60 protein-coding genes and 2 pseudogenes (1 of these 62 only partly in view) are annotated in these 54753 nt (G+C 64.8%); 29 read left to right on the forward strand and 33 right to left on the reverse strand.

Going from position 1 to position 54753, the window contains the following annotated elements:
- Positions 1-84: 84 nt before the first annotated feature.
- The 3 genes from AC1DSD_RS21660 to AC1DSD_RS21670 all read right to left on the reverse strand — a co-directional run bounded on the left by AC1DSD_RS21660 (position 85) and on the right by AC1DSD_RS21670 (position 1580).
- Positions 85-705 carry a hypothetical protein gene (locus AC1DSD_RS21660; protein WP_478033125.1) on the reverse strand — a complete coding sequence of 207 codons (621 nt, stop codon included), beginning with the start codon at positions 703-705 and terminating at the stop codon, positions 85-87.
- A gap of 193 nt (positions 706-898) precedes the next feature.
- On the reverse strand, positions 899-1108 hold the full coding sequence (locus AC1DSD_RS21665) for a hypothetical protein (protein ID WP_066809068.1): 210 nt from the start codon (positions 1106-1108) through the stop codon (positions 899-901).
- A 265-nt stretch (positions 1109-1373) separates the two neighbouring features.
- Complete coding sequence (locus AC1DSD_RS21670; RefSeq protein WP_478033017.1) at positions 1374-1580, reverse strand: cold-shock protein; 207 nt, start codon at positions 1578-1580, stop codon at positions 1374-1376.
- 238 nt (positions 1581-1818) lie between these two features.
- Here AC1DSD_RS21670 and ispH point away from each other — a divergent pair, with 238 nt between their 5' ends.
- From ispH to rnhA, 3 genes are all read left to right on the forward strand, one after another.
- Positions 1819-2775 (forward strand): 4-hydroxy-3-methylbut-2-enyl diphosphate reductase, encoded by a 957-nt coding sequence (ispH, locus tag AC1DSD_RS21675; RefSeq protein ID WP_478033019.1) that lies wholly within the window; start codon positions 1819-1821, stop codon positions 2773-2775.
- A gap of 90 nt (positions 2776-2865) precedes the next feature.
- Entirely contained in the window at positions 2866-3834 is a 969-nt protein-coding gene (gene thrB, locus AC1DSD_RS21680) for a homoserine kinase (protein ID WP_478033020.1), read from the forward strand.
- On the forward strand, positions 3831-4280 hold the full coding sequence (gene rnhA / locus AC1DSD_RS21685; RefSeq protein WP_478033021.1) for a ribonuclease HI: 450 nt from the start codon (positions 3831-3833) through the stop codon (positions 4278-4280). Before thrB ends, rnhA begins: the two co-directional genes overlap by 4 nt.
- A gap of 35 nt (positions 4281-4315) precedes the next feature.
- Here rnhA and AC1DSD_RS21690 read toward each other — a convergent pair whose 3' ends face one another.
- Genes AC1DSD_RS21690 through AC1DSD_RS21700 form a run of 3 tightly spaced genes read right to left on the reverse strand, consistent with a single transcriptional unit; the run spans position 4316 to position 6579 of the window.
- Positions 4316-4492, reverse strand: a complete 177-nt coding sequence (locus AC1DSD_RS21690) for a YegP family protein (protein WP_478033022.1) — start codon at positions 4490-4492, stop codon at positions 4316-4318.
- Positions 4493-4543: 51 nt separating this feature from the next.
- Complete coding sequence (locus AC1DSD_RS21695; protein WP_478033023.1) at positions 4544-5638, reverse strand: NAD(P)/FAD-dependent oxidoreductase; 1095 nt, start codon at positions 5636-5638, stop codon at positions 4544-4546.
- Positions 5635-6579 carry an alpha/beta fold hydrolase gene (locus AC1DSD_RS21700; protein ID WP_478033024.1) on the reverse strand — a complete coding sequence of 315 codons (945 nt, stop codon included), beginning with the start codon at positions 6577-6579 and terminating at the stop codon, positions 5635-5637. Before AC1DSD_RS21700 ends, AC1DSD_RS21695 begins: the two co-directional genes overlap by 4 nt.
- Before the next feature lie 49 nt (positions 6580-6628).
- Between AC1DSD_RS21700 and AC1DSD_RS21705 the strand changes: the two genes are divergently transcribed.
- The 8 genes from AC1DSD_RS21705 to AC1DSD_RS21740 all read left to right on the forward strand — a co-directional run bounded on the left by AC1DSD_RS21705 (position 6629) and on the right by AC1DSD_RS21740 (position 14295).
- Positions 6629-7099, forward strand: a complete 471-nt coding sequence (locus AC1DSD_RS21705) for an A24 family peptidase (RefSeq protein ID WP_478033025.1) — start codon at positions 6629-6631, stop codon at positions 7097-7099.
- Between the two features lie 50 nt (positions 7100-7149).
- Complete coding sequence (gene cpaB / locus AC1DSD_RS21710; RefSeq protein WP_478033026.1) at positions 7150-8178, forward strand: Flp pilus assembly protein CpaB; 1029 nt, start codon at positions 7150-7152, stop codon at positions 8176-8178.
- Complete coding sequence (locus AC1DSD_RS21715; RefSeq protein ID WP_478033028.1) at positions 8178-9908, forward strand: type II and III secretion system protein family protein; 1731 nt, start codon at positions 8178-8180, stop codon at positions 9906-9908. The genes cpaB and AC1DSD_RS21715 overlap by 1 nt, the downstream gene beginning before the upstream one ends.
- A 20-nt stretch (positions 9909-9928) precedes the next feature.
- On the forward strand, positions 9929-10561 hold the full coding sequence (locus AC1DSD_RS21720; RefSeq protein WP_478033030.1) for a CpaD family pilus assembly protein: 633 nt from the start codon (positions 9929-9931) through the stop codon (positions 10559-10561).
- 1 nt (position 10562) lies between these two features.
- Positions 10563-11867, forward strand: a complete 1305-nt coding sequence (locus AC1DSD_RS21725) for a CpaE/TadZ family protein (RefSeq protein ID WP_478033032.1) — start codon at positions 10563-10565, stop codon at positions 11865-11867.
- A 49-nt stretch (positions 11868-11916) separates the two neighbouring features.
- Positions 11917-12894 carry a type II secretion system F family protein gene (locus AC1DSD_RS21730; protein ID WP_478033033.1) on the forward strand — a complete coding sequence of 326 codons (978 nt, stop codon included), beginning with the start codon at positions 11917-11919 and terminating at the stop codon, positions 12892-12894.
- A 4-nt stretch (positions 12895-12898) separates the two neighbouring features.
- Positions 12899-13897 (forward strand): type II secretion system F family protein, encoded by a 999-nt coding sequence (locus AC1DSD_RS21735; protein ID WP_478033034.1) that lies wholly within the window; start codon positions 12899-12901, stop codon positions 13895-13897.
- Between the two features lie 101 nt (positions 13898-13998).
- Complete coding sequence (locus AC1DSD_RS21740; protein WP_478033035.1) at positions 13999-14295, forward strand: hypothetical protein; 297 nt, start codon at positions 13999-14001, stop codon at positions 14293-14295.
- A gap of 230 nt (positions 14296-14525) precedes the next feature.
- On the opposite strand, the gene AC1DSD_RS21745 is transcribed toward AC1DSD_RS21740, so the two are convergent.
- The 7 genes and pseudogenes from AC1DSD_RS21745 to AC1DSD_RS21775 all read right to left on the reverse strand — a co-directional run bounded on the left by AC1DSD_RS21745 (position 14526) and on the right by AC1DSD_RS21775 (position 22721).
- Positions 14526-15047, reverse strand: a complete 522-nt coding sequence (locus AC1DSD_RS21745) for a DUF1254 domain-containing protein (protein ID WP_478033037.1) — start codon at positions 15045-15047, stop codon at positions 14526-14528.
- Entirely contained in the window at positions 15047-15613 is a 567-nt protein-coding gene (locus AC1DSD_RS21750) for a DUF1214 domain-containing protein (protein WP_478033039.1), read from the reverse strand. The genes AC1DSD_RS21745 and AC1DSD_RS21750 overlap by 1 nt, the downstream gene beginning before the upstream one ends.
- A gap of 13 nt (positions 15614-15626) precedes the next feature.
- On the reverse strand, positions 15627-16451 hold the full coding sequence (locus AC1DSD_RS21755; protein ID WP_478033041.1) for a hypothetical protein: 825 nt from the start codon (positions 16449-16451) through the stop codon (positions 15627-15629).
- Between the two features lie 55 nt (positions 16452-16506).
- Positions 16507-19176, reverse strand: a complete 2670-nt coding sequence (ppdK, locus tag AC1DSD_RS21760) for a pyruvate, phosphate dikinase (RefSeq protein WP_478033043.1) — start codon at positions 19174-19176, stop codon at positions 16507-16509.
- Between the two features lie 71 nt (positions 19177-19247).
- A pseudogene (glyS, locus tag AC1DSD_RS21765) lies at positions 19248-21397 on the reverse strand (glycine--tRNA ligase subunit beta).
- Complete coding sequence (locus tag AC1DSD_RS21770; protein WP_478033045.1) at positions 21394-21879, reverse strand: endonuclease domain-containing protein; 486 nt, start codon at positions 21877-21879, stop codon at positions 21394-21396. The pseudogene glyS and the gene AC1DSD_RS21770 overlap by 4 nt, the downstream one beginning before the upstream one ends.
- Positions 21867-22721 carry a glycine--tRNA ligase subunit alpha gene (locus tag AC1DSD_RS21775; protein ID WP_478033126.1) on the reverse strand — a complete coding sequence of 285 codons (855 nt, stop codon included), beginning with the start codon at positions 22719-22721 and terminating at the stop codon, positions 21867-21869. The genes AC1DSD_RS21770 and AC1DSD_RS21775 overlap by 13 nt, the downstream gene beginning before the upstream one ends.
- Positions 22722-22956: 235 nt before the next feature.
- Here AC1DSD_RS21775 and AC1DSD_RS21780 point away from each other — a divergent pair, with 235 nt between their 5' ends.
- Both AC1DSD_RS21780 and AC1DSD_RS21785 read left to right on the forward strand, forming a co-directional pair.
- Positions 22957-23847 (forward strand): TraB/GumN family protein, encoded by an 891-nt coding sequence (locus AC1DSD_RS21780; RefSeq protein WP_478033046.1) that lies wholly within the window; start codon positions 22957-22959, stop codon positions 23845-23847.
- Positions 23844-24686, forward strand: a complete 843-nt coding sequence (locus tag AC1DSD_RS21785; RefSeq protein ID WP_478033047.1) for a TraB/GumN family protein — start codon at positions 23844-23846, stop codon at positions 24684-24686. Before AC1DSD_RS21780 ends, AC1DSD_RS21785 begins: the two co-directional genes overlap by 4 nt.
- A 355-nt stretch (positions 24687-25041) precedes the next feature.
- Here the strand turns inward: AC1DSD_RS21785 and AC1DSD_RS21790 are convergent.
- A pseudogene (locus tag AC1DSD_RS21790) lies at positions 25042-25206 on the reverse strand (IS1595 family transposase); the annotation flags it as partial.
- 19 nt (positions 25207-25225) lie between these two features.
- Positions 25226-25384: a ribosome modulation factor gene (locus tag AC1DSD_RS21795; RefSeq protein WP_478033049.1), complete on the reverse strand. Its 159-nt coding sequence runs from the start codon at positions 25382-25384 to the stop codon at positions 25226-25228.
- Positions 25385-25583: 199 nt separating this feature from the next.
- On the opposite strand from AC1DSD_RS21795, the gene AC1DSD_RS21800 reads away from it, so the two are divergent.
- The 4 genes from AC1DSD_RS21800 to AC1DSD_RS21815 all read left to right on the forward strand — a co-directional run bounded on the left by AC1DSD_RS21800 (position 25584) and on the right by AC1DSD_RS21815 (position 28123).
- Complete coding sequence (locus AC1DSD_RS21800) at positions 25584-26297, forward strand: 50S ribosomal protein L25/general stress protein Ctc (protein WP_478033050.1); 714 nt, start codon at positions 25584-25586, stop codon at positions 26295-26297.
- Between the two features lie 80 nt (positions 26298-26377).
- Positions 26378-26947 carry an aminoacyl-tRNA hydrolase gene (gene pth, locus AC1DSD_RS21805; protein WP_478033052.1) on the forward strand — a complete coding sequence of 190 codons (570 nt, stop codon included), beginning with the start codon at positions 26378-26380 and terminating at the stop codon, positions 26945-26947.
- A 253-nt stretch (positions 26948-27200) separates the two neighbouring features.
- A complete protein-coding gene (locus AC1DSD_RS21810; RefSeq protein WP_478033127.1) occupies positions 27201-27779 on the forward strand; it encodes a TIGR02466 family protein in 579 nt (192 codons plus the stop codon).
- A 98-nt stretch (positions 27780-27877) separates the two neighbouring features.
- A complete protein-coding gene (locus tag AC1DSD_RS21815) occupies positions 27878-28123 on the forward strand; it encodes a putative quinol monooxygenase (RefSeq protein ID WP_478033053.1) in 246 nt (81 codons plus the stop codon).
- On the opposite strand, the gene AC1DSD_RS21820 is transcribed toward AC1DSD_RS21815, so the two are convergent.
- Positions 28124-28717 carry a hypothetical protein gene (locus tag AC1DSD_RS21820; RefSeq protein WP_478033054.1) on the reverse strand — a complete coding sequence of 198 codons (594 nt, stop codon included), beginning with the start codon at positions 28715-28717 and terminating at the stop codon, positions 28124-28126.
- 175 nt (positions 28718-28892) lie between these two features.
- On the opposite strand from AC1DSD_RS21820, the gene AC1DSD_RS21825 reads away from it, so the two are divergent.
- The 3 genes from AC1DSD_RS21825 (at position 28893) to ychF (ending at position 32333) form a co-directional block, all read left to right on the forward strand.
- Complete coding sequence (locus AC1DSD_RS21825; RefSeq protein ID WP_478033055.1) at positions 28893-29318, forward strand: VOC family protein; 426 nt, start codon at positions 28893-28895, stop codon at positions 29316-29318.
- 92 nt (positions 29319-29410) lie between these two features.
- Positions 29411-31090, forward strand: a complete 1680-nt coding sequence (locus AC1DSD_RS21830) for a hypothetical protein (RefSeq protein WP_478033057.1) — start codon at positions 29411-29413, stop codon at positions 31088-31090.
- 145 nt (positions 31091-31235) lie between these two features.
- Positions 31236-32333 (forward strand): redox-regulated ATPase YchF, encoded by a 1098-nt coding sequence (gene ychF / locus AC1DSD_RS21835; protein WP_478033059.1) that lies wholly within the window; start codon positions 31236-31238, stop codon positions 32331-32333.
- 10 nt (positions 32334-32343) lie between these two features.
- Here ychF and AC1DSD_RS21840 read toward each other — a convergent pair whose 3' ends face one another.
- Positions 32344-34023 (reverse strand): DUF6438 domain-containing protein, encoded by a 1680-nt coding sequence (locus AC1DSD_RS21840; RefSeq protein ID WP_478033060.1) that lies wholly within the window; start codon positions 34021-34023, stop codon positions 32344-32346.
- Positions 34024-34067: 44 nt separating this feature from the next.
- Positions 34068-34466, reverse strand: a complete 399-nt coding sequence (locus AC1DSD_RS21845; protein WP_478033061.1) for a MerR family transcriptional regulator — start codon at positions 34464-34466, stop codon at positions 34068-34070.
- A gap of 140 nt (positions 34467-34606) precedes the next feature.
- Between AC1DSD_RS21845 and AC1DSD_RS21850 the strand changes: the two genes are divergently transcribed.
- Entirely contained in the window at positions 34607-35899 is a 1293-nt protein-coding gene (locus AC1DSD_RS21850) for an alkaline phosphatase family protein (RefSeq protein ID WP_478033063.1), read from the forward strand.
- Positions 35896-36360 carry a MaoC family dehydratase gene (locus AC1DSD_RS21855; protein ID WP_478033064.1) on the forward strand — a complete coding sequence of 155 codons (465 nt, stop codon included), beginning with the start codon at positions 35896-35898 and terminating at the stop codon, positions 36358-36360. Before AC1DSD_RS21850 ends, AC1DSD_RS21855 begins: the two co-directional genes overlap by 4 nt.
- Before the next feature lie 3 nt (positions 36361-36363).
- Here the strand turns inward: AC1DSD_RS21855 and AC1DSD_RS21860 are convergent, their stop codons facing one another.
- The 5 genes from AC1DSD_RS21860 to petA all read right to left on the reverse strand — a co-directional run bounded on the left by AC1DSD_RS21860 (position 36364) and on the right by petA (position 40299).
- Complete coding sequence (locus tag AC1DSD_RS21860) at positions 36364-36816, reverse strand: hypothetical protein (RefSeq protein WP_478033065.1); 453 nt, start codon at positions 36814-36816, stop codon at positions 36364-36366.
- Positions 36817-36933: 117 nt separating this feature from the next.
- Positions 36934-37473, reverse strand: a complete 540-nt coding sequence (locus tag AC1DSD_RS21865; RefSeq protein WP_478033066.1) for an adenine phosphoribosyltransferase — start codon at positions 37471-37473, stop codon at positions 36934-36936.
- Positions 37474-37533: 60 nt separating this feature from the next.
- Complete coding sequence (locus AC1DSD_RS21870) at positions 37534-38394, reverse strand: cytochrome c1 (RefSeq protein ID WP_478033067.1); 861 nt, start codon at positions 38392-38394, stop codon at positions 37534-37536.
- A gap of 25 nt (positions 38395-38419) precedes the next feature.
- Entirely contained in the window at positions 38420-39709 is a 1290-nt protein-coding gene (locus AC1DSD_RS21875; protein ID WP_478033068.1) for a cytochrome b, read from the reverse strand.
- Between the two features lie 14 nt (positions 39710-39723).
- Positions 39724-40299, reverse strand: coding sequence for a ubiquinol-cytochrome c reductase iron-sulfur subunit (gene petA / locus AC1DSD_RS21880; protein WP_478033069.1), 576 nt, complete (start codon positions 40297-40299; stop codon positions 39724-39726).
- Between the two features lie 145 nt (positions 40300-40444).
- On the opposite strand from petA, the gene AC1DSD_RS21885 reads away from it, so the two are divergent.
- The gene (locus tag AC1DSD_RS21885) at positions 40445-40894 is read left to right on the forward strand and encodes a tRNA (cytidine(34)-2'-O)-methyltransferase (protein ID WP_478033070.1); all 450 of its coding nucleotides are present in this window, start codon (positions 40445-40447) and stop codon (positions 40892-40894) included.
- Positions 40891-41733 (forward strand): oxygen-dependent coproporphyrinogen oxidase, encoded by an 843-nt coding sequence (gene hemF, locus AC1DSD_RS21890; protein WP_478033071.1) that lies wholly within the window; start codon positions 40891-40893, stop codon positions 41731-41733. The genes AC1DSD_RS21885 and hemF overlap by 4 nt, the downstream gene beginning before the upstream one ends.
- On the opposite strand, the gene AC1DSD_RS21895 is transcribed toward hemF, so the two are convergent.
- Both AC1DSD_RS21895 and AC1DSD_RS21900 read right to left on the reverse strand, forming a co-directional pair.
- Positions 41720-42496: a hypothetical protein gene (locus AC1DSD_RS21895; protein ID WP_478033072.1), complete on the reverse strand. Its 777-nt coding sequence runs from the start codon at positions 42494-42496 to the stop codon at positions 41720-41722. The genes hemF and AC1DSD_RS21895 overlap by 14 nt on opposite strands.
- Positions 42493-43311, reverse strand: a complete 819-nt coding sequence (locus tag AC1DSD_RS21900) for a hypothetical protein (RefSeq protein WP_478033073.1) — start codon at positions 43309-43311, stop codon at positions 42493-42495. The genes AC1DSD_RS21895 and AC1DSD_RS21900 overlap by 4 nt, the downstream gene beginning before the upstream one ends.
- A gap of 152 nt (positions 43312-43463) precedes the next feature.
- On the opposite strand from AC1DSD_RS21900, the gene lipB reads away from it, so the two are divergent.
- From lipB to AC1DSD_RS21915, 3 genes are all read left to right on the forward strand, one after another.
- On the forward strand, positions 43464-44141 hold the full coding sequence (lipB, locus tag AC1DSD_RS21905; RefSeq protein ID WP_478033074.1) for a lipoyl(octanoyl) transferase LipB: 678 nt from the start codon (positions 43464-43466) through the stop codon (positions 44139-44141).
- 67 nt (positions 44142-44208) lie between these two features.
- Positions 44209-44433, forward strand: coding sequence for a hypothetical protein (locus AC1DSD_RS21910; RefSeq protein WP_478033076.1), 225 nt, complete (start codon positions 44209-44211; stop codon positions 44431-44433).
- A 180-nt stretch (positions 44434-44613) separates the two neighbouring features.
- The gene (locus AC1DSD_RS21915; RefSeq protein ID WP_478033077.1) at positions 44614-45291 is read left to right on the forward strand and encodes a hypothetical protein; all 678 of its coding nucleotides are present in this window, start codon (positions 44614-44616) and stop codon (positions 45289-45291) included.
- Between the two features lie 6 nt (positions 45292-45297).
- Here AC1DSD_RS21915 and queE read toward each other — a convergent pair whose 3' ends face one another.
- The 8 genes from queE to AC1DSD_RS21955 form a co-directional block, all read right to left on the reverse strand.
- A complete protein-coding gene (queE, locus tag AC1DSD_RS21920; RefSeq protein WP_478033078.1) occupies positions 45298-45939 on the reverse strand; it encodes a 7-carboxy-7-deazaguanine synthase in 642 nt (213 codons plus the stop codon).
- A 2-nt stretch (positions 45940-45941) separates the two neighbouring features.
- The gene (gene queC, locus AC1DSD_RS21925; RefSeq protein ID WP_478033080.1) at positions 45942-46625 is read right to left on the reverse strand and encodes a 7-cyano-7-deazaguanine synthase QueC; all 684 of its coding nucleotides are present in this window, start codon (positions 46623-46625) and stop codon (positions 45942-45944) included.
- A 399-nt stretch (positions 46626-47024) separates the two neighbouring features.
- Positions 47025-47441 carry a DUF3617 domain-containing protein gene (locus AC1DSD_RS21930; protein WP_478033082.1) on the reverse strand — a complete coding sequence of 139 codons (417 nt, stop codon included), beginning with the start codon at positions 47439-47441 and terminating at the stop codon, positions 47025-47027.
- Between the two features lie 85 nt (positions 47442-47526).
- Positions 47527-48435 carry an Hsp33 family molecular chaperone HslO gene (gene hslO / locus AC1DSD_RS21935; RefSeq protein ID WP_478033084.1) on the reverse strand — a complete coding sequence of 303 codons (909 nt, stop codon included), beginning with the start codon at positions 48433-48435 and terminating at the stop codon, positions 47527-47529.
- 115 nt (positions 48436-48550) lie between these two features.
- The gene (gene argF / locus AC1DSD_RS21940; protein ID WP_478033128.1) at positions 48551-49468 is read right to left on the reverse strand and encodes an ornithine carbamoyltransferase; all 918 of its coding nucleotides are present in this window, start codon (positions 49466-49468) and stop codon (positions 48551-48553) included.
- A 202-nt stretch (positions 49469-49670) separates the two neighbouring features.
- On the reverse strand, positions 49671-50870 hold the full coding sequence (locus AC1DSD_RS21945; protein ID WP_478033086.1) for an acetylornithine transaminase: 1200 nt from the start codon (positions 50868-50870) through the stop codon (positions 49671-49673).
- Between the two features lie 68 nt (positions 50871-50938).
- Positions 50939-51670: a hypothetical protein gene (locus AC1DSD_RS21950; protein ID WP_478033087.1), complete on the reverse strand. Its 732-nt coding sequence runs from the start codon at positions 51668-51670 to the stop codon at positions 50939-50941.
- A 120-nt stretch (positions 51671-51790) separates the two neighbouring features.
- Entirely contained in the window at positions 51791-52600 is an 810-nt protein-coding gene (locus AC1DSD_RS21955; RefSeq protein WP_478033088.1) for an ABC transporter permease, read from the reverse strand.
- A gap of 106 nt (positions 52601-52706) precedes the next feature.
- On the opposite strand from AC1DSD_RS21955, the gene AC1DSD_RS21960 reads away from it, so the two are divergent.
- Positions 52707-53387, forward strand: coding sequence for a GcrA family cell cycle regulator (locus AC1DSD_RS21960; protein WP_478033089.1), 681 nt, complete (start codon positions 52707-52709; stop codon positions 53385-53387).
- Between the two features lie 127 nt (positions 53388-53514).
- A protein-coding gene (parE, locus tag AC1DSD_RS21965; protein ID WP_478033090.1) for a DNA topoisomerase IV subunit B crosses the window boundary here: on the forward strand, positions 53515-54753 show its 5' portion. It continues 744 nt past the right edge of the window; the window shows 1239 of its 1983 coding nt (coding positions 1-1239); it begins with the start codon at positions 53515-53517; the stop codon falls past the right edge of the window.

A 54753-nucleotide genomic window follows, 5' to 3' on the forward strand; every position in this document is an offset into this window, starting at 1 on the left:
CCCCCACCCGCCCCCACCCGGCCTCCCATAGAATATCCTGATTGGGAGGCCGGGTGGGGGAGCGGGCTGGCACCGCGATACGAATTAGCGCGTCGCGTTGTACTTCAGTTGGTCGTCGGTCAGCTGGAAACCGACCAGCGCCTCGAACGTCGCGCGCAATACGGCGTTGCGGACGTCGGGCGCGCTCAGCGGATCGACCGCGGCGGATTCCTTGCCGGCCTTGCGCTTTTCGGTGATGCGGCGCTTGACCTCATCCGGCAGCGTCGCCGCCGAGCGGTCGACGCTGGCGGTGGCCGATCCATTGACGCTTGCCCGCGTCTGGCCGGCATCGAAATGGACGACGACGCGGCCGACATGCTTGGCCACGACGGCATTGCCGCCCTGAACCACGGTGACGAAATAGGGCAGGGTCACGTCGCGCGCGCCATCGGCGCGGGCCCGTCGCGCGAGCACGGTGAAGGTGAGGTTGGTGACGACCTGAGTGCTCTCGCCATCATTGTTGCAGGTCGAGCGAACGTCGGTCATCGCCGCGACCACGTCGATCGCGGTGGCATCGCGGCTGGTCGCCGGGTCGAAGGTGGTGAGATCACCAGTCCCCGCCGGCACGCCGACCGTCGGACACGGCGTGCGCACCGCGGTAACGCCTGCACCCGATTCGGAAATGTCGAGTTCGCCACGGCTGGCACAGCCGCCGAGCACCAGCATTAGAGCGATCGGAGCGGCAAGAAAGCGGGGTGACACGAACGGCAGACCTTTTCGACACGGGAAGGGGCCGCGGCACGCGCCATGGCCCCTGACCCTCACATAAAGCAGCCGTCACCATAGGGTCGCAACCCGAGCGCGGCAACAGGCGCGCGCGCGTTTCGTCGACGACCCGCGACAGGGCGAGAAGTCGCGCCTATTTGCTGGCGATGTCGCTGGACTCGACGCGATAGGTTTCGCGGACGAACGTGCGCGCGGCGGTCTGCGTCTTGAACGCATCCTGCAGCACTTCGCTCGAGACGAGCGGATAGCCCTGCGAATTGAACCGCGTCGTCCGCACGGTCACGCGGAACACACCCTCCTCGTCTTTGGCCACAAGGAAGGGGCGAACGGGGGTTCTCGACATGACTATACTCCTGAGGGACCTCGCGGGCACCAGATTGCGGGCCCGTGCGATCGATAAACGTCGCGTGAAAATCGCCCGGCCGGCGATGCCGATCGCGCCAAGCCCCGAAGGCGGCACGGATCGAACGCAACGGAAAATGCTATGCCGCCGGAGCGATAGGATCGCGCCGGCGGCACAAGCAGGTAACCTTCGAGCGGCGCGCAAGACTGGCCGAACAGGTCTCAGCGATCTGTCCCGCCGGAGTCACCCGCGCAGCCCGGTCAGGTCAGACCGCCTGAAGGTTCACGGCCGACGACTTGCCGCGCTGGTCGTTCTCGATGTCGTACGACACGCGCTGGTCGGCCTGGAGCGTCGTCATGCCGGCGCGTTCGACCGCGCTGATATGGACGAAGCTGTCATTGCCGCCGCCTTCCGGCGAAATGAAGCCATAGCCTTTGTCGGTATTGAAGAATTTTACTTTGCCGATCGGCATGAGATATCCCTTTCAAGGACAGTAGATTGTCCGCACGCTCGTGCACGCGGAGCTAGAAGCGAGAAAGGGAAGAGTCGGCTCGGAAGCGTCGGTTTCCGTCGCCTGCGACGATAGCCCTCACTATATAGGCGTCGTGGGCGAAAAAAGCAATGATGGGTTTGCCGTCCGGCCATTTCGACAAAGGATCGCGCCTCAAACCGCCTTTGCCTCAGCCGAGCAATCGCGTAGAGCGCCGGCCATGGCTTCCGCCCCGAAAAAAGCTCTCGAGCTGCTGATCGCGGCGCCGCGCGGTTTCTGCGCGGGCGTCGATCGTGCGATCCGCATCGTCGAACTGGCGATCGAGAAATACGGCGCGCCCGTCTATGTCCGGCACGAGATCGTCCACAACAAGTTCGTCGTCGACACCCTGCGGGCCAAGGGCGCAATCTTCGTCGAGGAGCTCGACGAGGTTCCCGATGGCGTCCCCGTGGTGTTCAGCGCGCATGGCGTGCCCAAGGCGGTGCCGGCCAAGGCGGCCGAGCGCGGCTTGTCCTATCTCGATGCGACCTGCCCTTTGGTCAGCAAGGTACACCGCCAGGCCGAACGGCTGGTCGCCTCAGGCCGGCACATCGTGTTCATTGGTCATGCCGGCCATCCCGAAGTGATCGGTACGTTCGGTCAGGTGCCCGTAGGATCGATGACGTTGATCGAGACGGTCGCCGATGTGGCGACGTTCGCGCCGCGCGATCCCGCGACGCTGTCGTTCCTGACCCAGACGACCCTGTCGGTCGACGACACCGCCGAAGTGGTCGCCGCGCTCCAGGCCAAATTCCCCGCTATCCTGGCGCCACGCGGCGAGGATATCTGTTACGCGACCTCCAACCGCCAGGCCGCGATCAAGGCGATCGCCAATGCGTGCGATGCGGTGTTGGTGCTCGGCGCCCCCAATTCGTCCAACTCGCTGCGGTTGGTCGAGGTGGCGGAGCGCCAGGGAATCCCGGCTCGGCTGATCCAGCGCGCGGGCGACCTCGACTGGGCATTTCTCGACGGCATCGGCACGTTGGGCATCACCGCTGGCGCGTCGGCCCCCGAGCAATTGGTGCGCGAACTGATCGATCGGCTCGCCGAACGCTTCGATGTCACCGAGCGCGAAGTCGAGACGATGCAGGAGACGATCTCGTTCAAGCTCCCGCGTGGGCTAGAGGCGGCCGCGTGATCGCCATCGTCACCCCAGCGCGAGCTGGGGTCTCGCGCAGTCTGTCACTTCATGAGATCCCAGCTTTCGCTGGGATGACGGGCTAAATTCTTGGCGGTCTACACGCATGTTTCGGCCGAGGCGCTGGAGGAATTCCTCCTGCGCTACGATGTCGGCGAGCTCGTCTCGGCGAAAGGCATTGCCGAGGGTGTCGAGAATTCCAACTATCTGGTCGACACGACCAACGGCCGCTTCATCCTGACTCTCTACGAAAAGCGCGTCGAGGCCGGCGACCTGCCCTATTTCATGGCCTTGCTCGATCATCTCGCCGATCGCGGCAACCCGGTGCCGCCGGCGATCAAGGACCGCCGTGGCGAAGCGCTGCAGACGCTCGAAGGGCGACCGGCGTGTCTGATCAGGTTTCTGCCCGGGGTTTCGGTCAGCCATCCGACTGCGGCACAGGCCGAGGCAGCGGGCGCGGCGATGGGACGGATGCACGCCAGCCTGACCGACTTCGCGCAGGTACGCGACAATTCGATGGGCGTGCGCACCTGGCAGCCTCTGTTCGATCGCTGCGGCCGATCGCTCGACGACATGGCGACCAATCTCCATGCGGAGGCCGGCGCCATGGTCGATCGCGTCGTGAGCGGCTGGCAAGGCGACCGTTTTCCGCAAGGCACGATCCACGCCGACCTGTTCCCCGATAACGTCCTGATGCGTGGCAGCGACGTCACGGGACTGATCGACTTCTATTTCGCGTGCAGCGATGCGCGCATCTATGATCTCGCGGTCATGCACACCGCCTGGTCGTTCGACGCCAGCGGGATGACACATCATCCGGCGATCGGCGAGGCGCTGATCCGCGGTTATCACCACACGCTGCCGCTGAGCGACGAGGAACGTGCGGCGCTGCCCGGCTTTGCCGCCGGGGCCTGCATCCGCTTCTTCCTCAGCCGGGCGTGGGACTGGCTCAACACGCCGGCCGACGCGATGGTGACGCGCAAGGATCCGCTCGCTTACTGGCGCCGGCTCAAGGTCTACGATCCCGGTTTCGTGCGCGATTTCAAGTCGCTGGCATGACCGAATTAAGCCATGTCGAAATCGCCACCGATGGCGCGTGCAAAGGCAATCCCGGGCCGGGCGGCTGGGGCGTGCTGATCCGCATGGGTGCCCGTGAAAAGGAATTGTCGGGCGGCGAGAAGCTCACCACCAACAATCGCATGGAGCTGATGGCGGCGATCGAGGGGCTCAACGCACTCAAACGCCCGTGCCGCGTGACGCTGTCGACCGACAGCCGCTACGTGATGGACGGGCTGACCAAATGGATCCACGGCTGGCGCAAGAACGGCTGGAAGACCTCCGACAAGAAACCGGTCAAGAACGCCGATCTATGGCAGGCGCTGATCGACGCCGCCGCACCCCACCGCGTCGAATGGATGTGGGTGAAGGGTCATGCCGGACACCCCGACAATGAACGCGCCGATAAGCTGGCCAGCGACGCCGCTTACGCCGCCGCCAAAGCTTAGTACCGGTTCAGTGTGGCTGAACCGGTACCCGAAAATCAGCTATTGTCCACGACCTCGGCGTCCGGTCCGTTCTTCTTGATCGAGTCGATAGCGTTCTTGGCGTCAGCCTTGTTCGCATACCCTTCAGTCGAGAACATGATCTCGCTGTTGTACTTGAATCGCACGCGGAATTCGTCGGCCTTGTCTTTGTAGATCTCGAACGTGTGAGCCATCGCGACTTCCTCCTTTGATTGATCCAGATTAGTCGGAGGCGACGCGCCGCGCTAGCGGAACCGCGCGGGGGTGTAACGATCCCGGTCTATTTCCGCGACGAGCGGATCGGGCGTGGTGCCGAGCAGCAAAGATGCCGCGACGAGGGATGCCGCCGGCGCGGTCTGGATGCCGAAGCCGCCCTGCCCTGCGCACCAGAAAAAGCCGGGCACGTGATTGTCGAACCCATAGACCGGCAAACGATCGGGCGCGAAGCTGCGCAAGCCCGCCCAGCTGCGCTCGACCCGCTCGATCCTCCAATCGACCACCTGTTCCAGCCGGTCGATCGCGATCGCAATGTCGATTTCCTCGGGCTGAACGTCGCCGGGCTCGCTCGGCACCTCATCATGCGGACTCAACCATAGCCGCCCGCCCGATTCCGGCTTGAAATAGAAGTCCCCGCCGATGTGCGCGACGTGCGGCGTATCGTCCGGCACCGGCGGATCGACGCGGAGCTGCACGAGCGCGCGTCGCAGCGGCTGGATCCCGATCGGCGCGACTCCGGCGACCGCCGCGACACGATCGACCCAGGCCCCGGCGGCATTGACCAGAATCCTGGCGGCGAACGGGCCGGCCTTCGTCTCGAGCTGCCACACATCGCTGCGCCGCGACGCCCCGGTCAGTCCGGCGTCGAGCACCAATTCAGCCCCAGCCTTCTTCGCGCGCGACAGCGCGGCGGCGTGGAGCCCGGCGACGTCGATATAGGCACAGCTCGGCTCCCACACTGCGAGAGCCCATTCGGGGCGCAGGCCGGGAATGCGGTCACGCGGGTCGACCAATGTCAGATCGACGCCGGTATCGGCGAATTCGGCCAGCATCGCTTCGATCTGATCGCGTTCCTCTTCGCGGCCGATGTGCAGCCCCCCCAATGGCTGGAGAAAGCCGCCGGCGTCGAGCACCGCGCGTGACGCGGCGGTCAACGGCTGAATCGCCGGTCCGCCATAAGTCTCTTCCCAAAAGGCCGCGGATCGTCCGGTCGCGTGATAGCCCGCGACGTCCTCGGCCTCGAGGATCAGGACGCTGGCATGGGGCGCGACCTCGGCCGCGAGCGCGGCGCCGGCGATCCCGGCACCGATGATGGCGATGTCCCAAATCTTATCACCGCTCATTGCTGCGCTCGTGCCGAAAGGAAGATGTCGATTTCCCCCAAGGCGCGATCGCGGACCGGGTCAACCTCGCGCAGGATTTCGTGTGCGCTTTCGTTGCCGAAGCGGACGAGGCGGGCATCGGGCAGCAGTCCCGCGACCTTGATCGCGTCGGCCGCGCGGACCAATTTGTCGGCTTCGGCCACCAGCACGAGCATTGGCGTCCTGACCAGCTTCACACGCCGGCTGGCGCGCAGCCGCCGAGTCGATTCGAACGCGCGCACGACCCAGCGCCAACTCGGCGGGCCCAATTTGATCTCCGGCTTCTGGTCCCACCACCACGGTTCGTCCGAATATCGGTCGGGATCGTGGGTGAGCAGCGACAGCCGCGAATCGGTGGTGCCCGGCTTCTCGTTCGACTTCCAGGCGCGGCGCTGGGGATTGCCGAGCTTCATGGCGATCTCGGCGATTCGCTCGCCGAACCCGGCGCTGATCGGCGCATGCAGCCCCATCATCGGCGCGATCAGCACCGCCGCATCGGGCTCGGCCAGCACCTTGGCCAGCGCACGGCAGACCAGATGTCCGCCCATCGAATGTCCCATGGCGACATGCGGCCCCGGCGTGGCGGCCGCCCACTCCTTCCAGAACGCGCCATAATCAGCGAGATAGGTCCCGAACCGGTCGATATCGCCGACATGGGGATCGTCGGTCAGCCGTCCCGATCCGCCCTGGCCGCGCCAGTCGAACGACGTGATCGTCCAGCCCTGGTCATGCCAGTGACGGAAGGTCTCGAGATACTTCTCGAAGATGTCGCCGCGGCCGCCCTGGAACAGGATCGATCCGCGCGGCGCGGCCACGGCGGAGGGCCAGTCGAAGCGGCGCAATTGCCAGCCGTCGGGGGCAGTCCAGAACGAGATCGAGCTGCCGTCGGGATAGGTTCGGCGCGCTGTTTCGGAAGATACCATCCATGCTGGTTACTTTTTAGAAAGCCATGCCGTCTAGGTCTGTGATCCGATGGGCTGGGGAATTCTGTCTTATGTGCTCGGGGGAGCACTCGTTCTGATCCTGCTTTCGGCGGGCATCGAGGATGCTCGTACCCGAGAGATCGCCAATTGGAAGAACGCCGCGATCGCGCTGATGGCGCCTGCCTGGTGGTGGATGCAAGGCTATGGCTGGGCCGATGTGGCGTGGCAAATCGGGATCGCGATCGGCGTGTTCGCGCTGTTCGTCGGCGCCTTCCATTTCGGTTGGATGGGCGGCGGCGACGTCAAGATGATCGGCGCGCTCGCGCTATGGCTTCCCGGCCCAACTCTCTTCTTCATGCTGATGGTCATGTCGATCATCGGCGGCGTGCTGACGCTGATCATGATGTTCGACCATTGGCGCCGCAAAGCGCCGGGTGCGGTCGAGACGCCGTACGGCGTCGCGATCGCCATGGCATCGATGCTCGCGCTCGGTGAACCGATATTTAACCACTTTGCGTAGATTAACGGCGATCAAGTCGGGGTCATCGCCACAACGGGGCACGAAGCGTCATGGATAGTCGGAAGATCATTTTGCTGGTTGGCGCGCTTTTCGTCGCAGCCATCACCGCGTTCATGGCGCGCAGCCTGATTGTCGGATCGAGCGCCCCCATGGCCTCGGCCCAGGCGCCGATGGCGCCGGTCCAGACAGGCACCGAAGTGCTCGTCGCGACCAAGGCGCTGCCGATCGGCACGATCCTGGATGCGACCAGCTTCAAGTTCCAGCCCTGGCCGAAAGAGCTGGTCGAGAACGCCTATTATATCCGCAAAGACGGATTCGACCCCAAGAGCCTGCAAGGCACGGTCGTGCGCTCGGTGATCACCGCCGGGCAACCGCTGACCCAGGGGTCGCTGGTTAAGCCTGGCGACCGTGGCTTCCTCGCCGCGGCGCTGACGCCGGGCATGCGCGCGGTCACCTTTCCGGTCCGCAACGAGAATTCAGTCGCGGGCTTCGTCTTTCCGGGCGACCGTGTCGACCTGACCCTGTCTCAGACCGTTGCCGGCGGCGGCGATGGCCCGCCGCTGAAGGTGGCGGAGACGATCATGAAGAACCTGCGCGTGCTGGCGACCGACCAGCGCACCACCAGCGATGTCGACGACCAGGGCAAGACCGTGGTCCGCAACATCTCGATGGTGACGATCGAGGCGACGCCCGCAATCGCCGAGAAGATTTCGGTGGCGCGCTCCTTGGGCGACCTTTCGCTCGTGCTGCGTCCGCTCGCCGACTCGGCGTCCGAACTCGATCAGGCGATCGCCGATGGATCCGTGAAGGTGCCTGACGGCAAGGATCCGAAAGCCGAAAAGGCGATGCTCGCAACTGCCGACGTGCAGCCGAGCGCGGGCAAGACCAGCTTCGCCACCGGTGCCGACGTCTCGCGCTTCCAGCGCCGCACCGTGCCGGGCAAGGCCGGAGATGCGACGGCAGGCGGAACTGCAGGTGCTATTCCGGGCGGCGCCCCGGCCATTACCGGCCCCATGGTGCGTGTCGTCCGTGGGAACAACGTGACCGAAGTACCAATCGGTCGTGGGGGGAAGAACTGATGCAAGCGACAATCGTTTTGAACCGGATCGTTGCGGCTACCGTCGCGACGGCGCTGGTAGCGAGCATGCCGGTCGAGGCCGCCGGCGGTGGTCGGCAGACCACTCGCCGGGCGCCGGCCAAGCCCGTTCGTGTCGGCGCCTTGCCGCAGGGCACGCAACGCCCGACGACCGAAGTGATGCTTTCGGTGGGCCAGGGTGAGGTCATCACCCTGCCCGCCGACGCCGCCGATGTCTGGGTCGCGAATCCGAATGTCGCCGATGTCGACGTGAGCAACCCACGCCAGATCCGCCTGTTCGGCAAGGATTACGGGGAGACCACGGTGTTCGTCACCGCCGCCAGTGGCCGGGTGATTTATTCGACCAATGTTCGCGTCGCCCAGAACCTGACGTCGATCGATCGCATGATGAAAGCGGCCATGCCAGACGCCGACATCAGGGTGATGACCGTAGGTCAGATCGCCGTGTTGACGGGTACCGTGGCGGCGCCGGCCGATGTCGTCCAGGCGCAGCAGATCGTCGCCGCCTTGCTCAACCCCGGCATCGACATCTCCAATCCGTCGACGCCGTTGAAGATCGCGGTGATCAACCGCCTCCGCACCGCGACGCCGTTGCAGGTCAATTTGCAGGTCAAGATCGCCGAGGTCAGCAAGGCATTCGCCAAGGACATCGGCAACAACATGTTGACCAAGGACAATACCGGCGGGTTCAACTTCGGCGTCGCCACAGGACGGTCGCCCGGATCGCTCACGCCAACACAGCTTTCCACCTATCCCACGGCCCACGTTCCGCTGCCCGGTGGCGGCTATATCGATGGCCCGTACAACCCTGCGACGGGCCAGTTCATCAATCCGAGCAGCACCTCGGTCGCGACGATCACCAAGGGTGCCGGAAATACCACCCTGGGCCTCGCCGGGCGCCTGTTCGGCCTCGACATCCTGTCGGCGCTCGACCTCGGCGAGACCGACGGCCAGGTGACGACGCTCGCCAATCCGAACCTGACCGCGCTGTCGGGTGAGACCGGCTCGTTCCTCGCCGGCGGCGAAATCCCGATCCCGGTCAGCCAGGGGCTGGGCGCGGTGTCGGTCGAATTCAAGCAATATGGTGTCAGCCTGTCCTACACTCCGACTGTGCTCGCGGACGGCCGCATCTCGATGCGCGTCCGCCCCGAAGTGTCGGAATTGTCCGCGGCCGGCGCCGTGACCCTCAATGGCGTCACGATCCCGGCGCTAACGACGCGACGCGCGGAAACGACGGTCGAGCTCGGCTCAGGTCAGTCCATGGTGATCGGCGGACTGCTGCAGAACAGCACCAACAACCAGATCGACAAGGCCCCGGGCATCGGCGACGTGCCGGTGCTCGGCGCGCTCTTCCGGTCGACCAGCTGGAAGCGCAACGAGAGCGAGCTGATGATCGTCATCACGCCGTATCTGGTGAAGCCGGTCAACGCGAACGAGATCGTCCTGCCGACCGACGGCTACAAGGCGCCGACCGATCTCGGCCGCGTCTTCCTTGGCCGCTTGGGCGAAGGCACCAACGGCGGCGATCGTCCCAAGCCGACGATGGCCGTACCGATGGTTGCGGGCCCCGCGATCGGCGCCAACGCGCCCGTGCCCGCGGCGCCGACGACGCCACAGCCGAGCTCCGACCCGGCGACCGCCGACAAGAAGGCGCTCCTGCCCAAGAAGTCGAAAAAGGGCGATCAGCCCGCCACTCCCGGCTTCAGCCTGTAACGCGCGAGGAACACTCAGACATGCGTACGATCCTCATCGCCTCCCTCGCCGTTCCCGCTTTGATGCTGGGCGGCTGCGGCACGCTCAATCGCGGCGTCGACTCGATCAAGCAGCCGGTCGTCAGCCGCACCGATTATGTGTTCGACGCGCAATCGACCACGGCCGGCCTGGCGCCGGGCGAGACCGAACGGGTCGCCGGCTGGCTCGCCTCGATGCGGTTGCATTATGGCGACCGGATTTCGGTCGACGATCCCAATCCTTACGACTCGCGCGCTCGCGCGCAAATCGCGGCGATCGTCTCCAGCTATGGCATGCGTCTTGCCGACCGGGCGCCGATCACCAATGCGCCGCTAGCGGCCGGCATGGTCCGCGTCGTCGTCAGCCGATCCACCGCCACGGTCCCGGGCTGCCCCGATTTCACGCGCAGCGGATCGAGCGAATTCGAAGGCAGCTCGACCTCGAATTTCGGCTGCGCGAGCAACGCCAGCCTGGCCGCGATGGTCGCCGATCCGCTCGATCTGGTCCGAGGCCAGGCGGGTGACGGCACAGCCGACCCGATCACCGCGGGTCGGGCCATCGGCACGTATCGCAAAGCCGCCCCGACCGGGGCCGGCGGCACCACAGTCAAATCCGAATCGACGGGAGGCAAATAAGATGAACGCGCCGTGGAAACCCGCTGGCGTCGCGCATCGCGAGCCATTCGTCGCCTATGTCTGCGACGAGACGACCGCCGAAGCGCTGCGTCCGATCGTCAGCGAGATGGGCTGGTCGGCCGAGAAAGTGAACAAGGGCGGGTTGCGTAACGCGGTCCAGTCATTGTCGGTCTCGGCGAGTCCGCAGGTGCTGTTCGTCGACCTCAGCGAATCGGGCGATCCGCTTAACGACATCAACGCGCTGGCGGAAGTCTGCGAACCCGGCACCGTCGTCATCGCGGCGGGCCAGGTCAACGACGTCCGCCTGTATCGCGACCTGACCGCGAGCGGGATCCAGGATTATCTGCTCAAACCGCTCAATGCCGACATGTTGCGTGAGACTTTCGGCAGCGCGCAGGCCGTGTTGAACGCGCCACGGCTGAATGAGGTCTCGCCGGATCGTCCGCATTCCGCGACGGCGGTGATCGGTACGCGCGGCGGCACCGGTGCCTCGACCATCGCGACCTCGGTCGCGTGGCTGATGAGCGAGAAGGGCGGCCGCACCACGGCGTTGCTCGATCTTGACGTGCATTTCGGCACCGGCGCGCTGGCGCTCGACCTCGAGCCGGGCCGCGGCCTGACCGATGCGATCGAGAATCCCAGCCGCATCGACGGACTGTTCATCGAACGCGCGATGGTCAAGGCCAGCGAGCGTCTCGCCGTGCTGTCGGCCGAAGCGCCGATCAACTCGCCGATGATGACCGACGGCTCCGCTTTCTACCAATTGCAGGAAGAGATGCGCGCCGCGTTCGAATGCACGGTGGTCGACCTGCCGCGCGCGCAGCTGATCCAGCACCCACATCTGATCAGCGACATTCAGACGACGGTGGTCGTCACCGAGCTGACGCTGGCCGCGGCGCGCGACACGATCCGCATCTTGTCATGGTTGAAGTCGAACGCGCCCGGAAGCCAGGTCCTGGTGGTCGCCAATAAGGTGCCCGCCGGTGGGCAGCTGGAGATCAATCGCAAGGATTTCGAGGGCTCGATCGAGCGCCGCATCGATTTCGTCATCCCTTATGACCAGAAACTGGCGGCACAGGCAGCCAAGCTGGGCAAGACGCTGGCCGAGGCCGGCAAGGGATCGAAGACGGTCGCGCCGATCGGCGAACTCGCCAGCCGCCTGTTGGCGGCGGGCGATTCGGCCGAGGCCGCGGGCGCCGCTGCGGGCAAAAAAGGCGCGGGGAAATCGGCGGGTCAGTCTCTGATGGGCAAGTTCGCCGATCTCAAGTCGCTGATGCCGAGCAAGAAAGCCGCGAAGTCGAGTTGACCATGGCCGGTCCATCCGGGCCGGCACCAACAAGTGGAGCGTTTGAGCGATGCCATTGGTGCCGCTGATCACGGTGATTGCAGGGGCGGCGACCATGCTGTTGCTGCTGGCGTTCGCCTTTGCCGGCCCGTCGGTGGCAAAGGCGCAGACTCGCCGACTGGGCGCGCTCCGCGAACGCCATAGCGGCGCCGCCAGCGACGTGGCGATGGCTGCGCAAATGCGCCGCATCACCGGTAAGCGCGACAGCAACATGGACACCGCGATGATGCGGTTCCTGCCGCGTCCGGCCGTACTCAAGAAGCGCCTCGCCATGACCGGCAAGAACTGGACCGTCGGTCAATACGGCATGGCGACGTTCGGCATCATGCTGATCGTCGCATCGCTGATGATGATACGCGGCGCGCCAATCGCGATCTCCATCTTGATCGCGGTCATCTTGGGTGGTGGGCTGCCGCATTTCGTGGTCGGCTATTTCATCAAGCGCCGGGTCAACAAGTTCACCTCCAAATTCCCCGACGCGATCGAATTGCTCGTGCGCGGGCTGCGCTCGGGCCTGCCGATCAGCGAAACCATGGGCGTGGTTGGTGCCGAAGTGCCCGGCCCGGTCGGCGAGGAATTCCGTGCGGTATCCGACAAGATGAAGATCGGTCGCACGATGGACGCAGCGCTGCAGGAAACCGCTGACCGTCTTGGCACGCCCGAATTCCAGTTCTTCGTCATCTCGATCGCGATCCAGCGCGAGACCGGCGGCAACCTCGCCGAAACGCTCGCCAATCTCGCCACGGTGCTTCGTCAGCGTGGCCAGATGAAGCTGAAGATCAAGGCGATGTCGTCGGAATCGAAGGCATCGGCCTATATCGTCGGCTCACTGCCGTTCATCGTGTTCGGCCTGATCCTGTGGATCAGCCCGGCCTATATGGGCAATTTCTTCGTCGATCAGCGCCTGATCGTCGCCGGTATCGGCGGCTTCATCTGGATGTCGCTGGGTGGCTTGATCATGGCCAAAATGGTCAATTTCGAGATCTGAGGCCATGGAACCGCACCACACAACCCTGCTCGGCGTCGACGTCCTTTGGGTAGGCACCATGCTTGCCGGGGTCGCCGCGTTCGCTGTCATGCTGGCCATCTACGCCGCGACCACCGTGCGCGATCCGATGGCGCGTCGCGTCAAGGCGCTCAACGATCGCCGCGAACAGTTGAAGGCCGGCATCACCGCTTCGACCAGCAAGCGCCGCGCGAAATTGGTCCAGAAGAACGAGACCACCGACCGCATCCGCTCGATCCTGCAGAGTCTGAAAGTTCTGCAGGACAGCCAGCTCAAGGTCGCGCAGACCAAGCTGCTCCAGGCCGGCATCCGCAAGAAGGAATATGCGGTCGCGGTCATCTTCGGCCGGCTGATCCTGCCGATCCTGTTCGGCCTGCCGATGCTGTATTTCGTGTACGGCACCGACGCGTTCGCGACCTGGTCGCCGCTCAAGCAATATGGTCTGGTCGCCGGTGCCTTCATCCTGGGCTACAAGGGCCCAGACATCTACCTCAAGAACAAGATCCAGAAGCGCTCGTCAGCGATCCGCAAGGGCCTGCCCGACGCGCTCGATCTGCTGGTGATCTGCGCCGAGGCCGGCCTGACCGTCGACGTTGCGTTCCACCGCGTGTCGAAGGAATTGGGCCGGGCCTATCCCGAGCTGGGCGACGAATTCGCACTGACCGCGATCGAGCTCGGCTTCCTCTCCGACCGCCGCCAGGCATTCGAAAATCTGGCGACGCGCGTCGACCTCGACGCGGTCAAGGGCGTGGTCACGACCATGATCCAGACCGAGAAATACGGCACCCCGCTGGCCTCCGCGTTGCGCGTGCTGTCGGCAGAATTCCGCAACGAGCGCATGATGCGCGCCGAGGAAAAGGCCGCGCGCCTGCCCGCAATCATGACCGTGCCGCTGATCCTGTTCATCCTGCCAACCCTGTTCATTGTCATCCTGGGGCCGGCGGCGTGCAGCATCAACGACGCCTTCCTGCACGGCGGCCACTGATCCGATCGATCCCCCTCCCCGGTTGCGGGAGGGGGATTGCTTGCACCCGAGGGCAACCGCGCGCAGCATGACGCGTTCACATCCCAACAGGGAGAGACGCGATGATGTTCACCGACCCCAATCAGATCGCCATAATCGTGCTGGTCCTGATCGTCGGACTGGTCCTCGGGCTGATCCTGGCGCCCAAGGGCACCAAATGGCGCACGCGCTATGAAGCGGAGCGCGACGCGCATGCCGCCTATCGCCAGGATGCCGATGCCAAGACGCGCGATCGCGACGCGCTGACGACCAATCGTGACGCCTATGTCCGCGATCTGGAGAAGGCGAAGATCGATTTGGCCGCCGCCAATGAGAAGCTGGCGGCCGAGAATGCGGAGTTGAGGGCAAGGACGGCGTGAGCGCTTAGTTCCCTCTCCCCTTGTGGGCGCATCAGGTCGGCCATGCCCCCGGCATGACCTAAACAGCGCGGGGCGCTGTTTACCTGATGCGGGAGGGAGCCGACGTAGTCGGCGGAAGGGTGAGGGGGAGTCACGAGCCACGTCGCCTGTGAGTCCCCCTCACCCTTCCCACGCCTTCGGCGCGGGCCCCTTCCCTCTCCCACAAGGGGAGAGGGAGATTTGACCACCCCCTAACTCAACGCCTTACAACTCGATTTCTTGCGCGCGGCGTCGATCGCGCCAAACTGCGTCCGATCGGGGGCCAGAATACGAAGCAACGCAATCCCCGTCGTGCCGGTGACGCGGACCGCGGTCATGCCGTCAGGCACCGGCTGACCGGCTTGGGCGATCGCGATCCGGATCGGCTGGTTGCCGGCATCGATATTGTTGCGGACATAAGCGACGTCGGTGCGCGAATCGAACACCGACAGCGACCAATAAGGCGCGGGCACCGGCTCGACATCGACCAATACGGGCCCCTTCGACAGATCGAACGGACAGGACGAATAGGCCAGATCGGGGCTCGGCCGGACGATCGCGCGCGCCTTGTCGGTGGCGAGCGGGGCGGCGAACATCGCGTTATACCCCGCCCCCTTCGCGATCCGGTGGGTGGCGAGGCTCATCAGCACGCGTGGGAATTGCGCCAGCGCGACATGATAGCCGACGAACGCCAGCGCCAAGCCGAGCAGTAGCGGGAACAGCCAACGACGCATCAGCAGCCCTCCTTGACGATCGCTGGGAGCCGGTCGCGCGTCAGCGTGCCGAGCCCGCCATCATCGGGAAGATAGACGCGCAAGGTCAGTTCGAACCGGTCGATCCGCCCGGTCGGCAGCCATAGGCCGGCCTGTTCGGCAGGCGCGACGATCACGTCCCAGGCCGCGGGATTGGGCACCGCCGCGCTGGCGATGGAGAAGCGGTTGGCCTGGTTGGCGACGAGATAGCCGGGATGGTCGTAGAGCGTCAGGCTCCACCATTTGGCTGGAATGGCTCCGCCCGACACGCGATAGCGGCAGCGGCCATCGAGCGGATCGCCGGCGCTGTCGACCGCGGCGTTGTAATAACGCGCTTCATGCGCCGGAAGCGCGAGCAACCCGCGCAACGACACCACCGCGCGGGTGAACGCGCCGGCGCGCGCAGTGCCGAAATCGCTGCCGGTGGTCCAGGGGCCGATCGCGCGGCTGGCGCCGAACACGCCAGTGCGGACATGCTGGATGGCGGCGCCCGCCCCGAGCGCTAGGCCGAGCGCCGCACACACTGCATATCGGATCCAGGGCTTCATACCCCCTCCCCTGTCAGTTCGGGCAGCGGTGGTAGCGCTTGCCTTCCATCATCATCGCGTCGTCGCCGATGCGGTCGACCTTGAGGATCTGATCGAACGGCTTGTCGTCCGCGCTGTAATTGCCGGTGACCTTGACCGTCTTGCCGTCGAGCGACCAGTGACCCATGCCACGCTTGCCATAGAACCCCCCGCCGGGACCGAAATTGACCGCGCGGCGTGCCGTGCAATCGCCATTCTCCGCCCCCCAACGCCCCGATAGCCAGGCGCGATTGATGCCGCCCGGGATCGGTTTCGGGGTCCGTTTCGGCGTTGGCTTGGCCGTCGGCGTGGCCTTGGGGGTGGGAGTCACCTTGGGCGTCGGGCTGGGTTTGGGTGTCGGGCTCGCTTTGGGCGTCGGCGACGATGACGGTTTGGGCGACGGTGATGGTGTCGGAGTGGGCGACGGACTTGCCACTGGGGTGGGCGTCGGGCTGGGCGCCAGATCGGTCACCGCCGGGCTTTGCGTCGGAGCCGGCGCGGGCGTCGGAGCATAGCGATTGGGATCGATCACATCGTCGCGGAACATCCAATTGTCGCCATAGCGGACGAAGCGGCCGGTGCGCGTCGCCGACTTGTCGCACTTGCCGGTGAACGGGCTGCACGTTGTCGCGCGGTAGTCGCAGACATAGCCCGGGCGATCAGGCGCGGTCTTGCACGCGATGCGCTCGGTCGACTGCACCTTGGCACCCGACCGCCCAAGCGCGTCGGCGATATCCTTTTCGGACGGGCCGTCATTGCCGCCCAAGCTGCCGCATGCGGCCAGCGGCGCCACCATCGCGAGAACCAGCCAGCGCTTCATGCCCAGATCCATGGTCGTTGAGTGCGGTCGCCGCGCGGGCGAAGTCAAGCCCGTCTCAACCCGCTTTGCCGCCCAGCGCGGCTTGCGCGGCAGCCAACCGGGCGATGGGCACGCGATACGGCGAGGCCGAGACGTAATCGAGCCCGACCTCTTCGCAGAACGCGATCGACGCCGGATCGCCGCCATGTTCGCCGCAAATGCCGAGCTTGATGTCGGGCCGCGTCGCGCGACCGCGCTCGGCGGCGATGCGGATCAGCTCACCCACGCCCTCGACGTCGAGGCTGACGAACGGGTCCTTGGGATAGATGCCCTTGTCGACATAGATGCCCAGGAATCGCGCCGCGTCGTCACGGCTGACGCCCAAAGCGGTCTGGGTCAAATCGTTGGTACCGAACGAGAAGAACTGGCCGACCTCGGCGATCTCGCCCGCCTTGAGCGCGGCGCGCGGGAGCTCGATCATCGTGCCGACGAAATAGCTGATCTCGCGCCCCTTGTCGGCGAACACCGCCTGGGCAGCCCTGTCGACCACGTCTTTCATCAGCTCGAGTTCGCGGCGCGTCGCGACCAAAGGAATCATCACTTCGGGGATCGGCGCGTCGCCGGATTTCTCGGCGACGGCGACCGCGGCTTCGAAGATCGCGCGTGCCTGCATCTCGTAGATTTCGGGATAGGTCACGCCCAGCCGGCAACCGCGATGGCCGAGCATCGGGTTGAATTCGTGCAGTTCGGCGGCGCGGCGCTTGAGATAATCGACTTCGACCCCGGCGGCCGCCGCGACCTCGGCGAATTCCTCTTCCTCGTGCGGCAGGAATTCGTGCAGCGGCGGGTCGAGCAACCGGATTGTGACCGGCAGCCCCGCCATCACCTCGAACAATTCGATGAAGTCGCTGCGCTGTTCAGGCAGCAGCTTTTCGAGCGCGGCGCGACGGCCCTTCTCGTCCTCAGCCAGGATCATCTGGCGGACGGCGGTAATCCGCGCGGCGTCGAAGAACATATGCTCAGTGCGGCACAGGCCAATGCCCTCGGCACCGAACTCGCGCGCCGTCCTGGCGTCGAGCGGGGTTTCGGCATTGGCGCGGACCTTGAGCCGGCGAACGCCATCGGCCCATTCCATCAGCGTGCCGAAATCGCCGGCGAGCTCGGGTTGTACGGTCGGCACTTCGCCGATCATCACTTCGCCCGATGCGCCGTCGATCGTGACGATATCGCCCTCGTTCACCTCGCGGCCGGCGCAACGCATGACCTTCGCCTTGGCGTCGATCGACAAGGTGCCGGCGCCCGACACGCACGGTCGCCCCATGCCACGCGCGACGACAGCGGCGTGGCTGGTCATCCCGCCCCGCGCGGTCAGGATGCCCTTGGCCGCGTGCATGCCGTGAATATCCTCGGGTGACGTCTCGGTGCGCACCAGGATCACCGCCTCGCCCGCCGCCGCGCGCTTTTCCGCCGTATCGGCATCGAACACGACCTTACCCGAAGCCGCGCCCGGCGATGCCGGCAAGCCCTTGGTCAGCACGTCGCGTGGCGCCGCGGGATCGAGCGTCGGGTGCAGCAATTGATCGAGCGCGGCAGGATCGACCCGCGCGATCGCTTCCTCGCGCGTGATCAGCCCTTCATTGGCCATGTCGACCGCGATCTTGAGCGCGGCCTTCGCGGTGCGCTTGCCCGAGCGCGTCTGGAGCATCCAGAGCTTGCCCTGCTGCACCGTGAACTCGATGTCCTGCATGTCGCGGTAATGCTTTTCGAGCGTGTCGAACACGCCGGCGAGCTGGGTGTAGACCTCGGGCAGCGCCTCTTCCATCGACAGCGGCTTGGCATTGGCTTCTTCGCGTGCAGTCCTGGTCAGATATTGCGGCGTGCGGATGCCGGCGACGACGTCCTCGCCCTGCGCGTTGATCAGGAACTCGCCATAATAAGCATTGTCGCCCTTCGACGGATCGCGCGTAAACGCCACGCCGGTCGCCGAGGTGTCGCCCATATTGCCGAACACCATCGCCTGGACGTTGACCGCGGTGCCCCATTCGGACGGGATGTCGTTGAGCCGGCGATAGACCTTGGCGCGCTCAGACTGCCACGATCCGAAAACCGCGCCGACTGCGCCCCATAATTGGTCGTGGACGTCCTGCGGGAACGGCTTGTCCCACTGCTCGACGACCAGCTTCTTGTAGGTGTCGACCAGCGCCTTCCAGTCGGCGGCGCTCATCTCGGTGTCGAGATAATAGCCCTTGTCTTCCTTGGCGATTTCGAGCGCTTCCTCGAACGATCCATGGTCGAGTTCGAGCACGACGTCCGAATACATCTGGATGAAGCGGCGGTAGCTGTCCCAGGCGAAACGCTCGTCGCCAGACGCATTGGCCAGGCCGACCACGGTCCGATCGTTGAGGCCGAGATTGAGCACGGTGTCCATCATCCCCGGCATCGATGCGCGCGCGCCCGAGCGGACCGAGACCAGCAGCGGATCCGACGCGTCGCCGAATGTTTTGCCGGTCACGCCCTCGATATGCGCGATGCCGGCGGCGACTTCGGCCTTCAGACTGTCGGGAAAGGCGGCGCCTTCATCGTAATAGACCGCGCACATCGGCGTCGAGATGGTGAAGCCCGGCGGCACCGGCAGCCCGATCGAGGCCATCTCGGCCAGATTCGCGCCCTTGCCGCCGAGGAGATTCTTGTCCCCCTTGCCCCCATCGGAAACGCCACCACCGAACCGGTACACGTACTGTGTCATTCGTCAGTCCCTTTGATGCCTGGTTTCGCTGGGGAGGCGGAAGGATCAGGCGGAAATTTCGGGTCGAGATGTCATCCCTCGATCTTGGAGAAATCGGCGACACTATGCACTGCATCGCGCACCCGAGCGAGTAGCGCGAGGCGAGCGGCACGTTTGGCGGGATCGGCGTCGTTGACCGTAACCGCGTCGAAGAACGCGTCGATCGGCGCGCGCAGCGTCGCGAGCGCGGCCATCGCGGCTTCGAAATCCTCGTTGCCGACCGCATCGGCGGCGGCGGGGCCGGCGGCGTCGAGCGCGGCGATGAGGGAGGCTTCGGCAGGTTCGGGGGTGTAGGAAAGCGTCGCCCCGGCGGAGGCCCCTTCGCCGGGGCGACGTAATCTTCCTTCTTCAGGATATTCGCCGCTCGCTTGTACCCGGCGAGAAGGTTGGTGCCGTCCTCGGTGGTGACGAACGACTGCAACGCGCGGACGCGCGCAAGCAGGCGAACGAGATCGTCCTCGCCCCCGAGCGCGAACACCGCATCGATCAGGTCGTGGCGGACACCGGCTTCGCGCTGCTGGACCTTGAGGCGATCGGCGAAGAACTCGAGAAGCTCGTTAACAACACGCTTGATCGCGATTTCTGGCTCTTCGTCCTGCCAATACAACTTTTCGAAGGCAGTGAGATCATCCGTATCTGGCCGCGGAAGAGACTGGCGCAAAATGAGTCTCAGCGAGCCGCGGATGTTATTTTCAAGTATGATTCGGATGATAGCCAGCGAGCTACGGCGAAGCCCAAACGGGTCTTTCGAACCGGTAGGCTTCTCGTTCCGAGCAAAGAAACGGGCGACCGCATAAAGCTTATCAGCGAGGCTTACCGCAATCGTCGCGGGCGCGGTTGGGGCATCGTCGCCTTGACCAACCGGCTTGTAATGGTCCCGGATTGCACCAGCGACCGCTTCATTTGAACCTTGAGCGGCCGAGTAATAGCCACCCATCAATCCCTGTAGTTCTGGAAACTCGCCGACCATCCCAGTCACGAGGTCCGATTTCGCAAGCGCTGCCGCATTACGCACGTCGTTGAGCAACGCCGTTTTCGCCTGCGGGGTTGGTTCGAATGGCTTGACGATCTCGGCATCGACCAACCAGGCGGCAAGGTCGGTTACTCGTCGCACCTTGTCTGCCACGAAGCCAAGCTTCTCATGGAAGACGATCTTCTCGAGCTTTTTCGCCTGCTCCTCGAGCGGCACCTTGAGGTCGGTGTCATAAAAGAACCGCGCATCGCTCAACCGCGCCGCCAACACCTTGCGGTTGCCGTCGACGATCTTCGCGCCGCCATCGGCCGCGTCGATATTGGCGGTGCAGACGAACCCATTGGCCAGCTTGCCGGCCTTGTCGCGGCAGACGAAATACTTCTGGTTCACTCGCGCCGTCAGCTGGATGACCTCGGGCGGCACGTCGAGGAAATCCTCATCGAAGCGGCCGAGCAGCGGCACCGGCCATTCGGTCAGCCCGGCATTCTCGGCGACCAGCCCTTCGTCCTCGATCAGGTCGAGGCCTGCCGCCTCCGCCAAAGACGTCGCGCGCTCGCGGATGATTGCGCGGCGCTCGTCCTGGTCGACGATGACGTGGCAGGCGTGGAGCTTCTCGGCATAATCCGCCGCCGAGCCGATCGTGATCGGCCCCGGATGGTGGAAGCGATGGCCGAGCGTGACGGCCCCCGAGCGGACACCCGCGATCTCGACCGGCACAATCTGGTCGCCGAGCAACGCGACAATGCCATGCAGCGGGCGCACCCAGCGCAGGCTTTCGGTTGAGGACGACGCCTCACCCCAGCGCATCGACTTGGGCCAGGGGAAAGCACGGATGATCGCCGGGATCGCTTCGGCCAGTACCTCAGCAGTGTCGCGGCCGGGCTTGTCGATCACCGCGAACAGCACGCCGTCACGCTCGACCAATTGATCGGCGGTGAGGCCGGTCTTGCGCAGGAAGCCTTCGAGCGCCTGGGGTGGCGCACCGGCGCGCGGGCCCTTGATTTCCTCGCTGACCGCCTCGGTCGCCTCGGGCAAATCGCGCGCGATCAGCGCCAGCCGGCGCGGCGTCGCGAAAGTGACGATCGCGTCGGCGCGCAGGCCGGCTTTCTCGAGCTCGGCAGTGAACAGCCGCGCGAGGTCGTCGCGCGCTTTATCCTGCATCCGCGCGGGGATTTCCTCCGAGCGGAGTTCGAGGAGGAAATCGGTCACGCCAAATCCTCCCCGTTTACGGGGAGGGGGACCGCGCCGGAGGCGCGGTGGAGGGGGCGGGCCGCAAACGACACGATCGATTGGGCGGCTTCGTCGGCATCACGCAGAACATCGGCCGCGGCGATACGGATTACTCGATAGCCCTTAGCTTCCAAAGTCTTCGTCCGTTCGGCATCGCGCTCGGGACGGTCGCCCATGTCATGCGCCACGCCATCGACTTCCACTACTAGCTTGGCAGCTGGGCAATAGAAATCTACGCGGTAGGCGCCGATCGGATGCTGTTTACGGAACGCAATGCCTTGCGGTGAACCTTTGAGGCGTTGCCAGAGCAGCACTTCAGGCAAGCTCATCTTGCGGCGTGCGGCGCGGGCCTCATAAACTTCTGGGCGACGTAGATTTGGCGCGCCCCCTCCACCATGCTTCGCGTGGTCCCCCTCCCCGTCCCGGGGAGGATTTTTGGTAGCCGCCATCACGCCGCCCACCCATTTTTCTCCATCCACGCCTGGCACGACCCCTTCGCCAGGTCGCGAACCCGCCCGATATACGCTTGGCGTTCGGCAACCGAGATCACGCCGCGCGCGTTCAACAGGTTGAAGATGTGGCTCGCCTCGATCGCCTGCTCATAAGCCGGGATCGGCAGCTTGTGATTGAGGCAATTCTCGCACTCGGCCGCGGCCTTGCGGAACAGGTCGAACAAGGTCTCGGTATCGGCGACCTCGAAGTTCCAGGTCGACATCTCGACCTCATTCTCGTGGAACACGTCGCCATAGGTCAGCTGCGGCGTGTTGCCGACCGCGTCGTTATAGGCGAGGTCGTAGACGCTATCCTTGTTCTGGATGTACGTCGCCAGCCGTTCGAGCCCATAAGTCAACTCGCCCGCGACCGGCTTGCAGTCGAACCCGCCCATTTGCTGGAAATAGGTGAACTGGGTCACTTCCATCCCGTCGCACCACACTTCCCAGCCCAGTCCCCAGGCGCCGAGCGTCGGCGATTCCCAATCGTCCTCGACGAAACGGATATCGTGGCGGGTGAAATCGATCCCGATCGCGGCCAGGCTGCCGAGATAGAGGTCCTGCAGATCGGGCGGACTCGGCTTCAGGATCACCTGGTACTGGTAATAATGCTGCAGCCGATTGGGGTTTTCGCCATAGCGGCCGTCGGTCGGGCGGCGGCACGGCTGGACGAACGCGGCATTCCACGGGTCCGGCCCCAGTGCACGCAGCGTCGTCGCGGTGTGGAACGTCCCCGCGCCCATCCGCATGTCGTACGGCTGGAGGATCAGACAGCCGCGCTGGCTCCAATAATCATGGAGCGTCAGGATCATGCGCTGGAAACTCAGCGGAGTGCTCACGGATACCTTCGCAGATGCGGTAGAACTTGGCCCGGGCCTTTGGCGCATGGGGGGAAAGCGGTCAATGGGACCAAAAGTTCTGAACCGGTAAAGCCCTTGGTCATCGTGGGGTGACTACCTATTACAGACATTGCGCGAGGGCGCGGGGCCAAGAAGGATCGATATGCTGCGTAAGTTGTTGTTTTTACTCGGCTTGACTGCGGCTGGCATGGCCGTCGCGCAAACCGCGGCGTCAAATGCTCCTTCTCCAACCCCGGCTCCGACCACTGCGCCCGCTGCTGCGAAGGTCGATGCCGACCCCGCTTTATGGGTGGTCAAGGACAAGGACACGACGATCTACCTGTTCGGGACGATCCACGTGCTCAAGCCCGGCCTATCGTGGTTCGATGACGGCGTGAAGAAGGCGTTCGATTCGAGCGATGAGCTGGTGCTCGAAATGGTCCAGCCCGACCAGGCAACGATGCAGAACATCATCTTGAGCAAGGCATATAGCCTCAATGGCCCGACCTTGATCGAGCGCCTGCCGGAAGCCGATCGCGGCAGCTATCTCAATGCCATGAACTCGCTGGGCATTCCGCCGGCGGCGTTCGATCGCGCCCAGCCGTGGTTTGCTGCCACCAATCTGTCGCTGCTGCCGCTGATGAAGCTTGGCTACGATCCCAAGAGTGGGCCGGAAACCGTACTGACGGCGGCTGCCGCCACCGAGAAGAAGGCGATCGAGGGGCTGGAAACGCCTGAGCAACAGATCGGCTACCTCGCCGGCCTCCCCGACAAGGTGCAATTAGCGTTCCTCGAATCGACCCTGAAGGAGCTGCCCAAGACCGCTGAGACGATGGACGGCATGGTCTCCGCCTGGTCGCGCGGCGATCCCGGCGCGTTGGCCAAGTATATGAATGACGGCCTCGACGATTCGCCGGAGCTCGCCAAGACGCTGTTGTTTGACCGCAACGCGCGCTGGGCACAGTGGATCAAGGCGCGGCTTGGTAAGCCCGGCACCGTGTTCATTGCGGTCGGCGCCGGTCATCTGGCCGGCGACAAGAGCGTGATCGATCAACTCAAGGTGTTGAATATCAAGGCGAAACGGGTCGCCTACCGATGACACGCGGGCGCCAGCGCCTTGCCGCGCTCGGCGCCGTTCTGCTGGCGCTCGCCGGGTGCGGTAAGCCGCCGGTCGAGGCGCGCCCGGCGATGTGGCGAGTCAGCGATGGCGACACGACTATCTATCTGCTCGGCAGCATCCACCTGCTCCCAGCGAACGTCCGCTGGCGGACGCCAATAGTCGAACGCGCGATCGCCGAGTCCGATACCCTGGTGCTCGAAAGCTCGCCCGACGAGCAAACCGACTTCCGCGCGATCGCGACAGGCGTCGGACTCAAGCCAGCCGCCGATCGTGTTTCCCCGGGGAAACGTCCTGTCCTGGAGGAGATGATCGCGCGATCGGGAGCGTCACGAGAAACGCTGGACAGCTATAAAGACTGGGCATTGGCAACCACGCTTGCGGTCGGCGACGCGGTCGCCAGTGGCGCCGACTCTCGCGAAGGTGTTGAAGCGAAACTTTGGAGTGCATTCGCCTCAGCCGGGAAAACGCGCCTGGCATTCTATCACGCAAAAGACCAACTTGCTCAGCTCGACAGCCTGCCCGAATCCGACCAAAGGAAAATGCTGGGAAACATTCTCGAAGGAAAAGGGAATTATGAGGAAACATTGAAGGCCTGGACGACGGGCGATATGGCGTCGCTCGAGAAGACGGCCGAGTGCACGCCGCTCGAGGGGAAACTCGTCGGCCAGCCCAATGTTTACTGGTCGCGATGGATCGCCGCACGGATGAAGCAGCCGGGAACGGCGCTGGTCGCGGTCGGGCTGGGCCATATGGCCGGCCCCTATGCGCTGCCCAAAATGCTCGCCGCGCGCGGATTGAAGGTCGAGCGGATCGAGTGACCGGATATCGCTTGTTGTCCGTGGCCGCTAGGTTGGGGCTTATATTCCCGTCGTCATCCGCGCTTTCGCGGGGATGACGAGCTTGGAAACGGATCGCTTCAAGAACAACGGCTTATTTGGATTCTCAACGGCGATATTATACAATGCGTACCCATCAAACACGATAGGTGCTAAGTGAGCTAGCCGCCCTCGCGGCCATTATCGGCGCTATTCTTCAGCACCGGACGCAGCGCGCGATCTATGTCAGCGGCACCATCGGTAGGGCGTAGTTTTCCAGCGTCGATTAGCTTTTGCGCCTCGCGCTTGAAATGCTCGCGCTGATCCTCTGGACTTCGCCGGGTTTTCTTTTCTGGCACTACGCCCGCGCTCCACTAGCTGTTTGGTAGGTGAGACGCTTGCCAACGATGCCCTTGAGCTGATCGTCGACGCGGTCGCTGTCGTTATAGTCAAGCGCGACGCGGAAGCTGTAGCGAAAATAAAACTCCGCCAGATAGCGGTGCAAGTTGTTCTCGTGGCTGTATAATAACGCCATTCTCAACCTAGCTGTCCTTGTCGTCCCTAGCCTTGACGCCATTCTGCCAACCTTGCTGCCAGGCGAGCATGAAGGCGCCCTTTTTATAGGGCGACACGCTTTCCGGCCTGCCCCGCTTGCCAGCGGCATAGCCTTCGCTCCATGCTTTATCCTGCGGGCCGGCCATCTTTTCCTCCATGTTTCGACCGCCATAGGGCGGCCCTGAGGGCGGCGATACGGGTTCGCGCGGACAAACTCAAACGAACCCGCACAAGAACCTATGCTTGCACTCCCCGCCCCTTCCGGCTACAGGCGCGCGCTTCCGTTCATGGTCATCCCTGGAGGCGTGTGCGGAAATCCAAGCAAACCGCATATCGGAGATTACCATGAGCGACCAAATGACGCTCGCCGCCGAGACGCGCGACCGTGGAGGCAAGGGAGCCTCACGTGATCTGCGCCGCAATGGCCGCGTGCCCGCCGTTATCTACGGCAACAAGCAGGACCCCCTCTCGATCCACGTGGAAGAGAAGGAGCTGGTCCGCCAGCTGATGACCGGGCATTTCATGAATTCCGTCGTGATGATCGACGTGGACGGCAAGCCCACGCGGACCTTGCCCAAGGACGTCGCGTTCGACGTCGTCACCGATCGTCCGATCCATGTCGACTTCCTGCGCATCGGCGCGCACACCACGGTTCACGTCAACGTGCCCGTCGTGTTCGTCGACGAGGAAGAATCGAAGGGCATCAAGATTGGCGGCGTGCTGAACATCGTCCGTCACGATCTCGAACTGGTGGTCGATTCCGCCGACATCCCGAGCGAGATCCAGATCTCGCTCGCGGGCCTCGACGTCGGCGATGCGATCCACATCTCGAACGTCAAGCTGCCCAAGGGCGCGACCTCGGCGATCGACGATCGCGACTTCACCATCGCCACGATCGTCGCACCGTCGGCGCTGAAGTCCGAAGCGGTCGAGCAGGCGGCTGAAGAAGCCGCGCTGGCCGAGGAAGCATCGGCCGAGCATGCCGCCGAAGTCGAGGCTGAAGCCGAGGCCGAGGAAGCCGCCGCCGATGGCGAGGCCAAGGAAGGCGACGCCGAGTAAGCATCTGCCTTTACTGCCGAATTGATTGGGGCGCCGCGATCCACTGGATCGGGCGCCCCTTTCGCGTCTAGGGATATTTCATGCAACTCTGGGTCGGTCTCGGAAATCCCGGCGCGCAATATGCGATGCACCGGCACAATGTCGGCTTCATGGCGGTCGACGCGATCGCCGAGGTGCACGGCTTTGGCCCGGTCAAGAAGCAATTCCAGGGCTGGACGCAGGAAGGGCGGATCGGGTCGGACAAAATCCTGCTGCTCAAGCCGGCGACCTTCATGAACGACAGCGGCCGCTCGGTCGGCGAGGCGATGCGCTTCTACAAGCTCGAGCCCGAGGACGTGACGGTGTTCTATGACGAGCTCGACCTCGATCCGTTCAAGGTACGGGTGAAGCGCGGCGGCGGTGCTGCCGGACATAACGGCATCCGATCGACCATCCAGCATATCGGCGACGCCTTTCGTCGCGTCAGGATCGGCATCGGTCATCCCGGCCACAAGGACCGCGTAACCGGTCATGTGCTTGGGAATTATGCCAAAAGTGAGATCGAGCCGCTGACCGACCTGCTCGGCGCGCTGGCCGCCGAGGCCGACTGGCTGGCCAAGGGCGACGACGCTCGGTTGGTGAACGACCTGGCGTTGCGGTTGCAAGACTAGGAAACGACGTTCGCTAGCTCGCCGTCGAATCCATCCAATATCAGTCAGGATTGCTCGCCTATCTCGCCGCTCACTGCCTTGGGAGAGCGAGTCGTGAAGCCTGCGTTTGTGCTGAGTGCGCTGGTAAGCGGCCTGCTGATCGGTGGTATGCTGATGACGGCGTCGGCCGGTGTCCCGCCCGCGGCCGCCACGACAGCCGCGGCCAACCGATAGACGCTTGCATCGTCGCGCGCTGCGTGCTTCGCCCGGCCGCGTGACCAGCCGCGATCTCTTCGCCACCCGCTTCTACGACGCCCCGCTCGGCGACGATGCGTTGATCGCCGAGCTCGCCGACGCCTGTCGCGATCTCGCCGAGCAGGACCGCGCCGGGCGCGGCTGGTCGAAAGAGCATGGCTATCGCGGCTATACTTCCTACGCCTCGCTCAACGACCTGCCGCTCAGGGACCCGCGCTTTGGCGATCTGGTCAAGCTGCTCGACCGCCATGTCGCCGCCTTCGCCAAGCATTGCGGCTTCGAGCTCGGCAAGAAGCTCAAGCTCGACAGTTTGTGGGTCAACGTCCTCAAACCCGGCGGTACGCATTCGGGGCATATCCACCCGCATTCGATCGTGTCGGGCACGGTCTATGTCGCGGTGCCGCCGGGATCGGGCGCGCTCAAGCTCGAGGATCCGCGCCTGCCGCTGATGATGGCGGCGCCGTCGCGCCCGGGGACGTTCGTCTATGCCGAGCCGAGCGAGGGCAGCGTGTTCCTGTGGGAAAGCTGGCTGCGCCACGAAGTGATGCCCAACGCCGCGAAACAGGACCGGATCAGCATCAGCTTCAACTATCGCTGATCGCGCGATAGAGTCGTTTTCAGCTGCGCTGTATCGGTGCCAGCCCGCTCCCCCACCCGGCCGCCCATAGAATACGCTGTTGGGCCAAGCGCGACGATTTGCTCGCGCTACTGCTCGAAAGCTCGGGCGGCATGCCCGGCTGCTTAAGCTATATCGTCGCCAAAGACGCGAAGGACCCCGACGCGATCTGGATCACCGAGGCATGGGACAGCAAGGAGCATCACGACGCCTCGCTGAAACTGCCGCGGGTCCAGGCAGCGATCGCCAAGGCACGGCCGCTGATCGCGGGCTTCGATTCGGGAGCGGAAACCGAGCCGGTCGGCGGCATCGGCCTGAAGAACTGATCAGAAAGCGAACCGCGCGGACGCCGTCGCAACGGGGTTGAGGCCGAATCCGCCGTCGCGCACGCCAGCGGCGCTCCAGCGGCTCGGCCGCGTCGGCATGATCGCGCGATCGCTGAGCGCGCCGCCTTCAAGGCCCAGGACGAACCCCTTCGATACCTCGCGATCATAGCCCAAGGTAATGGCCGGCGTGGAGCGCCGGAACCCGCGCGACAAGCTGCGGCCGCCACGAGTCATGTGCGGGTCGTAGAGAATGCCGCCGGTCGCCTGTTCGGCCGCGATCCAGAAATTGGGCCGCGCGAAATAGCGCGTGCCGACCGACAGCCGGACGCCCGATCGCTCGGTCGGGTAGAGATCGATCATGCCGCCGACGAAGCGGGGACGGACCATCTCGTCCAGCGGCGTATAGCCGCCGCGATAGACGATCTGCGGCCCCAGTCGGGGTGACCTGGTGGGCAGCAATCCGATCCTGATCCGCGCCACGACTTTCGGTGCGGACTTCTGCGCTGCCGGTTGGGTGTTACGGGCGTGCGCCGGCTGAAATGTGCACGCCAGCGCGCCGATCAAGAAACCGGCGCAGATCGCCCTGATGACCATCGAACATCCCCTCGAAACACCGCCCGTTTCCCCCCGGCCGGCGCTTCATTCATGGAGAGTGTCACGCCCTTGGTCCGGACGCAACACATCAATATCGCGCTTTTTTTTTGCCGATCGGCAGAAGTGATTGGCCCACGCCCGGAGACATGCGCAAAGTGACGCGTTTGAGCCAGATATGGCGCAGCAACAGATATCGGTGGTCACGCTTGGCGTCGGTGACCTGGCGCGCTCAAGGCGCTTCTACGACGACGGATTCGGCTGGAAGCCGGTGTTCGAGTCAGACGAGATCCTGTTCTTCCAGATGAACGGATTGATGCTCGGTCTGTGGCTGAAGGACCGACTCGCCGCTGACATGCGGCGCGACGCCGATAGCGGCTTCCACGCAATGTCGCTGGCGCACAATGTCGCGCACGAGGCCGATGTCGCGCCGCTGGTCGATCGTCTGGCCGCGCACGGCGGGACAGTCTTGCGCCAGCCCGACGCGCCACCCCATGGCGGCTTTCGCGGCTATGTCGCCGACCCCGACAATCATGTCTGGGAAATCGCCCACAACCCCGCCTGGCCGATCGACGCAGAGGGCCATGTCACGTTCGGAACGTGACCCGACTCCCCGATGAACCGCCGGGCCAGCGCTGATTAATGAACGCGGCGGTATTCTTGTCCGTTCGGGTGGACATCGAGGAGTATGACGCCGTGAACCACATGATTTTTCGTCACCGCAGGCTTGCGACCGCCGCGACCATCGCGCTCGCCGCCGCGCTGTCGGCCTGCGGCAAGGGTAGTGATCAGCAGATGATGGCGGCGACCCCGCCGGCGCTTCCCGCGACCTTGCCGCTCGACGCGAGTCCGTCGACCGCCTGGCCGACCGCGCCCGAAGTCGCAGCACTTCCAGAAGCCAAGCCCGTGCGGACCGTCCGCGTCGCCAATCAGCGCGACTATTACGGCTATGCCGACGCGGCCTATGACTATCAGGATGTTCTGAACGACGCGCCGCCGGATTATTATTTCGACTATGACGGCGTCGATCCCTGGGCGTGGGAAGGCTATGACCAGTCGGTCGTGTTTCTCGAGCCGGTCGATGACGGCTATCGCTATTATTATTACCGCCCGGGCGCCGACGAACCCTATTTCGTCCGCGATCCCTATTATGGCTATGGTTATGACAATGGCCAATTGGCGGTCGTCTATGACAGCTATGGCGCGGTCGTGCCGTATAACGATTATGGCGCGCGGCTTGACTATGCCGGGCGCTATCTGTCGCGTGGGCGCGATCTGTACATGGCATCGCGACACGGCGATCGGCGTGCGGTCAGTGCTGCCAATTGGGCAGCGCGCAGCGACGCCATTTCCGCTGCGCAAGCGCGTTGGTCGATGGTCCGCGAGCGTCAGCCGCAATGGCGCGATTACAGCAGCCGCGTGAGCCCGACCCAGGCCAATTACTGGCGCGAGGAAGGCGTCCGCCGTCAGGCCGACGCCCGCCGTTTCGCGGCATGGCGCAGCGATTCGTTCCGCAGCCCGCCGCCCCCCCGCGCCATTCCCGCGACCTGGACCTCGGCAAGCTGGGCGCGCGACCAGAAGCGGTTCCTGCCGGCCAGGGACGATCGCGAGCGCTTCGCCGCCAATGCCCAACCTAATCGTGGCACGCCCAACGTACCGCAGGCATTGTTCGGCAATCGCCAGCGGATCGAACCGGGCAACCGGCCGGCGAACGTCGCCGCGCCGCAAGCCAACGACCCGCGCCGCCAGGCGATCATCGCTGCCCGCGAGCAACAGCGTCCGGGCACGGGACCAATGCGTGCGATTCGCGAACCGCAGGGCAACGCCGCCGCCGGCCGCTTTGCGCCACGGCCGCAGGCGCAGCCTAGTTCGCCACGCATTGCGGGGCCCCAGGGCAATCCCAACCGCGCCCAGCTCGCGACTATGCGCGACGACCATGGGATGCGGGGCAACGGCCCGCGCTTCCGCGCGCAGCCCCAGCCGCAGCCGCGTGCAGTGACGCCCAGGCCGCAGCCCCAGGCCGGCCGCGGTAGCCAGCGTCCTCAAATGGCTATGTCGCGTCCCGAGCCGCGCGCCGCGGCGCCGCGCTTCCAGCCGCGCGTCAACGGCGGCAACGATCGTCCGCGCTTCCAGGCTCCGCGCCCGCAACCGCAAATCGCAGCGCCTCGGCCGCAGGCACCGCGGTTCGGCGGTGGCGGCAATGGCGGAATGCGCCCGACACCGCAAATGAACCGGCCGGCCTTCCAGCCGCGCGCGCCGCAAATGGCCCGGCCAGCGCCGCAAATGGCTCGCCCTGCACCGCCGCCACGCGCTGCCGCTCCGGCCGCGCCGAGGGGCGGTGGTGGAAATGGCCGCGGCGGCGATCACAAGCACTAGGATCTCTCGACCTAAATAAGCCAGCAGCGGTCCGAGCAAGCGCTCGGGCCGTTGCTCGTGCTCACGTAGATCGCCCAATCCTTGCCAGCGCGTGGCCGGGCGAGTAGGCGCCGGGCCTTCCCCCGAAAGCTTGAGGACGAATTACATGGGTTTCCGTTGCGGCATTGTCGGCCTTCCCAATGTCGGCAAGTCGACCTTGTTCAACGCGCTGACCCAGACGGCGGCGGCGCAGGCGGCGAACTATCCGTTCTGCACGATCGAGCCGAACGTTGGGAACGTTGCGGTACCCGATCCGCGGCTGGACAAGCTCGCGGCCATCGCCGGCTCGGCCAAGATCATCGAGACCCAGCTCGCCTTTGTCGACATTGCCGGACTGGTCCGCGGCGCGTCGAAGGGCGAAGGGTTGGGCAACCAGTTCCTCGGCAATATCCGCGAAGTCGACGCGGTCGTCCATGTGCTGCGTTGTTTCGAGGACGGGGACGTCACGCATGTCGAGGGCAAGATCGACCCGATCGCCGATGCCGAGACGGTCGAGACCGAATTGATGCTCTCCGACCTCGAGAGCCTGGAAAAACGGGTACCCAATTTCGCCAAGAAGGCAGCGCAGGGCGACAAGGAAGCGAAGATCGCGGCGAGCGTGCTCGGGCAAGCGCTCGATCTGCTACGCGACGGCAAGCCGGCACGACTGACCCAGCCCAGGGATGCCGAGGAAGCCAGGGTGTTTGCGCAGGCGCAATTGCTGACCGCCAAGCCGGTCCTCTATGTCTGCAATGTCGAGGAGGCCAATGCGGCGCATGGCAACGCGCATTCGGCGCGCGTGTTCGAAAAGGCCAAGGCCGAGGGTGCCGAGGCAGTGATCGTCTCCGCCGCGATCGAGGCCGAAATCGCGACCATGCCCGCCGAGGATCGCGGCGAGTTCCTGGCCGAGCTAGGGCTGGAGGAAACCGGCCTCGCCCGCGTCATCCGTGCCGGGTACAAGTTGCTCCACCTCCTCACTTTCTTCACCGTCGGGCCGAAGGAAGCGCGCGCCTGGACCGTCCATACCGGCGCCACCGCGCCCGAAGCAGCAGGCGAAATCCACACCGATTTCGAAAAGGGCTTCATCCGCGCCGAGACGATCGCGTACGACGACTACGTCGCGCTCGGCGGCGAGAGCCGCGCGCGAGAGGCGGGCAAGCTCCGCGCCGAGGGCAAGGCGTATGTCGTCCAGGACGGCGACGTGATGCACTTCCTGCATAGCTGAGCTGCTGCCGCTATTTGATCCCGTGCGCGTCGAGCCAGGCGAGCGTGCCGGGCATTTGGTGCTCGACCGCAATCTGACGCAGCGACTTGCCGTCCTCGTTGCCAGACGGGTCGGCGCCGGCATCGAGCAGGCGCAATACGATTTCGTCGGTCCAGCTACTGAAGGCGGGCGACAGCCCCTTTCTGTCCTTAACGTCGGCGCGGGCGCCGGCGGCCAGGAGGATGTCGACCAGAACCGGGCTTTCGAGCCCGAATAGAGCGTTCTTGCCGTCGCCGCCGCGGGCGTTGACGTCGACGCCGAGCGCGATCAATCCACGAACTAGATCCTGGCGAGCGGCCAGTTCATCTCGGCATACAGCATATTGATCGACGGCGATCGCAAGCACGCCCGGCACCGGCGGGCCGATCGCCGATTCGGCGTCTGCGAGTGCCGCCGATAACGTCCCGTCGGCACCGGCTCCGCTGGGTGACGTGGGCGACGACAACCTGGCCTTCGGATCCACTCCGGCGTCGACCAGTGCGCGGGCGACCGCAACGTCGCATCCACCGCCTCCGTTGACGAAGGCACTGCGCAAAGCGTTACGATCTGTTTTCGCCGCCCAACCGCGATCGAGGAGTGCGCGCGCGGCGATCGCATGTCCGCGTGAAACGGCTTCCACCAACAAAGTCGAACCCAGCGGCGCGGCGACCGCACCCTGCGCCTTGGGTTTGTAGGGTCGGTCGAGTGGCAAACCTGCGGCGATCAGGTCGACCACGACCTGATCGCTCCCGGCGCCCAGTGCTTCGATCGCAAGCTCCGCCGCCTGATCGTCCGCCGGGTCAAAACCCTCTGCTTTCAACGCAGCCAGCGTCTCGCCATTGCCCGACACCCAACGAGCTGTGCCCGCAGCGTCGTCGATTGCTTGTTCGAGGGCTTTGGCGGCGGGCGGCAGCCCGGCGGCAGTTCCGACATAGTCGGTGACCGTCATCTCGCTCGAACCGCTGGCGAAACGAACGACCTGCGTGGGATTGTCGGTGACCGAATAGAAATACTCCTTCTTCAGCCCGAAGAAATGCGCGTCACGGAACTGCGCGATCAGCGCGTCGAGCGTCGCTCGGTCGATTTTCGCGCGATGCGCACCCCCCACCAGTACGCCAGGGCGGCCGAAGGAGAATTCACGATGCACGCCCGATACCGGGTCGGCGGGCGCCTCACTGGTCGAGAACACCACATTGCCGGCACCGTCGATCGAGACCTTGTAGTCGGGACACGAACCGTAACAGGCCGACCGTGTCAGTTCGATCTTCAGATGCGCATAGTCGATCGCTGGCAAAGGAGCGTCGGGCTTCGCCCAGATCGGTTTCAAACGCGGCTCGATTTCGATCCTGGCAATGGCGACCACCGGCCGTCCGGCATAAGTGAACGGGCGGAATTTCCATCGCCGCGCCGCAGCCAGCAATGCCGCTGAACCGGGCTGTTTGTTCCCGTCGTAGGAAATATGGGCGTCGGTCACGTCGCCGTCAGGCGAAACCGTCACATCGATCCTCGTCCCGCTCAAGCCAGCCTCATCGGCTTTGTCGACTTCGATCGTGTCCGGACCAGAGAGTTTGTGCGACATGGCGGTTTCGTCCGCGACACCGATCACCTGCGACTGCGTGGCGGGTGACGCCGTCAGGAATCCCGCTAGCGCCAATCCTGCTGCACGAATCATCCGCCCCTCATTGTTATGTTACACCATATCAATAATACACCGAATCAGCCCGCGTCAAACGCTATCAGGATCGGGCATGGCCCGGACTCGGCACTGGCGCAGTCACGCGCCAATCGCGCGAGCGCTGCGCGCGCCTCCTGCAACTCGGCGATCTTGGCATCGAGCGCGGCGATCCGCTCGGTCGCCAACGCGCGTACCCGGGCGCGGTCATCGGTGGCATCGAGCTCGAGCAATTCGGCGATCTGCTCGAGCGTGAACCCCGCGCCTTGCGCCGCACGGATGAATCGAAGCCGTTGCACGTCGGGCGCGCCGTAGCGGCGTATGCCACCATAAAATTCGTCGCGAGGCGGCTCCTGCAACAAGCCACGGCGTTGATAATAGCGGATGGTCTCGACGCCGACCCCACCCGCCGCAGCCAATTTACCGATTGTCATTCCTGCCATGCTCGATTCCGTACCAAGGTACGGAATCGAGTCAATTGAACGAAGCGGAGAGCGTGATTCGGAAACCACCCTCTCCGCTCCAGCTTGCGCCTGAAACGGCGGCCCGGCATGGCGGACGTGGATCGACCAAGGAGTCGTTGATGCGCTGGATTGCCCGGGCCGCCTTTCTCGCCGCCGTTGCTGCATTGCCGGGTTGTGCAGGGGCATCGCCGCCGCAGAGCGCGGCAAGCGCTCTGCCCACGCCGGTTGCCGAAGCCGAGGCGAAGGCACCGGTCACCGTCCTTGTCTCGATCGACGGCTTCCGCGCCGATTATCTCGATCGCGGCGTGACGTCTAATCTCAGCGCGCTCGCCGCCGCCGGCATCAGCAGCGCGATGCGGCCGAGCTATCCGTCCAAGACGTTCCCCAATCATTGGACCCTGGTCACCGGACTGCGCCCCGACCGCACCGGCATCGTCGCCAACAAGATGCTCGACGCATCGCGGCCGGGCGACACCTTCACCATGGCGTCGGACGACCCGTTCTGGTGGAACGCCGCGGAACCGATCTGGGTAACCGCGGAAAAGGCCGGGATCCGCACCGCCACCGCTTTCTGGCCGGGGTCGAACGTCGCCTGGGGCGGCGAGCGTTCGAAGGAGTGGCCCAATCCGGTGACCGGCGGCACGCGGCCCGAGGATTGGCTGCAATTCAACCAGGCGCTGAGCGACCGCCAGCGCGTCGACAGCGTAATCGACTGGCTGCGTCGCCCGGCCGGGACGCGTCCGCGCTTCGTCACGCTCTATTTCGACGAGGTCGATACCGCGGGTCATGAATTTGGTCCGGACGACCAGCGCACCACCGACGCGGTCGCCAATGTCGACAAGGCGATCGGCCGGCTGCGCGACGAACTCGCCAAGCTTGGCCAGCCGGCGAATTTCGTCATCGTCGCCGATCACGGCATGGCGGCGATTTCCCAGGACCGGCTGATCGTACTCGATGCGTTCAGCAATCCTGACGATTATGACGTGGTCGAGGACGGGGTCTATGCCTCGATCAATCCCAAGGCCGGCAAACAGACGGCGGTCGAAAAGGCGCTCCTTGGCGCCCATGGCCAGCACCTCATTTGCTACCGCAAGGCCGAGGTGCCGGAACGCCTCCATTATGGGAAGAACCCGCGCGTGCCGGCCATCCTCTGTCTGCCCGATGCGGGCTGGACGGTCGTCGTCCACTCACCCAAGCGCAAGGTCGAGGGCGGCGCGCACGGCTATGACAATGACGCGCCCGACATGCGGGCGCTGTTCGTCGCCAGCGGCCCGGCGATCAAGCCGATCGGCAAGATCCCGACCTTCGACAATGTCGACGTCGCGCCGCTGCTGCGCGACCTGATCGCGCTGCCGCCTGGTCAGGGACTCGATGGCGACGACGCGCCCTTTCGCGGAGCCTTGGCAAAATGAGCGACGGTCTCAAATATTTCGAGGATCTGGTGGTCGGCACCAAAGCGAGCTTCGGCCGCTACGAAGTGACTCGTGATGAGGTGGTCGAGTTCGCCTCCAAATACGACCCCCAACCGTTCCACTTGTCTGACGAGGCAGCGGCGCAAACCTATTTCGGGCGATTGTCGGCCAGCGGCTGGCATACCGCCGCCATGGCCATGCGGATGGCGGTCGAGAATATGAAGGGCCAGCGCTCGGCGAGCCTCGGCTCGCCGGGAATTGACGAATTGCGCTGGCTCAAGCCGGTCTATCCGGGCGACGTGCTGCGCTGCGAGACCGAGCTTCTCGACAAGCGCGTATCGCAGAGCCGCCCGGAAATGGGCATCACCAAGGGCCGCACCACGGTGTTCAACCAGCATGACGAAGCGGTCATGACCTTCGTCGCCAACGGGCTGATCCGGACACGGCCCCAGGAGAATTAGTATTTAGTGGCCGCGGTGACGCCCGTCGCCGTCATTGCTGCGTCGACCATCGTTACCGCGCCAACCTCCGTTGCCGCCGCCATTACCACGCCAGCGATAGCCGTCGTTGCCGCCTGTCCGCGGACCGCGCTGGAAGCCGCGCCATTCGTCGCTGCGACCCGTTCCGCGCCATTGCGAGCCGCGGTTCTGCCAGTAACGCTGCTGGTTGCCGTCCCAACGATGCGGGCGACGATAGCGATCGTAGACGTAATAGCCGCTGCCGGGGTAATAATAGCCCCCGTACCAGCCATAATAAGGCGTGCCGTAGCCGCCGTCGTAAAAGTCGCTGTAATAGTCGCCGTAATAACCTGGCGAGCCATAGCCGATACTGACGCCGCTATAGCCATAGCCGTCATCGACGCAGCCGCCCAGCGAGAGCAGCGACGCTGCACCCAACACCATGATGCCGATCTTCATTGAAACGTCTCCATACTCCGGAGCCGCGGCAAAAAACGCGCCGCTGCCACTAAGCGGATAAAACGATTCGGAGGCGAAATCAGTTCCGCTTGGGCCGTTTCAGCCCAATCGGGCCGGTCAATGCCCTTCGAAGGCGAATAGCGAGGTGACTTGGACGCCATCACCGGCGAGCGCAGCCGCCCCGCCCAGGTCGGGCAGGTCGATGACGAACTGGACCTGGTCGACCACCGCGCCGGCCTTGCGCAACAAGCGGATCGCGGCGCGTGCGGTGCCGCCGGTGGCGATCAGATCGTCGACCAGCAGCACGCGCTGGCCGGGCACCAGCGCGTCCTCGTGCATGGTGATGCGATCGGTGCCGTATTCGAGTGCATAATCCTCGGCGATCGTCACGCCGGGCAGCTTGCCGTCCTTGCGGATCAGCAGCACGCCGGCGTTGAGCGGCACGGCGAGCGCGGCGGCGAACAGGAAGCCGCGTGCTTCGATCCCGGCGACGAGGTCGACCGGGCCCTCGACGGCCGCCGCCATGCGCCTGATGGTTTCGGCCAGTCCCTGCGCATCGAGCAGCAACGTCGTGATGTCGCGGAACATGATCCCGGGCTTGGGAAAGTCCGGGATCGTGCGGATCAGCGCCTTGAGGTCGTCATTAGCGTGGGTCATCGCGAACTCCGCGCGAAGATGACGATGGAAGATGGGGCGGCCGTTGCCGGCCGCGCCCGATCAATGCTTCACGTCGCGCCAGATGTTCCGGTACGCGCCGAACGCCAGCAGGCTCGAGAACAGCAGGAAGATCACTGCCATGAAGCCATATTGGTGACGCGTTTCCAGATTGGGATCGGCGGTCCACACCAGGAAAGCAGCCACGTCGCGCGCCATATTGTCGACCGTCGGCTTGGTGCCATCGGAATATTGCACCTGGCCTTCGGACCTGAGCGGCGGCGGCATCGCGATATTGAGGTTGGCGAAATACGGGTTGAAGTGCAGCCCGGTCGGCGTCTTCGCCTCGGGGAATTCCTTCAACAGCGCCGCGGGCTGATCCTGATAGCCGGTCAGCAGCGAATAGACATAGTCGGCGCCGCCGTGACGGGCGCGAGTCATGTAGCTGAGGTCGGGCGGGATCGCGTTGTTGTTGGCCGCACGCGCCGCAATGTCGTTGGCGAACGCCAGCGGGAAGCGGTCGGCCGGCACGCCCTTGCGGGTCGCCGCCTCACCCGTGTCCGGGTTGATCGACGGGATATTGTCGAAGCCGGCGGCAATCGCCTTCACCTGGCCTTCGCTATAGCCGAGCCCGGTGAGGTCGCGGAACGCGACATATTTGAGCGAGTGGCACGCCGCGCAGACTTCCTTATAGACCTGGAAGCCGCGCTGCAGCTGCTGCTTGTCGAACTTGCCGAACACACCCGCCGAACTCAGCCCCGCATCGCGCGGATGCTTGTGGAACTCGGTCTCGGCGGACTTGGGCGCACCCGTCCAGATCTTGGGCGTGCTGTCGGTCGCGACGCCCCACACGGTGATGACCAGTGCGATCGCGAGCACGCCCGCAAACGCCAACCCGACCAAAGCTGCAATCCAGCGAACCATCTGTCGTATATCCCCTATAGCTCGCTCAGCGCGCCAGCGCGGTTTCGGCTGGGCTCGTCCCGCCCTTGCCGGCCAGCACTGCCTCGGTGATCGAATTCGGCAGCGCCACCGGGCGTTCCGTCCGCGCAATCCACGGCAGGATCACCAGGAAGTGCAGGAAGTAATATGCCGAGCAGACCTGCGCCACGATCACGTACACCGGGTCAGCGGGCGAACCGCCACAATAGCCCAGGATCAGCACGTCAAGGACCAGTACCCAGAAAGCGATCCGTGCCTTGGGCCGGTAATTGTTCGAGCGGATCGGCGACGAATCGAGCCACGGCAGGAAGAACAGCAGCAGGATCGACCCGAACATCGCGAGCACGCCCCACAGCTTGGCCGGCAGGATGAAGTCCGAGGTGAACGAGCGCAGGATCGCGTAGAACGGCCAGAAATACCATTCAGGGACGATGTGCGCCGGCGTCTGCAACGGATTGGCCGCGATGTAATTGTCCGGGTGGCCGAGCATATCCGGGAAGAAGAACACCAACGCCGCGAACAGCAGCAGGAAGACGCCCAGTCCGAAGCCGTCCTTCGCGGTGTAGTACGGATGGAACGGCACCGTGTCCTGCTCACCCTTGACGTCGACCCCGGTCGGGTTGCCCGACCCAGGAATGTGCAGCGCCCAGATGTGCAGGATGATGACCGCCGCGATCACGAACGGCAGCAGATAATGGAGCGAGAAGAAGCGGTTGAGCGCGGCGTCGTCCGGCGCGTAACCGCCAAGCAACCATACGCGGATCGTCTCGCCGATCCCCGGGATCGCGGAGAAGAAGCCGGTGATGACCTGCGCGCCCCAGAAGCTCATCTGGCCCCAGGGAAGCACGTAGCCCATGAACGCGGTCGCCATCATCAGCAGGAAGATGACCACGCCGAGCAGCCACACCATCTCGCGCGGTGCCTTGTACGACCCGTAATAGAGCCCACGGAAGATGTGCGTGTAGACGACGATGAAGAACATGGACGCGCCGTTGGCGTGCGCATAGCGCAGGAACCAGCCGGCATTGACGTCGCGCATGATCGTGCCGTTGATCGACGAGAAAGCGGTCGCGGCGTCCGAGTGATAATGCATCGCCAGCACAATGCCGGTGACGATCTGGATCGCCAGCGCCGCGCCGGCGAGCACGCCAAAATTCCAGAAATAATTGAGGTTGCGCGGCACCGGATAGCCGGCGCCCACCGCATTGTACGCCAGGCGCGGCAGCGGCAGCTTCTCATCGAGCCAGCGCATGAACGGCTGTTTCGGCTCGTAGTGATTGGCCCAGGGGAAACTCATCTTCTTCTACCCCCTTAACCGACCAGAACCGCGGTCGGTGACGTGAACTTGTACGGCGGCACGGCGAGATTCTTCGGCGCCGGCCCCTGACGGATGCGCCCGGCCGTGTCGTATTGCGAGCCGTGGCACGGGCAGAAATATCCGCCGAACTTGCCGCGATTGTCGCCCTCGTTGATGCCGAGCGGGATGCAGCCCAGATGGGTGCAGACGCCGAGCGTGATCAGCCAGTTCTCATGCCCCGGCTGAGTCCGCTTCTCGAGCGTTTCGGGATCGCGCAGATCCGACAGCGGCACCGCATTGGCCTCGGCGACTTCCTTCGGCGTCAGGTTGCGCACGAACAACGGCTGTTTGCGGAACGTCGTGATGACGCCCTGACCCGGCTGGATCTTCGACAAGTCGACCGTGGTGGTCGATTCCGCGAGAACGTCGGCCGACGGGCTCATCTGGTTGATCAGCGGATAGAGCACCGCGACCGCGCCGGCGGCGGCGGGAAACGCCACGGCGGCAATGTTCAGGAAGTCGCGGCGACGCGGATCGCTCACGCTATCGGGCGACTCACCCTCCGGAATCACATCGTCAACGGTCGCCATTCACCTGCCCTTGCACTTCAAATCCGGCGGCGGAACGCTCGGGGAACTAGCCTTTAGGAGGCCGCGCGCCCGCCAGAACCCTTCCGTCCCCACGGAAGTTGGGCGCCTGATAGACACGGGCATGCCGCTTTGCCAACGGGTTTTTATGCGCATCGCCCTTCACCAGCCCGACATCGCCGGAAACGTCGGCACCATCTTGCGACTGGCGGCCTGTCTTGGCGTGCCGGTTGATCTGATCGAACCGATGGGATTCGCCTTTTCCGACCGCGCCTTGGCGCGCGCCGGGATGGACTATGCGGCGCAGGCCGAAGTGACGCGCCACGCCGACTGGCCGGCGTTCGAAGCGGGCGTCACGGGGAGGATCGTCCTTTTATCCACCCTGGGCGCGGTGCGGCTCGACGCGGCAGAATTCGAACCCCACGACATCTTGCTGCTGGGAGCGGAGAGCGCGGGCGTGCCGCAATCGGTCCATGATCGGGCCGATCTTAGAGTCATGATTCCGATGCGGCCGGGCTTTCGGTCCTTGAACGTTGCGGTTTCCGCCGCCATCGCGCTGGGCGAAGCATTACGACAGACGAAGGGATGGCCCGAATGAAGGAGCTGGACGTCGAACAGGCGACCGCGAAACAGTGGTTCGAGCAGCTCCGCGACCTGATCTGCGCCGAATTCGAATCGATCGAGCGCGAAGCGGGGTCCGACGCACGGTTCGACTATATCGCCTGGAACCGGGTCGATCCGTCAGGCGCCGATGGTGGTGGCGGCGTGCGCGGCGTGATGAAAGGCAAGGTGTTCGAGAAAGTCGGCGTCAACGTCTCGACCGTCGGTGGCGCGTTCGACGGCGAGTTCGGCAAGACGATCCATGGCGCGGCCGACGATCCGACCTTCTTCGCGACCGGAATCAGCCTGGTCGCGCATATGGCCAATCCGCACGTCCCTGCGGTGCACATGAATACGCGCTTCCTGGTCACGACCAAGCGCTGGTTCGGCGGCGGCGCCGATCTCAACCCGCCCTTGCCGGTGGCGGCAGACACCGCCGATTTCCACGAGACGCTCAAGGCGGCATGCGATCGCCATGATCCGGCGCATTATCCGCGCTTCAAGCAATGGGCCGACGATTATTTCTATATCCCGCATCGCAAGGTGCATCGCGGCGTCGGCGGGATCTTTTACGATCATCTCGAGGGCGATTTCGCCGCCAATTTCGCCTTCACCCAGGAAGTCGGCCGAGCATTTCTCGACGCGTTCCCGCGGATCGTGCGGCGGCGGATGGGCGATACTTTCACCGATAGCGACATCGCCGCGATGCGCGAATGGCGCGGCCGCTATGCCGAATTCAACCTGGTCTATGATCGCGGGACGCTGTTCGGGCTCAAGACCGGCGGCAATATCGATGCCATTTTGATGAGCTTACCGCCGGTCGCTACCTGGTCCTAAGCCGGCGATACGCCGCGACCTGGACCAACGCCATGGCGATCCCGCCCAGGCCGGTGATCGCCGCTGCGATCACGTCGACGATCGCGCGCGCGATCGGATTGGGCGCGTGAACCACCATCCAGGCGTCGACTTGCTCGAACGGCCAGGTCGCAATCGTCATCGCCAGGATCACCGTCATCACCGAAGCGGCGAGCGCGAGCGTGTTGCCGCGTGTCAAATGCAGGCTGCGGGTGATTGCCCTCAAGGCACCGACGGGGGCTTCGGCCAACAAGGTCGGCGCCAGCGCGATCGTTCGCGCCAATACCCAGAAGACGATCACGAAGAACGCGGCCATCAGCAGCGGCACCGCCTGCGCCAGCAACAGGGCTGCCGCGATCGGCACGGCGATGATCAGTCCCGCGAGCAGCAACAGCGGATAACGCCGCGCCGCGGCCATCAATGCCTTGCCCGCCGGCGGGTGGTCGCCCGCCAGGTATAAAGCGACGATCGCGAACTGGCCGAACAGCACGACCGCCTGCGCCGCGATCTGCCAGCCGCCGTAATTGACCATCCATTGGGTGAGGCCCTGTTCATAGGCCGCCATCGTCACCGATCCCGGCACGGCTTCGCCTGTCGCGGGCGGCGCGGGCATGTTGGGGATGAACATCGCCATCGCCAGCGCGGGCAGGAAAACGAACAGCCCCCCCACCGCCGTCAGCACTTCCCAATCGCGCCGCCACAATCGCCAGGCATCGCGCATCAAAGCCGGAAAAGTGACCCTCACACGCCCTCGCGTGCCGACGTCGCCGCCAGATAGACTTTAGCCATGAAGCTCGACTGGACGACATAATAAGCCGTCGTCACTAGCCCGCCCAGGATCGCGACGATGATCGAGCCGATCGCGAACGGCCCGGCGGTGGGATCGAGAAATCGGAACAAGGCCCCGAATACCGAGGTCACCGCAATCGACGCGACGCCGACGACCAGCCCGAACAGCAGCACGACTCCGAGCAGCTTCCAGGCGATCCCCCGGCTCAGCGCGAACGAGCGGCGCAAGGCAGACACCACCCCGCCTTCCGCCGCCACTACGGGAACGAGCAGCGTGCTGAACCTGACCGAAACGAAGATGGCGACGATCAGCCAGACCAGGCCGTAAAGACCGATGAACCCGGCCAGGGCCGGCGAAATATCGGGCTTCGGGCCGGGGGAGGCACTGGTCAGCGCGGTCAGATCGACCCCGCTTGCGACCAGCGCGAGGATGATCGGCAGGAACAATAGGACGAGCACGGTGAACAGGATCAGCAGGGCCAACAGATAGTGCAGGAAACCACGTGTCGCGATCGATTGCGCCACGCCGCGTCCGGCATCGGGCCGCAGCGCCAGTGCGGTGATGGCGAGCTGGCCCCACAACATCGGCAGCAGCAGCGCGAGCACGATAGCTTGCCCCAGCCCCGGTGCGACTGCGGTGCCGGCAAGCTTGATCGCGCCCGATATCGATTGCGGCACGAAGATCGTCAGCAACGCGACCGGCACCACCGCGCCGAGATTATCGCTGAGGAACTCGGTGGTACGATCCCAGACGTTTCCCATATTGACCATATGCGGCCCCCGATTTCCCACATGCCGACCCAGTCGTCGGCCCGAGGACGCTTGACTAGGGCGTGTGCTCACGACTGGCAACGCCCTCACCCAAGCATCTTGTGGCGGTCGGTGACTTGCGCCCCGTCCCCGCGCGGGAGTAACCCAGCGCGATGATCCCCGCCGATATCGAATGGCGCGTCTCGACCGAGCAAGTGCCTTATGCCGAAAGCCTGGCGGCGATGGAGGCCCGCGCCGCCGCGGTTTCTGCCGGCGATGCGCGCGAGCTCGTCTGGCTGCTCGAACACCCGCCGGTCTATACCGGAGGCACCAGCGCCGATCCTGCCGAACTGATTGATCCACGCTTTCCCGTCGTCCAAACCGGGCGTGGCGGGCGCTACACCTATCACGGCCCCGGCCAGCGCGTCGGCTATCTGGTGCTCGACCTCAACCGCCGCGGACGCGACGTGCGCTGCTTCATCCATGAGCTCGAACACTGGCTGATCGCGACGCTGGGCGATTTCGGGATCGAGGCGCGGACCGAATCAGGTCGCGTCGGTATCTGGACCGGGCACGGCGCCGAGGAGGCGAAAATCGGCGCGATCGGGGTGCGGGTGAAACGGTGGGTGACCCTGCATGGTTTCGCCATCAACCTCGACCCCGATCTCGCACATTTTCGCGGAATCGTGCCGTGCGGCCTGGCCGACTATGCCGTGACCAGCGCGACCGCGTTGGGAAAAACCATTGCAGTTGAGGTATTTGACGCCGCATTGGCGCGTCATCTACCCGACTTTCTCGACGCGCTTTCCGCGCACGAAAAGCGGCTTGAGCAACTTCGGATTAGTGTCTAATGTCCCCCTTGATTTGGGTGATAAGGCCGGAAAAGCCGACCAAATCCACTATCTAGGGAGCTTCCAAATGCGTTCTTTCATCTCGAAGGCCGTGATCGGCACCATGATCGCGGGCGCCGCCCTGGCGGTTTCGGCCTGCACCAAGACCGAAACGACCACCAATGTCACCGACATGAACGTCACTGACGAAACCACCACCGACAACATGACTGCGGTCGATGGCGGCGCCATGAACGGCACCGACATGATGTCGAACGACACCACGACCACCACGACCAACACGACGATGTAATTCGTCTGGTCGTCCGCCTTCGGGCGGATGGTTAGGTTTCGAGGGGCCGTCCGTTCGTCGGGCGGCCCCTTTCGATTCGTGGCGCGGAGTCAGTAGACTTAAACACACCGAAACCTCTTGGGCGCGCAGGAAAATCACCGTAGGAAAGTGCCTGCGCAGGGGGCGCGAGAAGGGACGAGGATGAAAATCGTGCGTATCATGGCGAGCCTTTCGCTTGCCGCCGGCCTGTTCGCCGGATCACCGGCATCGGCGCAGTTTTTCCTGAAATCCTATGATTTCAGCGGAGCTGCGGTGACCGGTGCCGAGCCCGAAATGGGCATGCCGATGCCCGGTGCGACACCGGCGGAAGTGCGCGGGGGCCTGGTGTGGAACATGCGCGCCGCGCTCAACGTCGCGGCGCTGCAATGCGATTTCGCGCCGATGTTGCTGACGGTCGACAATTACAACGCGATGCTGCGCGACCATTCGGCCGAGCTCAAAGCCTCGCTCGAAGCGATCAACGGCTATTTCGTCCGAACTTCCAAGACCAAGGCCGCAGGCCAGGCCGCATTCGACCGCTTCGGCACGCGCACTTATTCCGCCTTCGCCACCGTCGCCGCGCAATATGGTTTCTGCCAGACCGCCAGCAAGATCGGTCGCGAAGTGATCTTCACGCCACGCGGCCAATTGGGCGACGCCGCGGCCACCTATATGCGCGAACTGCGCAACAGCCTGATCCCCTATGGCGAACAGCAATTCCCGCGCGCCTTCTACGCCCGGACTTATCTGTTCCTGCCGGATTTCCAGCCCGATTGCTGGCGCAAGGGACGCTATAGCGCGACCTATTGCGGCAGCAGCGCCAAGAAAAAGAAGCGCTAAGGAAGCCTACCGCAAGCCAAGCCGCTTGTGCGCCTGAAGCGTCAGGCGCCAGCGCGGCCGGGCCATGACCAAGGCAATCGCCTCGGCCTCGCTCGCGGCGTTACCCTCGGCCGATCCGGTGTCGAGCGGCTGCGCGAGCAGGTGAGCGAAGTCCCAGCGCTCCAGCACGTCGACATCGGTACCGGGCTGCGGCCAGACCAATTTCAGCTCGTCGCCCGATCGCTGGACGACCTCGCTCCCAGCCTTGGGGCTGATGCAGACCCAGTCGATGCCGGGGTGGACGGCCAGCGTGCCGTTGCTTTCGATCGCGATGGTGAACCCGGCCGCGTGCAGCGCTTCGACCAAAGCGTCGTCGACCTGGAGCATCGGCTCGCCGCCGGTGAGGACGCAAAAGCGCTCCTCGCGCCCCTCGCCCCAGAAACCCGCCGCTGCCTCGGCCAGCGCGGCGGCGTCGGCGAAACGGCCGCCGCCCTCGCCATCGGTGCCGACGAAGTCGGTGTCGCAGAACCGGCAGACCGCGGTCGCGCGATCCTGTTCGCGCCCCGACCATAGATTGCATCCCGCGAAGCGGATGAACACCGCGCGCCGGCCGGCATTCACGCCCTCTCCCTGGAGCGTGAGGAACATCTCCTTGACCGCGTAGCTCATCGTCAGCCGGCGTAACGCGTCGGGTCGGGAATGCCGGCTTCCTCGAACCCCTTGGCGCGCAACCGACAGCTGTCGCACAATCCGCAATGCACGCCGCCGGGCGCCGGATCGTAGCACGACCAGCTCATCTCGAGATCGAGCCCGAGCCGCGTCCCTTCGCGCACGATATCCGCCTTGGTCATGTGCTGGAGCGGCGCGTGGATACGGAACCGGTCGCCCTCCACCCCTGCCTTGGTCGCGAGCGCCGCCATGTCCTCGAACGCGGCGACGAATTCGGGGCGGCAATCGGGATAGCCCGAATAATCGAGCGCATTGACTCCGATCACCAGGTCGCGCGCGCCCGCCGCCTCCGCCCAACCCAGCGACAAACTGAGAAAGATCGTGTTGCGCGCGGGCACGTAGGTGACCGGGATGTCGCTGCTCACGCCGTCTTTGGGCACAGCGATCTCCGCGGTCAGCGCCGAGCCGCCGAACGCGCGCAGATCGAGCGGCAGCACGACATGACGTTCGGCGCCCAGCGTGCCGGCGATTCGCCGCGCCGCGGCAAGTTCGATCTGGTGGCGCTGGTTATAGTCGACCGAAAGCGCGAGCAGGCGATAGCCCGCGGCCTTCATCGAGGCCGCGGCAACCATCGAATCGAGGCCGCCCGAAATCAGCGCGACCGCCAAAGGCGATGTAGTTTCCATGATCGGGCGGGAGCTAGGAGGTTAGAGCGGCCATCGCAAGTCGGGACGCCGTTAGCCCTCTCCCGCTTGCGGGTGCGCCGGGTCGGTCATGCCCCCGGCATGACCTGAACAGCGCGGAGCGCTGTTCACCCGGTGCAGGTTGGGTGAGGGTCTTCTTTCTTCCAAGCGAACAGTGCGACAAAAGAAGAAGTAAGAAGACCCTCACCTTCCCACCGCCTTACGGTGGCGGGCCCCTCCCTCTCCCGCACGCGGGAGAGGTGTAAAAACGGGAGAGGGGCGCCACAAAAGAAGAGGGCCGCCTTGCGGCGGCCCAGTCTTGACGCTTCCAAGCGTCTTTCCAGGGAGGAAACGTGCCCGAAAGCACTTATCCTCTATAGCCGACCGACCCTAAACGCGGCCTTAACGGGCCGGCGGTGGCGCGCAAGCGCCTGTCCGGCGCCCTTCGTACACGATGTCGAACGGCTGCCCCAGCGGATCGATCCCTTGCGTATCGAGGCGAATCAAGGTGGGACTTTCGAGCGTGATCGTGGTGCGGCCATAACCGCGACCCTGGCAGGTATAGTGGATCGTGGTGTGATCGGGCGCGTCGTCGATGGTGAAGCGCGTGCACTGGACGCCAGGATGGAACAGCTGAACCATCTGCAGCGGATTGTGCATGCACATCTGCCGCGGCGTGTCTGCGCTGCCGATCTCGTGCAACTGCCATTGCCCCAGGCCGAGCCGATCGAGCGCGATCGGCCCTGCCGCGACCGCCACGCCCGCGCCAAGACCCGCCATGGCCGCAAACGCGGCTAAGATAATCGTCCCCTTCCCCATGCGCACTCCTCTGCCATCCAAATGTGGCGATGGGCGGGCAGTGTTACAATCGTTAGAGTCTGGCTCAGCGAAGCTGAAAACGACCCTAGGGCGCGGCTAATTCCGCAGGCACCGGAAACGACTTCGCGCAGAACGCGCAATCGACGTTGATCATGCCATGCTCGTCGGCCATCTCGCGCCGGTCCTCGGGCGTGAATTTGGCGAGCACGCCGGCAATATACGCGGCGTCGCAGCGGCATCCCTTGCGGAAATCCGACCGCGCCTGCACGCGCACTTCCTCTTCTTCGTTGAACAGGCGCCAGATCAGGGTTTCCAACGGGATCGCGGCATCGGTGAGTTCGTCCGCCCCCATCGTCCGCCCCAGGATCGCGACATGCTCCCATTCGGGATGGTCGTGCCGCACATGCAGCCGCTCGCGCCCGATCTCGCCTTCCGGCAGATGTTGCAGCAACAGCCCGCCGGCGACGTGATGGCCGGTGCGATCGCGCGCGACCCCGAAATTGATCAGCGTCGGAATCTGTTCCGACTGGGCGAAATAGCTTTCCGCGGCCTCGGCCAGCGTTTCGCCGTCGAGTGGAACGATGCCCTGATAGCGTTCGCCGGTTCCCGCCAGATCGAAGGTGATCGCCAGATACCCTTCGCCGAACAAGGCGAACAGAGTCGGTTCCTCTGGCGCCTCGGCCAGGCGATCGGCATCGAACTGGACATAGCCGCGCAATTCGCCGCCGCGATAATCGCACACCAGCAGCTTCACCACGCCGGCCTGGGTCTGCGCCTGGATGGTGAGCTGCCCCAATGGATCCTTGAGCGTCGAGCCGATCAACGCTGTCAAGGTCAGCGCCTCGGCGAGCAACCGTTCGATCGCCGGCGGATAAGCATGCGCCGCCAGGATCTCATCGAGCACTGGCCCCAGCCGCACCAGCCGACCGCGCGCGTGGCGGGCGGGAATGGTGAAGCCGATCGTCTGGTCGAGGTCGGTAACGTCCGCGGTCATAACAATCCTTCGTCACCCCAGCGAAGCCGGAGCCTCTGGCGTCAGCGCTGCGCCAAATTGCGTGAGATGCCGGCCTGCGCCGGCGGGACGAATGTGGGGAGAGCGCCGCCCGCGATCAACCGATCTGCCCGAAGCACCAGCGCAGGATCGATTTCTGGGCGTGCAACCGGTTCTCCGCTTCGGGCCAGATCAGCGATTGCGGCCCGTCGAGCACCTCGGCAGTCACTTCCTCGCCGCGATGCGCGGGCAAGCAATGGAGGAATTTGGCACCAGGCTTCGCGCCCGCCATCAACTCGCCGGTCACCTGGAACGGCATCATCGCCGCGAGCTTGGTATCGGCATGCTCCTGCCCCATCGAGATCCAGGTGTCGGTGACGACGATGTCCGCGCCCTCCACCGCCTCGCGCGCGGTTCCAACCACCCGGGCGCGCCCGTTGCCCAGCGCGACGTCCGCTTCGGACGGCTGGAATCCCTGCGGGCAGGCGGCGATCACGTCGAACTGCATCAGCCCGGCCGCTTCCATCATCGAGGTGAGCACGTTGTTGCCGTCGCCCAGCCACGCGACCTTGAGCCCCGGCAGCGAATAGCCAGCCTCGATCACCGTCTGCAGGTCGGCGATGATCTGGCACGGATGTGAATAGTCGGTCAGGCCATTGATCACCGGCACGCTGGCATAGGCCGCGAGTTCCTCGACCTTGGCGTGATCGTCGGTGCGGATCATGATCGCGTCGACATAGCCCGACAGGATGCGCGCGGTGTCGGCGACCGTCTCGCCGCGGCCAAGCTGCATCTGGCCGGCATCCGTCACGATGCTGGTGCCACCCAATTGGCGGATCGCCATGTCGAAGCTGAAGCGGGTGCGGGTCGAGTTCTTCTCGAACACCATCGCCAGCACATGCCCGGCGAGCGGCGCATCGGCGTCTATTTTGCCCTTGGGCCAGCCCGCGCGCGCCGCCTTGCGGTCGAGCGCATCCGCCAGCATCGCGGCAACGCCGTCAGGCCCGGCGTCGGACAGGTTGAGGAAGTGGCGGATCACAGTCCCTCTCCCGCTGGGCGCATCAGGTCGGTCATGCCCCCGGCATGACCTAAACAGCGCGGGGCGCTGTTTACCTGATTCGGGAGGGAGCCGCGAAGCGGCGGAAGGGTGAGGGCAGAGAGGATGAGGCTGCCCTCACCCTTCCCACTCGGCTGCGCCGAGCGGGTCCCTTCCCTCTCCCGGGGGGAGAGGGAGATTATCACGCCGCCACGGTGGCGGCGGCATAGGTCCGCGCGCCTTCGCTCAGCCGCTCGATACATTCGGCGATATGGTTTTCCTCGATCACCAAGGGCGGCAGCACGCGGAACACATTCTCGCCCGCGGCGACCGTCAGCAATCCGTGATTGTCACGCAGGTGCGCGACGAAATCGCGGCTGACCGCCGGCTCCTTCATCTTGATACCGAGCATCAGACCCTTGCCGCGGATTTCCTCGAACAGATCGTCATGGTTCGGAATGAGCTGTTCGAACGCCGCGCGCAGGCGGTCGCCCATCGCGGTGACGTGCTCGAGAAAGCCCGGCTCGAGCATCACGTCGAGCACCGCTTCGCCCGCCGCCATCGCCAGCGGATTGCCGCCATAGGTCGAGCCATGCGTGCCGATTACCATCCCCTTGGCCGCTTCCTCGGTGGCGAGGCACGCGCCGAGCGGGAAGCCGCCGCCGATGCCCTTGGCCACGGTCATGATGTCGGGAGTGATGCCGTAATGTTCATAGGCCCACATCTTGCCGGTACGCCCATAGCCGCACTGGATTTCGTCGAGGATGAGCAACAGGCCGTGCTCGTCGCACGCCTTGCGCAGGCCCCGGATGAACTCGGGCGTGCCGGCGGTCATCCCGCCCTCGCCCTGCACCGTCTCGACCAGGAAGCCGGCGGTCTCGTCATCGATCAGCGCCAGCGCACCTTCGAGGTCGTTGAACCTGGCATAGTCGAAGCCTGGCAGCAGCGGTTCGAACCCGTCGCGCATCTTGGGCTGATCGGTCGCGCTGATCGCGCCGAGCGAGCGGCCGTGGAAAGCGTTCTTGAAGGTAATCAGTTTGTAGCGTTCGGGATTGCCGTTGACGTCGTGATAGCGGCGCGCGGTCTTGATCGCGCACTCGATCGCCTCGACGCCCGAATTGGTGAAGAACACCGTGTCGGCGAAGCTGATGTCGACAATGCGCTGTGCCAGGCTCTCGCCCTGCGGCGAGCCGTACAGGTTCGACACGTGCATCAGGGTCGCGGCCTGGTCGGCGATCGCCTTGGTCAGCTTGGGATGGCCATGGCCGAGCGCATTGACCGCAATGCCGGCGGCGAAATCGAGATAACGCTCGCCGCGCTCACCAATCAGGAAGCAGCCCTCACCTCGGACCGGACGCACCCCGCACCGCGGATAGACGGGCATGAGCGGAGTGATAGTCACGGCGATGGCCTCCTTCAGTTGCGAAAAAGCAAAAAGGGCGGCCCATCCGGACCGCCCGGAGCGGGCATTTACTTGGTCCGGCCACGGAGCGTCAACACCATGGGGTCGAATCGGCCATGACAGGGGTTTGGTGGGTCATGCCCAGGGTGCATGATACCCGGACCGCTTTGCCGCACGAGCCGGTCGAAACGATCGACAAGCGCTGCCGACCGCGGTCGTGGGCTCGTCCGGATGGCGCGGGCGACGGGTGGCGGGCGGCTGGGATCGTATGACGGCGCCGTACGGTACGGATCGTTCGTGCGCGGCGCGGTATTATAGGCGTCGTCCGGCGCGGACGAATACGGTTGCCCCTGGTCGTCATCGTCGCCGGGCGCGCGCCGGGCACTGTCATAACCGCCCTGAGGCGTCGACCCATAAGCGGGCGGATAGTCCGTCGATCGGCCGCGATAGGCATAGTCATTGCCCGAGTCGCCGCGCGCCTCGCGCAGATCGCGCAGCAGCGCAAAGGTCCGGCGAGTGAGATCGCGGCGCACATCGCCATCGTCGTCGCGCTGGGCGCGGCGGTCCAGCCGCACCAGCTCGTCGGCTTGTTCGCGCAAATTGCTCGCCTGATCGTCGGAAATCTCGCCGCGGCCCTGGGCGGTATCGATCATCGAGCGGACCTGATACGGCGTCGGCACCGAGCGACGGGCATAGCCGTTACCGTAACTGCCAGAATAATCGGGATTATAGGATTGCGCCGTCGCAGGCGCGGCGCTCAGGACGGCGAGACTCGCCGCCGATATCAACAGAATGCGCATTACCGGAACTCCACTGGGTGGGATCATAACGCGCGGTAGCAGTGGGATGTTGCGTGCAGGCTGAATGGCCGCGTCAGCCGGCGTTCACGCACACCGGCCAAGCGCCACGACGGGGACCGGTCAGGACTTGATCTTCCAGCCCTTGTTGAGCAGCCAGTAACAGGTCAGCGCGAGGACCACGTCCAGGCCAAACACCACCGCGCTGCCGATCAGTACCGGCGAATCGGCGGTGCCGAGGAAGCCGTAGCGAAAGCCCGAGATGATGTAGAAGAACGGGTTGGCATGGCTGAACGCGCGGAACGCCGGCGCCAGGCGATCGACCGAATAGAAAGTGCCCGACAACAGCCCGAGCGGCACGATGACGAAATTGGTCACCGCCGCGGCATGGTCGAACTTGTCCGCCCAGATCGAGGTCAGCACGCCGAGCAGCGACAGGAACGCTGCCCCCAGGAACCCGAACCAGATCACCGCCCAGAGATGCTGCGGCCAGACGCCGATGCCGTAAAGCGCCATCGCTGCCCAGACGATGAAGCCGACGATGAACGCGCGCGTCATCGCCCCGCCGACCAACGCCGCGAGCAATTCCATCGTCGACAAGGGCGGCATCAGATAGTCGACGATCGTCCCCTGGATCTTGCCGACCAGCAGCGAGAAGCTGGCATTGGCGAAGGCCGGGCCCATCATTCCCTGGCTGATGATCAGCCCCGGCGCGATGAAATCGCCGAACGGAATGTCGACGCCGCCGACCGTCACCGGCCGTTTGGCGCCCGTCGCGACGGTGAAAACGACCAGAAATAGCAAGGTCGTGGCGGCCGGCGCCCAGATCGTCTGCAGGTGCACCTTGAAGAAACGGCGCACCTCCTTCACATAGAGGGTTCTCAGGCCACCCCAGTTCACGCTCCGGATCACCGGAACGCCGGGGGGTGCCATAACAGTGATTTTCTCACCGGAAGTGGTGGGCGCGTCCATCGGCCACGCAGGTAGGCGCTGACGCGATGCCCCGCAACCGTCCGGTGACGTTTTGGAAGGAATGTGAATGAGCTGGACCGACGACCGCATCGATACGCTGAGGACGATGTGGGAAAAGGGCATGACGGCGAGCCAGATCGCCGAGGCGCTGGGCGATGTCAGCCGCAACGCGGTGATCGGCAAGGCCCATCGCCTGGGCCTGCAATCGCGCCCGTCGCCGGTGAAGCCGAATGACGACAGCGCGTCGGCGGCGCCCTCCCCAGCGCCGGTCAAGAAGGCGGCGCCGCCCGTGACCGAGGCACCACGCCCCGCGCCCGCTCCTGCCCCCGCACCCGCCGCGGCCCCAGCGGCGTCGTCGGCCGCGGCGATACCCACTACGCCTGCTACCCCTGCCCCCGACGCCCCGCCGCAGCCGATCCTGCGCTCGGTCGGTCCCGGCGGCTTCGTGCGCCAGGCACCGGGCGAGCAGCAGCCGCCAATCGCCCCCGCACCGCCGCGCCGCCTGGTCCCGGCCAAGCCGTCGCCCGAGATTGCCGGCAAGACCAGCCTGCTCGATCTCAACGACAAGATCTGCAAATGGCCGCTCGGCCACCCCGGCGAACCCGATTTCCATTTCTGCGGCGACAAGGTGAACCCGGGTTTCCCCTATTGCGTCGCGCATTGCGGCCACGCCTATCAGGCACAGCTGCCGCGCCGCGATCGCCGTCCGCCGCCGCCGCTGCCGTTTGGCGGCCCGCGCGTCCGCTGATCCGGGATCATCGATGAACGCAAATCGCGCGTCCGAACAGCATTCGGGCGCGCGATTTGCTGTGGATAGCCGACGCCGTCTTGCGCGCGGCCCTTGCGGCGGATTCCGCCCCTCCTATACGTGATACATGTCCGACGATTTGTTCGCTTCCTCCGGTAAGCCCGGCACCGACTATGACGCCTCCTCGATTGAAGTGCTCGAGGGGCTCGAACCCGTCCGCCGCCGCCCCGGAATGTATGTCGGTGGCACCGACGAGCGCGCGATGCATCACCTCGCCGCCGAAGTGCTCGACAATTCGATGGATGAGGCGGTGGCCGGGCACGCCACCCGGATCGAGGTCACGCTTGAGGTCGGCAACCGGCTGACCGTCGTCGACAATGGCCGGGGCATGCCGGTCGACCCGCATCCCAAATTCCCCGACAAATCGGCGCTCGAAGTGATTCTCTCGATGCTGCATTCGGGCGGCAAGTTCGACGGCAAGGCCTATGCGACCTCGGGCGGGCTGCACGGCGTCGGCATCAGCGTGGTCAACGCGCTGAGCGAGGACACCGTGATCGAGGTCGCGCGCAATCGCGAATTGTTCCGCCAGCGTTTCTCCAAGGGACTGACGCTCGGGCCGATCGAGAAATTGGGGCCGACTCCCAATCGCCGCGGCACCTCGGTCGCGTTCACGCCCGACCCCGAGATTTTCGGACCCGAATTGCACTTCAAGCCGGCGCGGCTGTACAAATTGGCGCGCTCGAAGGCGTATCTGTTTGCCGGCGTCGAGATCCGCTGGAAATGCGCGCCCGAGCTCATCACCGACGACACTCCGGCGGAAGCGGTGTTCCAATTCCCCGGCGGCCTGGCTGATCATCTGAAGGAACAGATCGGCGACCGCGAATGCGCCACCGCCAATTTCTTCGCGGGCAGCCAGGACTTCCCCGGCGAGCAACAGGGCCGCGTCGAATGGGCGGTGGCCTGGCCGTTATGGTCCGACGGCAGCTATAGCTGGTATTGCAACACCATCCCGACCCCTGACGGCGGCACCCACGAAGCGGGTCTGCGCGCCGCGCTCGTCCGCGGCATCCGTGCGTTCGGCGAATTGGTCGGGCAGAAACGCGCCAAGGACATCACCGCCGACGACGTGATGGTCGGATGCGAGTTGATGCTTTCGGTTTTCATTCGCGAGCCGCAATTCCAGAGCCAGACCAAGGACCGTCTCACCAGTCCCGAAGCGGCGACCATGGTCGAGCGCGCGGTGCGCGACCATTTCGACCATTTCCTCTCCGACAATATGGATCGCGGCAAGGCGCTGCTCGGCTATGTCGTCGAGCGGATGGACGAGCGCCTGCGCCGCAAGCAGGAGCGCGAGGTCAAGCGCAAG

It is taken from the genome of Sphingomonas sp. P4_D12, assembly GCF_056401895.1.

Bases quoted from the DNA above. Each gene is read 5' to 3' on its own strand.
- AC1DSD_RS21660 (WP_478033125.1), bottom strand. From the start codon at position 705: ATGCTGGTGCTCGGCGGCTGTGCCAGCCGTGGCGAACTCGACATTTCC.
- AC1DSD_RS21665 (WP_066809068.1), bottom strand. From the start codon at position 1,108: ATGTCGAGAACCCCCGTTCGCCCCTTCCTTGTGGCCAAAGACGAGGAG.
- AC1DSD_RS21670 (WP_478033017.1), bottom strand. From the start codon at position 1,580: ATGCCGATCGGCAAAGTAAAATTCTTCAATACCGACAAAGGCTATGGC.
- ispH (WP_478033019.1), top strand. From the start codon at position 1,819: ATGGCTTCCGCCCCGAAAAAAGCTCTCGAGCTGCTGATCGCGGCGCCG.
- rnhA (WP_478033021.1), top strand. From the start codon at position 3,831: ATGACCGAATTAAGCCATGTCGAAATCGCCACCGATGGCGCGTGCAAA.
- AC1DSD_RS21690 (WP_478033022.1), bottom strand. From the start codon at position 4,492: ATGGCTCACACGTTCGAGATCTACAAAGACAAGGCCGACGAATTCCGC.
- AC1DSD_RS21695 (WP_478033023.1), bottom strand. From the start codon at position 5,638: ATGAGCGGTGATAAGATTTGGGACATCGCCATCATCGGTGCCGGGATC.
- AC1DSD_RS21700 (WP_478033024.1), bottom strand. From the start codon at position 6,579: ATGGTATCTTCCGAAACAGCGCGCCGAACCTATCCCGACGGCAGCTCG.
- AC1DSD_RS21705 (WP_478033025.1), top strand. From the start codon at position 6,629: ATGGGCTGGGGAATTCTGTCTTATGTGCTCGGGGGAGCACTCGTTCTG.
- cpaB (WP_478033026.1), top strand. From the start codon at position 7,150: ATGGATAGTCGGAAGATCATTTTGCTGGTTGGCGCGCTTTTCGTCGCA.
- AC1DSD_RS21715 (WP_478033028.1), top strand. From the start codon at position 8,178: ATGCAAGCGACAATCGTTTTGAACCGGATCGTTGCGGCTACCGTCGCG.
- AC1DSD_RS21720 (WP_478033030.1), top strand. From the start codon at position 9,929: ATGCGTACGATCCTCATCGCCTCCCTCGCCGTTCCCGCTTTGATGCTG.
- AC1DSD_RS21725 (WP_478033032.1), top strand. From the start codon at position 10,563: ATGAACGCGCCGTGGAAACCCGCTGGCGTCGCGCATCGCGAGCCATTC.
- AC1DSD_RS21730 (WP_478033033.1), top strand. From the start codon at position 11,917: ATGCCATTGGTGCCGCTGATCACGGTGATTGCAGGGGCGGCGACCATG.
- AC1DSD_RS21735 (WP_478033034.1), top strand. From the start codon at position 12,899: ATGGAACCGCACCACACAACCCTGCTCGGCGTCGACGTCCTTTGGGTA.
- AC1DSD_RS21740 (WP_478033035.1), top strand. From the start codon at position 13,999: ATGATGTTCACCGACCCCAATCAGATCGCCATAATCGTGCTGGTCCTG.
- AC1DSD_RS21745 (WP_478033037.1), bottom strand. From the start codon at position 15,047: ATGCGTCGTTGGCTGTTCCCGCTACTGCTCGGCTTGGCGCTGGCGTTC.
- AC1DSD_RS21750 (WP_478033039.1), bottom strand. From the start codon at position 15,613: ATGAAGCCCTGGATCCGATATGCAGTGTGTGCGGCGCTCGGCCTAGCG.
- AC1DSD_RS21755 (WP_478033041.1), bottom strand. From the start codon at position 16,451: ATGAAGCGCTGGCTGGTTCTCGCGATGGTGGCGCCGCTGGCCGCATGC.
- ppdK (WP_478033043.1), bottom strand. From the start codon at position 19,176: ATGACACAGTACGTGTACCGGTTCGGTGGTGGCGTTTCCGATGGGGGC.
- AC1DSD_RS21775 (WP_478033126.1), bottom strand. From the start codon at position 22,721: ATGATCCTGACGCTCCATGATTATTGGAGCCAGCGCGGCTGTCTGATC.
- AC1DSD_RS21780 (WP_478033046.1), top strand. From the start codon at position 22,957: ATGGCCGTCGCGCAAACCGCGGCGTCAAATGCTCCTTCTCCAACCCCG.
- AC1DSD_RS21785 (WP_478033047.1), top strand. From the start codon at position 23,844: ATGACACGCGGGCGCCAGCGCCTTGCCGCGCTCGGCGCCGTTCTGCTG.
- AC1DSD_RS21795 (WP_478033049.1), bottom strand. From the start codon at position 25,384: ATGGCCGGCCCGCAGGATAAAGCATGGAGCGAAGGCTATGCCGCTGGC.
- AC1DSD_RS21800 (WP_478033050.1), top strand. From the start codon at position 25,584: ATGAGCGACCAAATGACGCTCGCCGCCGAGACGCGCGACCGTGGAGGC.
- pth (WP_478033052.1), top strand. From the start codon at position 26,378: ATGCAACTCTGGGTCGGTCTCGGAAATCCCGGCGCGCAATATGCGATG.
- AC1DSD_RS21820 (WP_478033054.1), bottom strand. From the start codon at position 28,717: ATGGTCATCAGGGCGATCTGCGCCGGTTTCTTGATCGGCGCGCTGGCG.
- AC1DSD_RS21825 (WP_478033055.1), top strand. From the start codon at position 28,893: ATGGCGCAGCAACAGATATCGGTGGTCACGCTTGGCGTCGGTGACCTG.
- ychF (WP_478033059.1), top strand. From the start codon at position 31,236: ATGGGTTTCCGTTGCGGCATTGTCGGCCTTCCCAATGTCGGCAAGTCG.
- AC1DSD_RS21840 (WP_478033060.1), bottom strand. From the start codon at position 34,023: ATGATTCGTGCAGCAGGATTGGCGCTAGCGGGATTCCTGACGGCGTCA.
- AC1DSD_RS21845 (WP_478033061.1), bottom strand. From the start codon at position 34,466: ATGGCAGGAATGACAATCGGTAAATTGGCTGCGGCGGGTGGGGTCGGC.
- AC1DSD_RS21850 (WP_478033063.1), top strand. From the start codon at position 34,607: ATGCGCTGGATTGCCCGGGCCGCCTTTCTCGCCGCCGTTGCTGCATTG.
- AC1DSD_RS21855 (WP_478033064.1), top strand. From the start codon at position 35,896: ATGAGCGACGGTCTCAAATATTTCGAGGATCTGGTGGTCGGCACCAAA.
- AC1DSD_RS21860 (WP_478033065.1), bottom strand. From the start codon at position 36,816: ATGAAGATCGGCATCATGGTGTTGGGTGCAGCGTCGCTGCTCTCGCTG.
- AC1DSD_RS21865 (WP_478033066.1), bottom strand. From the start codon at position 37,473: ATGACCCACGCTAATGACGACCTCAAGGCGCTGATCCGCACGATCCCG.
- AC1DSD_RS21870 (WP_478033067.1), bottom strand. From the start codon at position 38,394: ATGGTTCGCTGGATTGCAGCTTTGGTCGGGTTGGCGTTTGCGGGCGTG.
- AC1DSD_RS21875 (WP_478033068.1), bottom strand. From the start codon at position 39,709: ATGAGTTTCCCCTGGGCCAATCACTACGAGCCGAAACAGCCGTTCATG.
- petA (WP_478033069.1), bottom strand. From the start codon at position 40,299: ATGGCGACCGTTGACGATGTGATTCCGGAGGGTGAGTCGCCCGATAGC.
- AC1DSD_RS21885 (WP_478033070.1), top strand. From the start codon at position 40,445: ATGCGCATCGCCCTTCACCAGCCCGACATCGCCGGAAACGTCGGCACC.
- hemF (WP_478033071.1), top strand. From the start codon at position 40,891: ATGAAGGAGCTGGACGTCGAACAGGCGACCGCGAAACAGTGGTTCGAG.
- AC1DSD_RS21900 (WP_478033073.1), bottom strand. From the start codon at position 43,311: ATGGTCAATATGGGAAACGTCTGGGATCGTACCACCGAGTTCCTCAGC.
- lipB (WP_478033074.1), top strand. From the start codon at position 43,464: ATGATCCCCGCCGATATCGAATGGCGCGTCTCGACCGAGCAAGTGCCT.
- AC1DSD_RS21910 (WP_478033076.1), top strand. From the start codon at position 44,209: ATGCGTTCTTTCATCTCGAAGGCCGTGATCGGCACCATGATCGCGGGC.
- AC1DSD_RS21915 (WP_478033077.1), top strand. From the start codon at position 44,614: ATGAAAATCGTGCGTATCATGGCGAGCCTTTCGCTTGCCGCCGGCCTG.
- queE (WP_478033078.1), bottom strand. From the start codon at position 45,939: ATGAGCTACGCGGTCAAGGAGATGTTCCTCACGCTCCAGGGAGAGGGC.
- queC (WP_478033080.1), bottom strand. From the start codon at position 46,625: ATGGAAACTACATCGCCTTTGGCGGTCGCGCTGATTTCGGGCGGCCTC.
- AC1DSD_RS21930 (WP_478033082.1), bottom strand. From the start codon at position 47,441: ATGGGGAAGGGGACGATTATCTTAGCCGCGTTTGCGGCCATGGCGGGT.
- hslO (WP_478033084.1), bottom strand. From the start codon at position 48,435: ATGACCGCGGACGTTACCGACCTCGACCAGACGATCGGCTTCACCATT.
- AC1DSD_RS21950 (WP_478033087.1), bottom strand. From the start codon at position 51,670: ATGCGCATTCTGTTGATATCGGCGGCGAGTCTCGCCGTCCTGAGCGCC.
- AC1DSD_RS21955 (WP_478033088.1), bottom strand. From the start codon at position 52,600: ATGGCACCCCCCGGCGTTCCGGTGATCCGGAGCGTGAACTGGGGTGGC.
- AC1DSD_RS21960 (WP_478033089.1), top strand. From the start codon at position 52,707: ATGAGCTGGACCGACGACCGCATCGATACGCTGAGGACGATGTGGGAA.